This window comes from Kitasatospora sp. NPDC101108, assembly GCF_055584725.1.
The window spans coordinates 1-55,938 of sequence record NZ_JBVJLM010000032.1 but is presented as its reverse complement, the minus strand read 5'-3'; the positions used below and the strand labels follow the sequence as shown (position 1 = coordinate 55,938).

Here is a 55,938-nt window from a genome sequence, read left to right as displayed (position 1 = left end):
CCGCCTGCGCGCCCACCCTGGAGGCGAGGACGTCCCGCTGCTCGTCCGCGGACCGCTTCTGCCACACCGCCGTCCCGACCCCCGCGACCGCCACCAGCAGCAGGACGGCCAGGGTGCCGGCCAGGGCCCGCAGCCGGGTGGTGCGACGGTGTTCGGCGCGCCGTTCGGCGGCCTGCCGGGCCTGGCCGGCGGCCAGGAACTCCCGGGCCGCCCGGGTGGTGCCGTGCCGCTGCGCGGACTCCTCGATCCACTGCAGGGCGGCGGCCAGCCGGACGCCCCGGTACAGCGCGCCCTCGTCGCGCCCGTCCCGCTCCCAGGCGTCCGCGGCGTCGTGCAGCCGCTGGCGGACCAGCAGGCCGGCCCGGTCGTTCTCGATCCAGTCCCGCAGCCGCTGCCAGGCACGCAGCACCGCCTCGTGGGCCAGTTCGGCGTGGTCGTCGTCCACGACCAGCAGCCGGGCCTCGGTGAGCGCGGCGCGCGCGGTCGGGGCCGCCGGGTCGCCTTCGAGGTCCAGTTCGCCGAGCGGGACCCGGCGGCGGGTGTCCTCGGCGCCGTCCACCACGTGCACCAGGCGCAGCAGGATCTGCCGGGCGGCGCGCCGCCCGTCGGCGTCGAGTGCGTCGTACGTGGCTTCGGCCGCCTGCGCGACCGCGCCCCAGATGCCGCCGGAGGCCTGGTAGCCCGCCATGGTCAGCGTCCGGCCCGCCCGTTTCTGCCAGGTGGCCAGCAGGGCGTAGGACAGCAGCGGCAGGGCGGCCCCGGGGCCGCGGTGGCCGCCGCCGGTGCGCAGGTCGCGCAGCAGCAGGTCCAGCAGCCCGGCCTCCAGGCCGAGCCCGGCGAGCCGGGCCGGTTTCTCGATGGCGTCCCGCAGTTCCCCGGTGGTCATCGGGCCGACCAGCACCTGGCCGTCCGCCAGGGCCGCCGCCAGCGCCGGGTACGCCGTGCAGTGCCCGTAGAAGTCGGCGCGCAGCCCCAGCAGGACGAGTGCGCGAGGGGCGGCCGACCCGGCGCCGCGGCGGGCCGCGGCGGACAGCGCCGCGACGAACGCCTCCCGCTCCGCCTCGTCCGTGCACGCGGTGAACAGCTCCTCGAACTGGTCCACCACCAGCACCAGCCGCGTCCCGTCCTCGGGCAGTCGGCCGACGACCGATTCCGGATCGGACATCAGGGCGGCGCGTACGGACTCCGGTGCGTCCTGGGTCAACTGCGCCAGTACGCAAGCGAGTTGAGTCACCGGCTGGTCGCCGGGGGTGAACACCACGCGCGGCCAGCGGGCCGGTCGCAGCTCCGCCGGCAGCCCGTGGTCGAGCGCGGGCAGCAGCCCGGCGCGCAGCAGGGAGGACTTGCCCGCGCCGGACGGGCCGACGACCACGAGCGGCCCGTCCTTGGAGAGCTGTTCGGCGACGCGGCCGACCAGCTTCGCCGTCAGTGCCTCGCGGCCGAAGAAGAACCGGGCGTCCTCCGCGTCGTACGGGGCCAGGCCCCGGTACGGGCAGGTCGCCGGATCCGGCCCCGGCACGGGTGCCTCCGGCGGCTGGTAGGCCGGGTTGGCGGCCAGGACCAGCTCGCCGGCCCGCCCCTCGGACTGGCGGCGCGGCCGGGGGAAGCCCCGGTCGCCCAGTGCCCGCGACAGGGCCCGGTGGAGGTCGTCCAGGGTGAGCAGCGGCGGCCCCGTAGGGTCGCCCTCGCGCAGCAGCCGCAGCAGCTCGCCGCTGAAGGCGGTGTACGGCGCGCCGGGCGGGGCCAGCGCGAGTTCCTCCGGGGCGGCGGAGGCCAGGACGAAGCCGCCGCCCGGGAGGGCGGACTCGAAGGGGCCGCCCGGGCCGCGGACGGGCGCCGCCCGGCCGGAGAAGCAGCAGTCCAGGACCAGGACCACCGAGCGGGCCCGGGAGGTGGCCAGGGTCTCGCGCAGGGTCGCGTAGCGCAGGCCCTTGTAGGGCAGGCCGCGGGTCAGGTGGTCGGTGACGCGGGTGGCGAGGTACAGCTCGTTGTCGTCGCCGACCAGGCCGTGGCCGACGTAATAGACCAGCAGGACGGAGTCCGCCGCCTCGGCCGCGCCGGTCAGTTCCTCACCGAGGACGACCGGGTTCTCCGGGTCGAGCACGGTGCGCACGTGCTCGGGGGCGAGGCCGCAGCGGTCGACGAGCGCCCGCTCGACGGCCCGGACGGTTCCGGCGGCGGCCGGGACCTCGGGCAGGACCGAGCCGGGGACGTGGCTGCCGGTCCCGATGATCAGGGCCCGGGCGCCGGCGAGTCCCAGCGGCAGTCCGGCGTCAGTCATCGCCGTCCGGGAGCGCGGCCGGGCCGGGGCGGTCGGCGAGCGAGCGGCCCACCTCGCGCACGAGCTCGGCGACGCCGTCCGGCCGGAGGCCGTGCACCGCCGTCGCCCGCAGTTCGATCGAGCTGCCGTCCGCGCGGGTCACCTGGATCACCGTCTCGCCGGCCCGCCGCCGGATCCACGCGATCAGGGCACTGGTCAGTCCGGAGACGGCGCCGCCCGTACCGACCGCGACGGTGAGCACGTCGGCGAAGGTGCCCAGCGAGCCGGGCCGCGGCGGCGCGGCCTCCAGCTCGACGCGCCCGCGCAGTCCCTCCTCGGCCCGCAGCCAGGCCAGCAGGGAGGCGGTGGCGCCGCGGTCGGCGTCGGTCACACGGATTCGGAGCGGTTCGTCCACGGTCCCCCCAGGAGCCAACGGTGCACGCTGTGTTGACCAAGCGTCACAACAATGAGTGGTCGCGGTCAAACGCCGAGGTCGGGAGACCGGGCGGACGGCCCGGCGGCTCTTCCACCGCGCCGAACGGGTGGGCGGCCGCGGCCGTCCGGAGCCCCCTGCGGCGGCGGCGTGTCGGGTGGCGGATCCCGGGGCGGGACGGGAGGGTGACTGGCGGGGGACCACCCGAGGAAGGAGCGAGCATGCCCGAAGTCACCACCCCGTACGTGACCGGCACCCCGTGCTGGATCGATCTGATGGCGCAGGACCAGCAGGCCGCGCTGGACTTCTACCGCGACCTGTTCGGCTGGCAGGGGCGGATCGGCCCGGCCGAGTTCGGCGGGTACGCCGTCTGCGAGCTCAACGGCAGGCCGGTGGCGGGCATCGGCCCGGCGACGGCCCCCGCGGGCATGCCGGAGCCGCCCACCGTGTGGACCAGCTACCTGGCCACCACGGACGCCCAGGCCACCCAGGACGCCATCGTCTCGGCCGGCGGCACCCTGCTGGCGCCGGTGATGGACGTCGGCAAACTCGGCCGGATGCTGGTCGCCGCGGACCCGCAGGGCGCGGTGTTCGGCGTCTGGCAGGCGTTGGACTTCTCCGGAGCCGGGGTGGTCAACGAACCCGGCGCACTGATCTGGAACGAACTCCACACCGACGACATCGGGGCCGCCGGCGCCTTCTACGGCAAGGCGTTCGGCATCGAGGTCGTGCCGGTGGAGGGCAACGACCAGTACTGGGAACTGAAGGTCGGCGGCCGCCCCGTCGGCGGCGCCTCGCTGCTCGCCGACGACCCGCCCGGCACCCCGGCGCACTGGCTGTGCTACTTCGCGGTCGACGACGTGGACTCCGCCGCCGACACCGTGGTCAAGCGCAACGGCACCCTCCTCGCCCGGCCCTTCGACATGGTGGCCGGCCGGATGGCGGTGGTCGCCGACCCGCAGGGCGCCCCGTTCGCGATGATCAAGCCCGGCCCGCAGTAGCGGCGCGCCGCACCGACCGGACACCGAGCCCGCCCGGCCCCTCCGGGCGGGCTCGGTCCAGCTCAGAAGGGACGGAGCGGAGCCGTGGCCGGACGCCACCGACGCCCCCCGGAACCGGAGTTCCCGGCCGACGCCGACCACAGGCTCCGGGCCATCGCCGAGCAGCGGCCGGTGGTCGAGGAGGGCGTCGTGCTCCTCCCCGGCTCGGACCGCCCGTACCTGTACCGCACCGTGTACGAGCCGGACGGTACCGCGAAGCGCTCGCTGCTCAGGATCGACCCGGGCCCGCCGGACCCGGCAGCCGACTGAGCCGCTGCCGGCCGCTCCCCGTTCAGGCGGCCGCGGCGCCGAACCAGCGGGCCAGCGCGTCGTCCAGCGAGTGCTGGTCGTCGCCGACCCAGGCCACGTACCCGTCGGGGCGCAGCAGGACGGCGGGGACGTCCAGCTCCTCCGCCGGGTCCATGACGTGGTCGACGCGGTCCGCCCAGCCCGCCGCTGACAGGCCGCCGCCCGTCGCGTCCAGCAGCAGTGCCCGGCCGCCGTGCATCCGCTCGTACAGGCGCCCCTGCTTCAGCCGGACGTCCCGCAGGCGGCGGCCGAGCAGTTCGTGGCCCTCGCCGAGGTCGTAGCGGACCCCGAGGCCGAAGACCATCTCGGTGATGTAGCGGTTCACCTCCTCGAAGTCCATCAGGGTGGAGAGCAGCTCCCGCAGCGCGACCGCGCCGGGCTCGCCGCCCAGCAGGGTCATCTGGGCCCGGGTGTTGGCCAGGACGCGGGCGCCCACCGGGTGGCGTTCGGTGTGGTAGGTGTCCAGCAGGCCGGCGGGGGCGTGGCCGTGCACGGCGGCCGCGAGCTTCCAGCCGAGGTTGTAGGCGTCCTGGATGCCGAGGTTGAGGCCCTGGCCGCCGGTGGGCGGGTGGATGTGCGCTGCGTCGCCCGCCAGGAAGGCCCGGCCGAGCCGGTAGTGCTCGGCCTGCCGGGTGGCGTCGCCGAAGCGGGAGAGCCAGCGGGGCGAGTGCGCGCCGAAGTCGGTCCCGGCGGTGGCGCGCAACTGCTGCCGGAACTCCTCCAGGGTGGGCGGCTCGTCCCGGTCCTCGGCCACGTCCGGGGCGGGCACGATCACCCGGTACGCCCCGTCGCCCCGGGGGACGGTGCCGAAGCGCAGCTCGGTGCGGCGGACCTCGGTGACCACGGCCTCGATCGTCGCCGGGTCCTCGGCCAGCGACAGCTCGCCGAGCAGGGTGTCGACCCGGGACGGCTCCCCGGGGAAGGCGATGCCGAGCTGTCGGCGCACGGTGCTGCGGCCGCCGTCGCAGCCGACCAGGTAGCGCGAGCGCAGCCGGGTGCCGTCCGCGAGTTCGACCGTCACCGCCTCCTCGTCCTGGCCGAGGCCGGTGACCGCCCGGCCGTGCCGGATCTCGGCGCCGAGTTCGAGCGCGTGCTCGCGCAACAGCCGCTCGGTGACCGGCTGCTCGACGCTGAGGCCGTACGGGTGGGCGGTGTCCATGGTCTCCGGCCACGGCTTGTGGATGTGGCCGAAGAAGCCGCCGACCTGGAACTTCCCGCCCACCGCGAGGAACCGGTCCAGCAGCCCGCGCTGGTCCATCATCTCCACGCTGCGCACGTGCAGCCCCTGGCCGCGGGACTCCCCGGTCGGCTCCGTCAGCCGCTCCAGCACCACCACCTGCACGCCGTGGAGTCGCAGTTCGATCGCCAGCATGAGGCCGGTCGGCCCGCCGCCGACCACGATCACATCGATCATTCGGGACATCCCCCAGTGAGCTCGAAGAGAAGAGGCCGGCAACTCGGGACACCGACGTACGTACGGGGTGAACCTCGCATTTCGCCAGGTTCCGGCCTCGGTCGACGATTGTGCGCCCTGAAGGGGGCCTTGCGGCAAGGCCCCCTGTGGGAGATACTTTGGTAGTGGCGAGGAGTCCCTGAACTCCTCGCCTTCGTCGTTCGCGGCCCTGTCGGATACCGCCCGTACGCTGCCCGACAGGGGCGGGTGGAGGAGGCCGTGACCGGGCAACCCGGCGATCGGCACGGAACGGGAGGCGCCGGCCCTGTGGTGGAGGCGCCGACGCTGATCGCGGTGGGGAGGGCCTCCGTCGCCCCCCGCCGGCGCCGGCCGGGGCCGACGGGCGCTCAGCTCGGGTGCAGCACCGCTGCAACGATCTCGCGGACCCGGTCGTGGCTGATCCCCTCCCGCTGTTCCACGGCGAGCGGGTGGTCGGTCGGCTCCAGCTCGATGAAGGGACGTTGGCCGACCGGGCGGGTGTGAACCATGGTCTTCAGGTTGATCGTGCTCGGCGAGTAGATCGGCAGCTCGGTGGTCAGCCAGCCGAAGTACGGCGGTTCCGCCTCCCGGCCCTCGGTCTCCCACAGCTCGGCGGCGCGGGCGAAGTTGGCCTTGCTCAAGGAGACCCAGACGCCCCAGGAGAAGACCTCCTCGCCGCCGGTCACCGGGATCTCGATCAGGCCCTTGACGAAGAAGTGCTCGCCCCGGACGACGCACTGCTCGGCCGTCAGCATGCTGTCCGGATCGGCTTCGAGGGCCGGATCCCAGACGTCGGGTGCCGGGGCGGAGAAGTTGAGCGGCAGTTCGTCGTGGTGCCGGTCGCCGCAGGTGCAGGTGTAGCCGAGGTGGTCAGACATGCACGGCAGCCTACGGGCAGGCACTGACCGTGTGTCGTCCGGGTGGGTTGATGACGAACGAAGCGGACGTGACGGACTGCGGGCGCCCCCGTCCTGCTAGCGTGGCGCGGAAATCCGCAGTGATCCGCAGTGATCCGCAGTGATGGGAGTACGGGCGTGACGGGCGGGCATCGGTGGCTGCTGGACGAGACGCCCTGGCCGGAGCAGGCCCGGTTGGGGTACGGCGCGTTGGTGGAACTGGTCACGCCGGAGCCGCCGGTGCCGGACCTCGGGTGGCTGGGGGACGGGCTGGTCGGCACCCGGGGCGTGGTGGTCGGCTGCGAGGTCGAGGACGACGGCCCGGTGTACGGGGTGGTGACCGAGGACGGGAGCCCGTGGCGGCTGCGGCCGGAGTTCCTGGCCGCGCTGGGCGGCTGCCGGACGGACCTGCCGCCGCGCTACCGCAGTGACCTGCCGGAGGGCACCCGGGTGCGGATCCTGGCCGGCCCGGCCCCGGAGGGCGGGCCGACCGGGGCCGTCGGGCGGGTCACCGGGCTGTGGTGGGAGAGCGCGCTGGAGCCGCCGATGGGGTACACCGTCGAGGTCGGCGAGTACACCCACTGCGTCACCCCGGAGCAGGTCGAACCGCTCCGGTAGCGCTTCGTCAGGCGGTGTCAGCCCTTGCCGCCGCCCGCCTTCAGGACCTGGGCCGCGGCCACGCCCGCCGCGCTGTTGCCGTGTCCCCCGCCCTCCACCTCGGCGGCGACGGCGAGGTCGTTGCGGTAGGCGATGAACCAGCTGTTGGTGGCCTGCGACCCGGCCTCCACGGTGCCGGTCTTGGCGCCGACCTGGCCGCTCAGCCCGGACATCGGGGCCCGGGCGGTGCCCTGGGTCGCGGTCCGGGCCATCATCGAGCGCAGGCTCTGGGCGACGTCCGCGGGCAGCCGGCCGGGGGCCGTCACGCGCTTGACGTCCTCGCGCAACACGGGCTGACGGAACGTTCCGCTCTGTACGGTGGCGGCGACCGAGGCCATCAGCAGCGAGTTCACCTGGATCTGGCCCTGGCCGATGTACTCGGCGGCCGCCTCGTCCCTGTTCCCCGGCACCGGGATGGTGGCGTCCCGGTTGGGGATGCCGATCCGCCACTGGAGGCCGAGGCCGAACTGGTCGCGGGCGACCGACGCCAGGGTGCCCGGCTGGAGCTTCTCCAGGCCCTTGTCGATGAACCCGGTGTTGCAGGAGTGGATGAAGTCGTCGCCGAGGGTGTAGTCGAGGTGGTTGCCGGGTTCGTCGTTGTGCCAGGTCCGGGGGGAGTTGGTGGTTTCCTTGCAGGGCGCCGCGGTGTCCGGGGTCAGCCCGGCCTCCAGCAGCGCGGCCGAGGTGATCACCTTCATCGTCGAACCGGGCGCCTGCCCGCCGCCGACCGCCCGGTTGAAGCCGCCCTGCGGGGCGAAGGCCATCGCCAGGATGTTCCCGGTGCTCGGCTGGATCGCCACCAGCGAGGCGGGCTTGCCGTCGGCCGACTGCTGCTTCACCGCGTCCTCGGCGATCTGCTGGAGGTCGGCGTCCAGGGTGAGCTCGACCTGCGGCGCGCTCGGCGGCGTCAGCACGAACAGCTGCTCCGCGTCCTGCGAGCCGCCGCCGCTGAGCACCACGGCCTGGCCGGTGACGACCTTCGCACCGTCGGGCGGGGCGATCTGCGGCAGCACGGACCGCAGCGACGGGAACGAGTCCAGCGGCCGGCCCTTGCGGTCGGTGGGCTTGGACACCGGGTTGGGCAGGGCCTTGACGGCGAGCGTCTTCCCGGCGCCCAGCTTGGGGTGGATCACCGTCGGCGCCCAGCGGACCAGGATGCGCCCGTCCGCGGCGCGCACGACGCCCAGCGTGCTGTCGTACTCCCAGGCGTCCGTGGTGCCGTCGAACTCGGCCCGCACCCGGTAGCCGACGGCGGGCTCGCTCGGCGTGCCGGAGGCCGCGGCGCCCGTCCCGGTCAGGGTGAGCGTACGGGCGGACACCCCGTCGTGGAACGAGGTCAGGGCCGCCCGGGCGGCTTCCGGACGGTCCGTCAGGCCGGCCGCGACCGTGAGGTCCCCGCGGCCCCAGGCCGCCAGGAAGTCCTTGGCGACGGCGTCGGCCTCCGCGGCGGTGGGCGGCGTCTGCGGGCCCCTGGAGGCCGTCGCGTCCGCACCGGCGCCCTTGCCGGAGGAGCCGCCGGACACCGCGCTGACCACGTTGTAGGCGCCGTACCCGCCGACCACCACCAGCGCGGTGAACACGCCGCCGATCGCCACCAGCCAGACCCGGCGGGACCGGGAGCGGCTCGGGGCCTCCTCGTGGTCGTCGTGGACGAGGTGGTCGTCGTGGTCCTGTTCCGGGTGCTGTTCGTCGTATTCCTGGTACATGGTGCTGCGTCCCCCCTGGGTACTTCGGTGTGTGGCGCCCGTCCCTCCCGGACGCGCCTGCCGTTCAGGCGCCCGCCGGGCCGTTCGGGCCCGGACAGCCTATGCGGCGGCGGCCCGCCGGTCGACGGCGGGGGCTTTGCGAGGGCTTGACCTGCGGAGGGTGACGGAGCGGGACCGATGACGGCCGAGGCGGACGGGCGCCCGGCGGGCGGGGCGACCGGCTACGGCACTCAACCGCTCCGCGGCCCCACCCGGCGCGCGCCCGCCCCGCCCGGCGCGCGCGCCCCGTGCGCGCCGTGGACGCGGACACTGCGGCCTGGTATCCAGTCACCTGGCAGCCGGGCGGAGCGGGCGCCCCCGGGTCGGACGGATCACCAGGGAAGCAGGGGCGATGCGCAGGATTCTGATCGTCGGCGCCGGGCAGGCCGGCCTCCAACTGGCCCTCGGGCTGCAGTCCCACGGCTACGACGTCACCCTGCTGACGGACCGTGACGCGCAGGAGGTGCGGGACGGGCGGGTGCTGTCCACCCAGTGCATGTTCGACTCCGCGCTGCGCACCGAGCGCGCCCTCGGCCTCGACCTGTGGGCCGAGCGGGCGCCGCGGATCGAGGGCGTCGGGGTGTCGGTCGGCGGGCCGGAGTCGACCCGGGTGATCGACTGGGTCGGGCGGCTGGACGCCTACGCCCAGTCCGTCGACCAGCGGCTGAAGATGTCCACCTGGCTGGAGGCCTTCGCCGCCCGCGGCGGCCGGGTGGAGCTGCGGCAGGTGAGCACCGCCGACCTGGAACACCTGGCCGGCTCGTACGACCTGGTGCTGGTCGCCTCCGGCAAGGGCAAGCCTGCCTCGCTGTTCGAGCGCGACGAGGAGCGCTCCCCGTACCTGCGGCCCCAGCGCGCCCTGGCCGTGAGCTATGTGTACGGGCTCGCGCCGCGCCCCGAGCACGACTTCCCGGCGGTGCGCTGCAACCTGGTGCCCGGCATCGGCGAGTTCTTCACCATGCCGGCCCTGACGGCCGCGGGGCCGTGCGACATCCTGTTCTGGGAGGCGCAGCCGGGCGGTCCGGCGGACGCCTTCGACGGGATCCGCGATCCGGCCGAACACCTGCGGGTGATGCTGGAGTTGATGAAGACCTTCACCCCTTGGGAGTACGACCGCACCCGCTCCGGCGTCGAACTCACCGACGCCGGAGCGACCCTGGCCGGCCGCTTCACCCCGGTGGTCCGCCGTCCGGTCGGTGAACTGCCGGGCGGCGGATCGGTGTTGGGAGTCGCCGACGTGGTCGTCACCAACGACCCGATCACCGGGCAGGGGGCGAACAACGCCGCCAAGTGCGCCGCCCACTACCTGGAGGCGATCCTCGCGCACGGCGACAAGCCCTTCGACCGGGACTTCCAGCAGTCCGCCTTCGACCGCTTCTGGGCGGAGACCGCGCGGCCGGTCACCACCTGGACGAACGCGATGCTCGCCCCGGCGCCCCCGTACGTGGGGGAGCTGTTCGTCGCGGCCGGCCGACTCCCCGCCGTGGCCGACCGGTTCGCCAACTGCTTCAACGACCCGGCGGATGTGGAGGACTGGCTGCTGGACCCGGAGAAGGCGGCCGCCTACCTGGCCTCGGTGGCACCGCAGGGCTGAGCGTCGGACGTGTCACGGTGAGGTCAAGGTCTCGCCAAGTTCCGCGCGGGGCCGTCCTGATCATGGTGGGTTCGTGTCAACCCCGGCCCGCCGGGGGACGTTTACGCACAGAACGCGGACATCAGGAGACGAGTGGTGGCGGTCGACGGCAGCAACATGGCGCACGCTGTGATCGAGACGGCGGTGAAGGAACGCACGCGCCTGCAGACCGGCCGCAGCCGGGCGACGGCGTTGGTGGTGCTGGTCCTCCTGGCGGGCCTCGGTCTCTTCCTGGCGCTGGTGGTCGGCAAGTCCGACCCGACCAGCGCCCCCACCTGCAACGGGACGACCATGACCCGGAGCGACGAGTGCCGGATCTGGTCAAGCCACGGCGGTGGGGGCACCTTCGGCTACCAGGAGATGATCGACCGACGCGAGTCCGGCAAGGGCGTGTGGCAGGTGGTCGGCTTCGTCGGCACCGGCCTGTCCGTCGTCCTGATGGGCGTGGCGGTCACCAAGCTCAACCCCAACCGCCCGTGGGGCAAGCCGGTCACCGCCGCCTGCCCGCGCTGCTACCAGACCACCCTGCGGGAGAAGCTGACCGTGCACACCGTCTCCCGGGGCCGGACCAACTACCGCTACAGCGGCATCGTCACGCTCTGCACCCCGGTCTGCGGCTTCAGCGCGGTGCGCCAGCGCTGACACGGGCCCACCCCGTCCGGGGAGCGGTGGCGTGCCGTCGGCGCACACGGTCACCTGCAGCCGCCGCCGGGGTGGGGGAGCGGGGCCGCCGGACGCCGTCGCCGGGAAGCGCCGCCGGCGTCCGTGCGGGATCCCGGCCCCCGCCGTGGGTTCAGCGCGAGTGGGAGGCGAGGCTGAGGAGCAGGTGGGCGGACTCCGGGTGCTGGAAGTCGGAGTGGGCGCCGGAGGGGTGGAGGCGGCGGGTGGCCAGCCCGCCCCGGTAGACGTGCCCGGCGTCGATGTTGACGATCGGGTGGTCGAGGTCGGCGTGCGGGTACGGGGAGTCGGTCGGGCGCAGCCGGGTGCTGAACTGGGCGACCGGCGCGGAGCCGGTGCCGGAGTGGCCGATGCCCGGGCGGCCCTCGGCGCGCAGGTGCCAGAAGCCGGTGGCGCGGTCCCAGCGGGAGTGGGTGAGGACGAGCGGGCCGCGCAGCGGGGCGCCGGCCCGGCCGGGGCCGAGGAACAGGCGGGGGAACAGCCGGTCGAAGGCGTCGCGGGGCGCGGCCATCTGGAAGACGAGCGCGCTGTCGACGGTGAACGGGCGGGCCGGGTCGCCGGGGCGGGACGACCAGCTCAGCACCGGTGGGCCGGCCGGGCGGTCGGCGGCGTACTGGACGGCCTCGCAGAGGAAGCGGCCGCCGAAGGAGTGCCCGAGCAGGTGGAGGTACTGGCCGTGCCGGTTGGCCAGCACGCGCGGGGCGTCCGGGCGGCCGCGGCCGCTGTCGAGGTAGCCGAGCAGGTGGCCGAGGATGCGCCCGGCCTGGCCCCGGGCGCTCATCGCGTGCGCGCGCTCCCGGATGCGCCGGTAGCCGTGCAGGGTCGGCAGGCTGGAGGAGGGCCAGCGCACCACCACGCACCAGGGGCGGAACCCGGCGGCCAGTCCCGGGTAGGCGCCCGGGGCGGCGAGGTGCAGGGCGGCGGCCCGGTCGACCAGCGCGGCCGCCGTGCGGTGGGCGGCCTCGGGGCTGGTCTGCCAGCCGTGGACGTAGACGAACAGGTCGGTCGCCCACTCGGGGATCCGCAGGTGGCGGGCGAGGTGCTCGGCGGTTCGCGCCTCGGGGACGGGCGTGGCCGTGCCGGGCACGAGCAGTCGGCCGTGCTCGTCCAGGTCCACGGTCGCGGGGCGTGCGGTGGTCGGCGGCGCCGGGGTGGTCATGCGTTGAGCTCCAGGATGCTGTCGATGCCGCAGTGCAGGGAGTAGGCGAGGGCCAGCGGGTTGCGGTACTCGCTGGCGAACCACCGCACCAGCTGTCGGGTGATCTCGCCGGCCGTGTACTGGCCGGTCAGGTAGTGGTCGAGGAAGGCGAAGGCGTACTCGGCGGCGAACTCCTGCGGGATCTGGATCTGCGGGCCGAGCACGCCGTCCGCCCCGAGGTCCACCAACGCCCGCCCCAGATGGTCCAGTTCGGCCGACGCGGACTGGCCGGTGTGGCAGGCGTTCAGCAGCACGAAGGGCCGGAACACGGCGTCCGGCCGGTCGAGGTGGTGGCGGCGGTGGCGGCGCACCAGCTCGGCGTCGATGTGCCGGTCGTCGGAGAGCCGGACGGCCAGCTGCTCGTACGGTGAGTCGTTGGCGACGAACTGGCCGTGGCACCAGAAGTACATGACGTCCTCGTCCAGCACGGCCGCGGACAGCGCCTTCAGCAGCAGGTCGGACTCGGTGCGCACGGTCAGCTGGGAGCGGTCCTCCAGGAGTTTGCGCACGTCGGGCGCCCGCCCGATGCCGGTGAGCTGGTCGTCGGTGTTCAGGCTGGTGACGGGCCTGGCGCGGGCGGAGTTCGGCGGCTGGATCGGCGGGTAGGCGGCGCCGGTCTGCTCGATCTGGTGGCGGTGGCCGAGGAAGTCCGCCCAGGGGTCGGGCTGCTCGCTCTCCACGGCGAGCATCGGCCAGGGGAGGTGGAGGTCGGAGTCGAAGCTGATCCGCAGGGAACCGTGCTCGGTGAGGGTGCGGTTGAGGTATTCGCGGAACATGACCAGGCTGCGGTCGCCGCCCTCGAACATCGTCTCCAGGAAGTACCGCCCCTCCTCGGCGAGTTCGGCGACCTTGCGCTCGGCGACGGCGGCCAGCGGGGTGAAGTCGACGGTGCTCGCGAAGGGGTACGGGTTGAGCGGGTCGGGGTCGTAGCCGATCAGGCGGTCGCGCCAGACGCTGCGCAGCCGGGCGGCGAGGTGGAGCAGCTTGGGCGCGGAGACGGCCAACCGGGCCCGGTGGATGCGGTTCCCGGGGGTGCGCTCGCCCGTCCGGAAGGCCGAGACGTTCAGTTCGTCGCCGTGTCGCCGAAGGGTGACGATCAGGTCCAGCGGGGCCCGCTCCTTCGAGGGCAGGCCGTCCGGACGGGTCTGGAGGGGCAGCCGGGTGTAGTCGGCGGAGGGGTTCTGCCGGATGGTGACGTGGAGGTCCCGGGGCACGTCGATTACTCCTGGTCCTGGGCTGGGGCGGGCCGGGGCACGTCCACGACGGCGCAGAGGTCCTGGAGGACGGCGCCGTGTCCCCGGTCGAAGACGGTGACCCGGACGGTGTACGAACCGGGAGCGGCCGGGGTCAGCGCGAACCGGGCGGGCGGACCGGCCGGGGTGTGGTCGGTGACGGGCGGTTCGAGCACCGCGTGCGGGTCGACGGCGGCGACCAGACGCAGGTCGGGCAGCGCGGTCGGATCCGCCTCGGGGTCGTCGCTGGCCTCCAGGCGGAGTTCGAGGTGGGTGGTGGTGCCCACGGCGGGTTCGTCGGTGAGGGTGAGGCGGGGGCGCCAGGCGGGCCGGACGACGGCCGGCCGGGGAGCTCGGCGGACCGGGCCGCGGGAGTGGCGGGGGAAAGGGGTGGGCCTGGTCCTGCTGGACTCCGCGGGCACGGGTGCGCCGGGGGTCGACGAGGGCTCGGCCCGGTCGAGCTGCGCCAGCGCGGTACGGGCTTCCGCCAGGAGCGGGTGGCCCGGGTCCATCAGTGCCTCGCGGCCGACGCACACCGCCGCCAGCAGTTCCCGGGCCGCCTCGCGTCGCCCGGCCGCCACGAGGGCGTCGGCCAGGCCGACGGCGAGGGAGGGGAACACCGGGAGCGGCCCGGGGTGTTCGGCGCCGATGCTGACGGCGACGTCCTGGGCCTCGCCGTGACCGGCCAGCAGCACGGAAGCCGGCGGGGCGCTTCCGGTCGTGGTCCGGTCGGCGATGATGCGCTCGTACACCTGGATGGCGCCCTCGGCGTCCCCGGCCCGCAGCCGGGCGTGGGCGAGGCTGCGCCGGACGCTCGATGTGAGCGTGCTGTGCGGACCGGTGTCCTCGGTGCAGCCCTCCGCGAGTTCCTCCAAGCGGACGACGGCGCGCAGCGGCCGAGCCCCGTCGGCCAGCAGGAGCGCCTGGGTCTCCCGGGCCGTGACCGTCGCCTCGTCAGAGCCCCCGAGGGCGTCGACGGCGGTGGCGACCAGGTCAGCGGCCAGACTCAGGGCCGCCTGGTGCTCTCCGTTCAGGTGGCGCGCGACGGCGAGCGTGCAGCCGACGCGGACCACGTCGGGGAGGCCGAACCCGCGGGGCCGCGCCCGGTCATCGGCCATGGACGACAGTTCGGCGACGGCGGTGTCGAGTTCGCCCTTGAGGACCAGGGCCTTGGCACGGCCGTGCCGCAGCTCCCGCACGAAGGAGTGCTCCGGTCCGAGGGCCGGGACGGCGGCGGCCAAGGTCTCGCGGTAGTGGGCGGCTGACTCGGCGTAGCGGCCGGAGAGGCGGAGGCTCAGCGCGATGCTGCCCCGGACGTCGAGCGTGTCCGGGTGGTCGGCTCCCAGGATCCGCCCGCGATCGGTCAGAAGGGCTCGGTGAACCGCATCGGCTCGCTCGTGCTGCCACCCCGCGCTGATGGCGTGGGCCAGATCGGACCGGGCGGTGAGCGTGTCGGGGTGGTCGGCGCCGAGGGCCCGCTCGTGGTCCGCGACCAGCGCCCGGCGTTCGGCGATCTCCTGGCGGTGGCGTCCGGCGCGGCGGTGGGTGTAGGCGAGGTCGGCCCGGTCCGCGAGGGTGTCCGGGTGCTCCGGCCCTTGGACCCGGATCCGGTCGGCGATCACTCGCGTGAAGAGGGCTACGGCGCGATCGGTGTCGCCGGTCTCGCGGACGTCCTGAGCCAGCAGGGAGCGAGCGCTGAGCGCGTCGGGGTGGTCCGGCCCCTGGATCCGGGCGCGGTCGGCGGCGAGGAGTTCGCGGTCCGTGACGACCCGGCGGAACAGCCCGGCGGACCGACGGTCGTTGAGGAGGTTGTTCCGGGCGGTGAGCACGTCGGGGTGCTCGGGGCCCTGGATGCGCATCCGGTCCGCCACGAGGTCCTGGTGCAGCGCGACGGCCCGTCGGTGGTCCTTCGCACGGGCGAGGGCCCGGGCCAGGCCGCTGCGGACGGACAGGGTACGGGAGTGTTCGGGACCGTGGATCCGGGTGAAGTCGTCGACCAGCACGGTGTAGCGGGCCACCGCCTGCCGGTGGTCGCCGACGTGGACGCTCCCGATGGCCTGCCACCAGCGGGCCACCAGAGTGTCGGGATGTTCGGGGCCGTTGAGGCGGTGATGGTCGGCCGCCAGCTCGGCGTACAGCTCAAGGGCCCGGCCGTGCCGGCCGGCTCGGGTGAGGGCGTTGGCCCGCAACCACCGGGCGTGCAGGGTCAGCGGATGGTCGGCGCCCTGGATCAGGGTCCGGTCCGCGACGAGCAGGTCGTGCAGCTCCACGGCCAGCCGGTGGCCGCCCGCGGCCGAGAGGGCGATGGCCAGGTCCTTCCTGGCGTCCAGGGTCTCGGGATGGCCCGGACCGGCGGCGCGGCAGAGGTCGGCCACCAGCGACCGGGACAGCGCGATGGCGCGTCGGTGGTGGCCGGCCTCCCGGTGGCTGGCGGCGAGCCGGGAGCGCGTGATGAAGGTGTCGGGGTGGCTGGGGCCGAGGACCCTGGTGCGGTCGGCCACGAGCGCGTCGAACAGCTCCGCCGCCCGCAGGGGCTCGTCGGCGGCGTCGTGCACGGAGGCGAGCCAGAACCGGGCCTCCAGGGTGTCCGGGTGGTCCGGTCCCTGAAGACGGGTGTGGTCCGCGATGAGTTCGGTCAACTGCTGGACGGCGAGGCGGTAGTGACCGGCCTCGCAGTGCGCCACCGCCAGGTTGAGCCGGGCGCTGAGGGTGTCGGCGTTCTCCGGGCCCTGGATCCGTGTCCGGTCGACGACGAGGCTCTCGCGAACGGCGAGTGCCTCCCGGAGGCGGCCGGCCGCCTGGAGGTTGTGGGCGAGGCCCTTGCGCGAGTCGAGCGTGCTCGGGTGCTCGGGTCCGTACACACGGGTGCGGTCGGCCACCAGCTGTTCGCGCAGCCGTACGGCGTGATCGTGGTGGGACGCCTCGCCGTGCAGCCAGGCCTGCCAGATCCGGGTGTGCAGGACCGTGGGGTGGTCGGACCGCAGGGCCCGTGCCCGGTCGGCGACCAGCTCGTCGCACAGTTCGGCGGCCCGCTGGTGCTCTCCGACGTGGCTGAAGCTCCGGGCGAGGGCGAGGCGGGCGTCGTAGGTCTCGAAGTGCTCCGGCCCGTGAACCCGCTGCCGGTCCGCGAGGAGTTGCCGGCGCACGGCGAGCGCGTCGCGCGGGTAGCCTGCGGATTGCAGCGCCCAGGCGAGACCGGACCGCTCGTCGAGGGTGTCCGGGTGGTCGGGGCCCTGGATCCGGATCCGGTCGGCCACCAGGTGTTCCAGTTCCTCGACGGCGCGCCCGAACATGCCCGCCACGCGCAGCGCGTAGCCCAGGTGGCTGCGTTCCGCCAAGGTCGAGGGGTGGGTGAGGCCCTGGATCCGAGTGCGGTCGCGGACCAGGAGCCGGTGCTGCTCGACCGCGAGGTTGGCCTGACCGGCCCTCCGGCGGGCGCGGGCCAAGCTGCACCGGGTATCGAGGGTGTGCGGGTGGTCGGGGCCGAGCACTCGTGTGAAGTCGGCGACCAGGGCCACGAATTCCTCCGTGGCGAGGAGCAGTTGACCGGAGTTGCGCTGAACCGTGGCCAGTCGCCCGCGGGCGTGGAGGGTCTGCGGGTGGTCCTTGCCCTGCACCCGGGCGCGGTCCGAGACCACGCTCCCGTACGCGGCGATGGCCGCCGGGTGGTCGCCCGAGTCGGCGAGGGCGGCGGCGAGCCAGCCGCGGCTGTTCAGGGTGTCGGGGTGGTCGGGGCCGAGCACCCGGGTGCGGTCGGCGACCACCTGCTCGTAGAGCCGGATGGACAAGCCGTGGTGCCCCGCGGCGAGTTGGGCGAAGGCGAACGCGTTCCGGCGGGTCAGCACGTCCGGGTGGTCGGCGCCGAGCACCCGCTCCGCGTCCCTCACCAGGCGCTCCAACTCGGCCACCGACTCCCGGTGTTGACCCGCGACCTGCAGCGCGAACGCCAGACTTCCCCGACTGTCCAGCGTGTCGGGGTGGTCCGCCCCCAGCACTCTCGTCCGCTCGGCGACGACCGCGCGGAACTCCCCGACGGCGACGGCGTGGTGACCCGCCTTGCGGTAGGCCTGGGCCAGCACGTGCCGGTCGGCGAGGGCATCCGGGTGGTCCGCGCCCTGGGCCCCGGCCCGCTTCGCGAACACGTCCAGGCACAGTTCGACGGCCCGCGCCGGGTCGCCCGTCCGGGCGTACAGCCGGCCGAGCTGCCGCCGGGTGGTCAACGTCTCGGGGTGGTCCTCACCGAGCAGCCGCCGCTGCCCGTCCGCCCTGGCCTCCACCAGCCGTACCGCGTACACCTGCTGCGCCCGGTCGGTCAGTTCGTCCGCCGCCAGGCCGTACAGGGCGACGGTCTCGGCCGTCGGCTGCTCCGAGGGCCCGCTGTCGGCCAGTTCCCGGATGTGCGGCAGCAGCGCCCGCCGCAGTCCGGCGCCGCGCGAGGGCCAGAGCCGGGCCGCCGCCCCCGCCAGGTGCCGTTCCGCTCGTTGCCGGAAGCCGTGGGCGGGGCCGGAGTCGCGTAGCACCCGCTGGAGCAGTCGGTGCACGGTGACGGTGTCGCCGAGGGTGATCAGGTGGTAGTCGGCGAGCAGCCGCAGGGCCCGGTCCACCTCCTCCGGGCGGCGAGCCCCGAAGGGGGTGAGGGCTTCGCGGGGCAGCGCCTCGGGGGCGTACCAGGCCAGGGTGCGCAGCAGTTCGACGGCGAAGGGCGCGGTGTGCTGGACGGTCCGCAGGGTGGTCTGCCAGAGCCGGGCGACGGTGTGCTCGGCCCCCGGCCCCACCGGCCCGGTGGCGCGCAGCAGTTCGCGGTACGCGGCGAAGCTGGTGCCGGTCTGCTGGACGTAGGCGCCGGCCTGGGCGAGGGCGATCGGCAGGTGGCCCAGCTCGTCGGCGAGGGCGCGGGCTTCGTCCTGCTCGGCCGGGTCGAGCGCCGCGCCGGGGTACGCGGCGCCGCAGAGCAGCCGCGCGGCCTCGGGGGCGTCGAGGACGTCGATCCGCACGGGCCGGATGCCCGGGTGCCAGCCGCCCGCGCGGCGGCTGGTGACCAGCTGGTGGCCGTGGCCGAGCAGTCGGCCGACGTAGGGGGTGAGGTGGGCCGGGTCCTCGGCGTTGTCGTAGACGAGCAGCCAGCGGTCGTGGGCGCGCAGCCAGGCGATGGCCCACTCGACCTGCTGACCGGGCGGGGCGGTGAGGGCCCAGGAGGGGTGGAGGTGGACGGCGAGCCCGGCGAAGGCCTCGGCGAGCTGTCCCGCGGACTCGGCGGTGATCCACCAGATCAGCCGGTAGTGGTCGGCCCGGGCGTAGGCGTGGTGCAGGGCGAGGCTGGTCTTGCCGACGCCGCCGAGGCCGTGGAGGGTGGTGGCCTGGGTGACCAGGCCGCCGCCGTCCTGGTGGGCCAGGGCGTCGGCGACGGCCCGCAACTCGCTCTCCCGGCCGATGAGCAGGCCCGAGGCGCGGGGCGGGAGGTTGGGCGTCGGGGTGGTCGCCTCGACGGTCAGCGCGGCCCGCGCGGCCTCCGGCGGGAGGACGGCGGCGTACGGGTCGCCGTCGGCCGCGGAGGGCGTGCCGGGGCGGCGGCGCTGTTCGAAGGACTCCGGGTCGGGCATGCCGCTCTCGGGGCGGATGTGTGCCGTCATGGACATCAACACTTCGCGCCCCCACCCCCTGTTTACGGCTTCGCCCGCCAACCGTAGTGCTGGTCAGACGTGTTGTCAGCGGATTGCCCCAAGGCCGGGCTCAGCCGGGTTCGGCCGGGATCAGTCGGCGAGCCCCAGCGGGTCCGGAGCGGTGTCGAGCAGCTCGGGCCCGTTGTTGCGCACGCTGTTGACGGTGGGCGGCACGGCGCGGACCCGCAGGGCGCCGTCGGCGGGGCGGCGCAGCAGGTGGTGGAGTTCGGCCGGGTCGGTGTGGCCGGGGGAGAGCCAGGTGGGGAGGTCGTCGGGGGCGATGGTGAGTGGCATCCGGTCGTGGACGCGCCCGGCGGAGTCGGTGGCGTCGGTGGTGATGACGGTCGCGGTGGCGAGCCAGGCGAGCGGGTCGTCCTCGGGGCGGGTCGGGTCGCGCCAGAACTCGTAGAGGCCGGCCATCAGCATCACGCCGCCGGTGCTGAGGAAGTACGGCTGCTTGTACTTCTTGCGGTCCTCGGTGGCGGGCACCTCGCGCCACTCGTAGTAGCCGTCGGCGGGGATGACGCAGCGGCGGGCGGCGAAGGCCTTGCGGAAGGCGGGCTTGGTGTGGACGGTCTCCGAGCGGGCGTTGATCATCCGGGCGCCGCCGGACGGGTCCTTGGACCAGGAGGGGACGAGGCCCCAGCGCAGCGGACGCAGCTGGCGCAGCACCTCGCCGGTCTCCTTGTCGAGGCGTTCCAGAACGGCCGGCACCGGGTCGGTGGGCGCGACGTTCCAGCTCGGCGCGAGGGTCTCGGCCGGGTCCCACCGGAGCTCTCCGAGCAGCGAGACGAGGTCCTGGGGCGTGGTGGTGGAGACGAAGCGGCCGCACATGCTCCCCAGCCTGCCACCCCACACGGACAACCGCGGCCCGCAGCGCGCCGGTCGGCCGCCCGGCGTGGCGGCGGCGTGCCCCCGGGGGCGTGTCCAGCGGTGAACGCGGCGGCCTCGCGGACGTGGAGCAGCACGCCCGTGCCGGCGCGGGCCGTGACGGTCGCGGTGAGCGGCGGCGGACCGCCCGTTCATGACGGCGCTGGCCGTCATGAACGGCCAGCGCCACGGGGTTCCGTCGGTCAGTGGACCTGGGGTGCCAGCACCGGACCGCGGATGGCGTTCAGCCTCACTGCCTCGGTGAGGGCATCGACGTTACCCAGGAAGTAGCCGTTGCGCAGTTCCAGCAACCGGGTGCGTACGCCTTGGCAGGTGGCCCGTGCGGCGGCCGGGTCGAGCAGCGAGCGGTCGCCGTGCTCGAAGGCGGTCGCGGAGTCCTCGACAAGCCGGAAGAGCGCCTGATTGCACTCCGCCGTGAGTGCGGCCAGTGCGCGGCGGTACTCCTGTCCGCCGGTGAGGCCGGGGACGAGTCGCTCGACAGTGATGAACTCGTCCCAGGCCCAATGCAGTTCGTGTGAGATGCCCTCGTCGCTCACCCACTGGCCCGAGACGGGCTTCAGCTGCCGGTAGTAGTCCGTCAGCCGGGGGTCGAGGAAGTCGTAGTCCGGGCGGGTCACATCGCCGCGCAGCCTGCCCTCGCGTTCGAGCTGGTCCCGGATCGGGGTGCCCCCGTAGGGCAGCATGCGGCAGAAGGTCGCGGCGCTCGAACCGTCTCCTACGATCTGCCGGAGGAAGCCGATGTTGCCCCGGACCGAGTCGAAGGTGCTGGACGGGTCGAAGAGCATGAAGCCGTACATGAAGTGCAGGCCGACGTCCTTCAGAATCTGCACGCCGGCGAGATTCTGCTCGACCGTCAGCTGCTTGTGGAGAATCTCAAGGCCGGCTTCGACTCCGGACTCGATGCCCATGTAGACGAGGAAGAGCCCGGCGTCCCTCAGTTTGGTGAAGAGGTCGGGCTCCACGTACTCCGCCCGGCAGCTGATCTTCCAGATGACGCGTTCGGCGAGTCCCGTCTCGTGCATCCGCTCGGCGAGTTCGTCCACCCACTTGCGGCCGGCCCTGCCCCAGAGCGGGAAGTCGTCGTCCTGGAACAGGAAGACCCGGGCGCCCTGCTCGCGATGGAGCAGCAGCATCTCCTCGATCACCGCTGCAGCCTTCCGGACCCGGACGGTCTTTCCGGGTGCGGTTCGGTAGAAGGTGTGGATCGAGCAGAAGGAGCAGCGGCGGGCACAGCCACGGCTGGCCAGCAAGGGAACCGTCGGGAACCCGACGATCCGCTCCGGCTCGTTCGGCCGGTACGGGAAGGGCAGCGAGTCGAGGTCCTGGATGAGCGGACGGGTCGGGCTCTCGGTCACCGCCCCCTCGGACAGGAAGGCGAGGCCGGGGGTCTGGCGCCAGTCCTTGGCGGCGGCGAGCCGGTCGACCAGCTCCACCAGGGTGTGTTCGCCCTCGTAGCGGGCGACGCTGTCCAACTCGGGCATTTGAGCGAGCAGTTCGTCGTGACACAGGCTCGCGTAGTGCCCACCGATGGTGAAGTGGCTGGTCACGCCCGCTCGGCGGAGTTCGATGGCGACCCGGCGGAACTGCGGCAGGAAGAACTGGAAGATCAGCGAGAAACCGACGACGAGGGGCTGCGCGCCGTCCGCCGCCGGGGCGAGCCGGGCCGCGATCCGCTGCGGCCCGTCCCGCACATCGATCAGCTCGACGCTCCGGCCGTGCTCCCTGAGGACGGCGGCCAGGTACCCCATGCCCAGGTTGCCCTGGTCCTGGTAGCCGATCAATACGACCTCGGGCGAGCCGACGCTAACCATTGGCGCCGGAGATCAGCGCGGCGGCCTTCCTGGCTCCGTCGGCGACCGCCTGGTGCACAGCCGCAGCTGCCTCCAGGCGGACGGCGATCAGCTGGTTCCGCACGTCCGGTGCGAGCTTGTCGAGGACGAACTCCATGTCGATGGGGTCGCCCGGATGCGTCCGGTGCGGGAAGGGCCACGCCAGGAACGTGGGCATGTCGGGACCGGTGGGTGGTGTGGACATGGTGGAAGCTCCTTCGAGTGGGGGTGCTGTGCTTGCGGAGCACCCTAGATCACTGAGAGTGACAAATCGGACCTTTCGGTCATCACTGGCGTGTCGCCTGCGCCCCCGCCAACCGGAGAACCCCGCACCTCTCCCGGCCTGCGGGTGAGACCCGGGGCGCGATCCGCCGGGCCTCGACCCGCCCGTGGGATCGAGGCAGTGACGGTCATCGAATCGGCCGGCGAAGGCGGCGCCGGCCGATCGGGTCACACCGCGGTGAGGCTGATCCTTTCGAAGCTGGGCTGCGGTGCCGGGACGGCGCCTGCGGCGGCGGCATCTGCGGGCGTCGGTTCGGGTCTGGCGATGGACGGCACGATGGAGACCGAGATCGGGCCCTCCGGCAGCAAGCCCTGTTCGTGCAGCCGGTGGACCTGCTCGGTGATGTCGAAGCGGACGTCGTGGCCGCCGTGGTCGTGCGCCAGACCGTCGGCGTCAGCCGCGCCGAAGAAGGAGATCCAGCCGACGAAATAGGGCCCGGTCGGATCGAGTTCGCCACCGGGGTTGTTGAGGAAGACGTGGAACGGTGTACCGGGCGGCACGTCCGTGCGCACACCGTGCACGGTGAGGATCAGGCCGGTCTCCGGCACGTCGCCGGCGACCATGGCCTGCATGGTCCGGCCGGCGTCGGCGGCGGCTTCCATGCGTACCTCGGTCGGCCCGTGGACGCTGAGAACCTGCCGGGGATTGGCGGCGGCCGCGGCCAGCACGCGCCCGCCCGTTTGGGCGGCCGTGGCCGGCGGCAGGACCGCCGGCCGGGTTCCCGTTCCCTCGGTCAGGGCCTCGTACCCGTAGTCGAGCGGATCGATGCCCAGGAAGTCCTTGCTCGTGGGCTGCTGCATGCTCCCGTTCTCGTCGAAGAACGTGAACTGGTGGTCCAGCCAGGACGTGTGGTCCGGATTCTCGTTGTCCTTGCTCAGCCAGCTCGACCAGAGCCGGTCGATGTTGCTGTGGTGCAACCAGAAGATCGGATCGCGGGCGGAGCCCGCCACCATGCCCATCCAGCCGCCGACGCCGCCGTGGACCTGGTTGTGCGGGACGTTCTCCAGCTCGCCGAAGCCGAGGCGGAAGTGAGCCATGGTGGTGTAGGTGATCTCGCTGGCGAAGCTGGGCTGGTCCGTCTGACGGCTGCGCGTGGCGGAGAAGACCGTCTGACTCATGGCACGGAAGGGATTGACGTCCACGTACTGGAGCACCTCGAAGGCCGAGTTCTTGCCCAGGCCGCGGTGCGGGGCGTCCCAGACGTTCGCGGGGGCCACTTGTGCGTCGGGAAGGTAGAGGGGGTTGTCGACGGTCAGGTCGGTGCCGCCCGGCCGGGACGGCATCTTCGGGGTGCGGAAGGCCTCCGGAAGGGCACGCGAGGTGAAGTCGGTGATCGGATTCCCGTCGGGTACGTCCAGCGCGTAGTTCCAGTACGGCAGGGCCCAGGTGGTGGAGGGGTCGGGGGTGATCTTCTCCTCGGCGGCGATCTCCTTGATGGCGGACCGGACGATCTTCTCGAAGTACCACAGGTAGCCCCGGTGCCACGGCAGGAAGAACCAGCCTCCGTGCGGACATTGGTTGAAGGCCGCGTTCGTCTCCGCGATGGTGGGCGGGACACCGTGGATACACCCTTGGAAGACCCAACTGGTGGGATCCGTGGGCGGCCGCTGCTGCATCCTTCCCACGGCTCGGGCGTACCAGTACAGCACCGGATCCCAGGCGTCCATCTGGCTCGCGTCCCGGCGGACGAACGCGACACTCTCCGTCATGTCTACTCCTCGATGTGGGCGGGACGTCCGGGTGGGGCGCCCTGCTGAGCCACTGATCCGTACCGGCGCCGACGACCGCCCACGTCACGTTTCGCTCACAAACGTTCCGACAGATGAACCGACCGCCCCATCCGGACGACTGCCGGTGGCGGCCCGCGCACCGGTCGCAGCAGCCTGGGCTGGCGCGACGTGCGCAACGCCCTTGCCCAGGAGAGACAGGAGAGACGACATGGATGTCGCGGAGCTGACCGGGACGTATACCTACCGGAGCTTTCTCGATCTGCCCGATCCCGTCGACGACTTCAACAACCTCCGGTTCGCGCAGCTGGAGCTGAGGCTCGTGGCCGAACCGGACGGCGCGGTCAGCGGGGAGCTGGTCTTCTCGGATGACCCCGGGACCGAACCCATCGAGATGGACATGACCGGAAGGGCGACGTGCACGGACCGCATCGCGTTCGCCCTGACCGGAAGGGGCAGGCCGAACAGTCCCGTCTCGGACTTCCACTACGAGTACAACGGCGTCGTCCTGCACCACTGGCCGCGGGGAATCGGCCAGCGGGTGACCCTCGCCGGGACGGTGCTGCGCGCGGAGGACCACGGCAGCGGTTCGACCCTGGCCAAGGCCGGACAGACCGCCAGCTTCCTGGCCGTGAGGCGCGACGACAGCTGAGGCCCTGCCGGGGCGGCGGCTCCTGAACGATCAGTGGTCAGCTCATGCCGACCAGCATGTAGAACATGCCGATGGCCATCACCGTCCGCCGTGCGGCAACCAGTCCTGGGGAGGTCGACGCCACGGGTGTCCGCGCACCGGTCGGGCGAAGGCCTGCGGCCCGGTGCGGCAGCAGGGCACCGGCTCCCCAGGCGGCATAACCCAGGAAGTACGCAGCCAGTACGAACAACACCCATGCAGGCACCGCCCCGTGGGTGCTCCCGTGGGCGACACCGCCGTTGGCGTGGTGATGCTCCGGCGCCATGGACACCACCAGGGCGGCCATCGCGGCAGCGCTGAGGACGTGGTGGGGATAGTGCTGCCAGGCGCCGACCAACGCCGGGTGGCAGCGGCGTCTCACGCGTCCCGCCACGAGGAGTGCCGGCCAGGCCGCGGACGAGGCCAGCAGGGCCGCCCAGAGGACGCGTGGGAGGGGGTCGAAAGCCGGCGCAACCATCGCGACCATGCCGAGGGCCATCACGATCTCGGTGACTTCCAGCCGGCGGTCCGCGTACCCACGCCGCACGATGACGAGCACGCAGTGGGCCGCGCACCAGCCGGTCAGGGCGATCAGCAGGGCAGTGGCGATCACGGGCTCTTGCACGGGAACCCCCGGTTCCATGCTTGCACTCGACCTGGAACGGAGACGCCGGCCGCCGAAGAGCCCTGCGCGGCCGGGGCGGGCGGCTGCAGGCCCAGGCTCTCCTTCCACCACAGTAGGCCGGGGTGCCGTTCGTCGCCCGGGGAGCCGGACGAGTGCGGAGACGTCCTGGGCACCGGTGGAGTTCGCCCGCACGGTGCGGCCGTGACACAGCCATCGTGCCCCATCCGGTTGCGGCCCGCCTCCTCGCGGCCGACCCGGACAGCCCGCTCCGGTAGCGGGCTGCTCGGCGAGCACCGATGGTCGAAGCCATGGGTACGAAGAAGTGGACTGCGGCCGTCGTGCACTGCCTGCCCGGCACCGTGCCGGGGACGGCCGCCGTGCACGTCAGCGGACAGGTGCGCCTGAGCGGCCGCTGGGTCAGGATCCGCCCCGCCGACGACGGCGACGAGACGTGGATCTCCGCAGCCGCCGTCCAGCGCATCGTCTGGAACGCCGGCGCACCGGACTGAACCCGGGGCGACACGCTGGACAGGAGGCACAGGTGCCACAGGGCGCGTCCGGCCGCGACGAGACAGCCGCAGAACAGGCGGACCGGCTCTGGGACGAGATGCTCCAAGAAGTCCGGGTCTGCCAGACCGGTGCCCAGATCCTCTTCGGCTTCCTCATCTCGGTGGTCTTCACCCCCCGGTTCACCGCGCTGCCCACCTTCGACCGCTATCTGTACGTCGCCACCGTGATGCTCGGCGCGGCCGCCACCGCCGCCCTCGTCGCCCCGGCGGCCTTCCACCGGGTCCTCGCCGGCCGCGGCATGAAACCCGAACTCGTCCGCGCCGCCGGCCACCTGATCACCACCGGCCTGGCCCTGCTCGCCCTGACCATCACCAGCGCCCTCCTGCTCCTGCTCCGCACCGCCCTGCACGCCTCCACCACCGCATGGGTCCTCAGCGGCGCGGTGCTCCTGTTGTTCATCACCTGCTGGCTCATCCTGCCGTTCCTAGTGCTGCGACGGGAACGACACCGCTAGCGGCAACTGCGGCGCTCCTGGCTCGCCCGTGTCCTCGGCCGCGCCGCCCTTCCCCGTGAAGTCACCCCCGCAGAAGAGGTCAGTCTCGGCCGTCGCCGTGCTCGTCGTCCGGCCAGGTGCGGGTGTCGCGCGGCGGCACGTACGGCTCCTCGTCCGGCGGCATGCCGCCCTCGATGGCGCGCTCGCGGGCCAGCTCGGCGTCGAACTCCAGTCCGAGCAGGATCGCCAGGTTGGACAGCCACAGCCACACCAGGAACACGATCACCCCGGCGAGCGTGCCGTACGTCTTGTTGTAGGAGCCGAAATTGGCCACGTACGCCGCGAACCCGCCGGACAGGACCAGCCACAGCAGGACCGCCAGCACGCTGCCCGGGGAGACCCAGCGGAAGCCACGGCCTCGCACGTTCGGCGCGGCCCAGTACAGCACTGCGATCATGAGCGACACCAGCACCACCAGCACCGGCCACTTCGCGATCGACCACACCGTCACGGCGGTCTGCCCCAGACCGATCACGTCACCGGCGCGCTGGGCCAGCGGGCCGGTGAACACCACGATCACCGCGCTGGCCGTCAGGAGGATCATCATCAGCAGGGTCAGGCCGACCCGCAGTGGTGTGGTCTTCCACATCGGCCGGCCTTCGCGGATGTCGTACACGGCGTTGCCCGCACGGATGAACGCCCCGATGTAGCCGGACGCCGACCACAGGGCGCCGGCCAGGCCCACCACCGCCAGCACGCCGCCGGTGCCGCGGCCGGACTCCAGCTGGGTGACGGCGGTGTGCAGGATGTCGCGTGCCGGCCCGGGTGCGAGCTGTTGCAGGTTGTCCAGGACCGCATGGGTGGCGGAGGTGCCGACCAGGCCGAGCACCGACACCAGCACCAGCAGCGCCGGGAACATCGCCAGCACGCCGTAGTACGTCAGCGCGGCGGCCCGGTCCGACAACTCGTCGTCGAGGAACTCCCGCCACGTGCGCTTGAGCACTCCGAGCCAGCCCCGCCCCGGTACCTGCGTCGGTTCGTCCGGGCCCTGGTCAGCGGCCTCCTGCGGGCCGCGGACAGGGCCGCCGTCATGTTCACCGTGTGCTCTTCGGAACCATCCCATGGCGGGCGTCTTCCCACCGCCTCCCGCTCACACGCGTCCTTCCGGAAAGAGCGCCGTCGCGGGACCCGTAGCCGGCCTGCCGGCGGCCACCGGGGTTGCCGGCGGGCGGTCGCAACCCCGGGGGCGGGTCAGCGGGCGATCGAGATCGCGAAGGGCGCGAAGCCGCCGGACCGGATGACGTACGGGACGAAGAGGATCGCGGCCTCCGTGGCGCGGGCGGTCTGGATGCAGCCGAGATCGGTGATCCACTCCTTGCGCCAGCCGAGGTCGGTGAGCAGTTCGCCAACGGTCTGCTTGGCCTGCGGGTCGTCGCCGGAGAGGAACGCGGTTGGCGCCTGGGTGAGAGTGGCCGGCGCGGTCATCACCGGGAAGAGCATGGTGTTGAGGGTCTTGACGACACGGGTTTCGGGGAGCGCGTCCTGGAGTTGCTCGGCAAGGCTGGAGCCGGGGTGGATCAGACCGGCGGGCAGGCCGTCCGGTCCGTCGGTGGTGGCGTTGGAGACGTCGACAAGGATCTTGTCGCGCAGCTCCTCACGCAGGGCGGCGAGCCGCTCCAGCGAGCCGGCTCCCGGGGTCGCGTTGATGACGATCCGGGCTGCCCGGGCGGCGTCGGCGGCGGAGCCCGGCGCGCGGTCCGCCACGGTCACCTCATGTCCTGCCCGGGTGAGGGCTGTGGCCAGGCTGCCGCCGACACGGCCGTTTCCGAGAACTGCGATCGTGGTCATGATGAGGTGGTCCTTTTCGTGAGCGCGGGTGGGCTGTGGTGCGCGGTCAGCGTGAGAGCGTCGCGACGGCCTGGGCCTGGACACCGGGCGCGGCGGCCAGGAAGCTCTCGCTCTGCGGGGTCCATGGGCGGCCCTGGGCGTCGGAGACCTGTCCGCCGGCCTCGGTGACGAGCAGCGCCCCGGGCAGCAGGTCCGCGCGGGCGCCGGCGAACTGCCAGAAGGCGTCGATCCGGCCGGCGGCCACGTTGGCCAGGTGCAGGGTCGCGGGCACGGTCGTGCGGACGACGAGCGCGTCGAAGAGCATCGCGGTGATCGAGGAGCCGACCCGCCGCACGACCTTCTCGTCCTCGTCGGGGCGGGCCTGGCTGGTGGCCACGATGCTCAGGCCGAGGTCCGCGGTGGGGGAGACGTGCAGCGGTCGGCCGTCGAGGTGGGCGCCGGCGCCGGTGAGCGCGGTGTAGGTCTCGCCGGTCAGCGGCAGGTGGACGGCGGTGAGCACCGGCTGGTTCTCACGCACGAGGGTGGCGGTCACCGCCCACTCCGGCAGGGCGTGCAGGTGGTTGACGTTGCCTTCGGCCGGATCCACGACCCACCACTCGCCGGGCGGCAGCGCCCCGCCGTCCAGTTCGTCCTCCACCCAGCCGGCGTCCGGGCGCAGGCGCGTGAGGCGGGGGCGCAGGATGTCGAGGGCCGTGTCGTCGTTGACGGCGAGCGCGCGCATCAGTTCTTCGCGGCTCCGGTGGCGGACCACCTCACCGAAGCGCTCGCGGAGCGCGGAGCCGGCCACGCGCACGGCGATGGCGGTCCGGTCCAGCAGGTCCGCGTCGGAGGTGGCGACGTCAGTGGTCCGAAGCGTTTCGGGCATGGTGAACTCCCTTGTGCGTAGGGGGTGGTGGGGTCGTTCGGGCTGAAACGTGCGCTGTGTTCGGTGCGCTGGTATCGAAGGTATCCAGCCCGTTGATTAACTTCAAATGCATGTAAAGCACGCCTAGGATTACTCACATGCAATTGGATTTGAATCTGCTGGCCGCGCTCGACGCGCTGCTGGAGGAGGGCAGCGTGGCCGGGGCAGCCGCGCGCCTGCATGTCACCGCCCCCGCGATGAGCCGGAGCCTGGGCCGGATCCGTCGCACGACCGGGGACCAGATCCTGGTGCGCACCGGCCGGACAATGACCCCGACGCCGTACGCGATCGCCGTCCGCGAACGGGTGCACGAGCTGCTGCACCAGGTCCAAGGGGTTCTGGCGCCGAGCCGGGAACTCGATCTCGCAACCTTGGAGCGCACCTTCACCCTCCGCTGGCACGATTCCCTGGTTGCCCTGAGCGGCCCCGCACTGCTCTCGGCCGTGCAGGAGGAAGCGCCGGGCGTGCGATTGCGCTTCGTCGCGGAATCGAGCACCGACACCCCCGAGTTGCGGCGCGCCGAGGTCGACCTGGAGGCGAACGCCAACCGGCCGAGCGCACCGGACATCCGTGCCGAGAACGTGGGCGAGACCCGCCTCGTCATCGTCGTGCGGCAGGGACACCCCCTCACCCGCATCCGGACCGTCACCGTGGAGCGGTACGCCGCCGCTGAGCACGTCACCGTCTCGCGACGCGGAAACCTCAGCAATGCCGTCGACGACGCCCTCGCCCGGCTCGGCCTCACCCGCCGCGTGGTGGCGAGCGCGCCCACGGAAGCGGCCGCTCTGGAATTCGCGCGCGGCTCCGATCTCCTGATCAGCGTCCCCGAAGCCACCACGCGCTCCGCCGTCGCCGACCTCGGCCTGGTCGTGCTCCCCCTGCCACTTGAACTGCCGTCGGCACCGGTGTACCTGTCATGGCATCAGCGCTACGACACCGACCACGCCCACGCCTGGCTGCGCGGGCTGGCGCGAACCGCGCTGGCCATGGGTGGAGCGTCGTCGTAGTCGGCGCCGTCCGGCCGCTCACCCCAATGGTCGAGGCCCTGCGCACTGCCCGTCGCTGCCGATCACAGGCTCAGCAGCAGGTCCCGGACCGTGTCGGGCTGGGACAGGAACGGGTGGTGGCCGGCGTCGAGTTCGACGACGCTGCCGGCGCGGCGGGCGAAGTCGCGCTGCAGGCGTGGCGGGGTGCCCCGGTCCTGGGCGCAGACGAGGTAGGTCGAGGACACCTGGTGCCATGCGGCCGCCCGGACCGGCTGCCCGGTCACCTGCACGCTCTGCCGGGCGAGGTGATCCGCCGCCTGCGCCTGGATCTCGGGGTCGCAGTCCTGCAGGAAGGTGTCCACGAGGAGTTCGGGGCGAACGCCGAAGGTGCCGGCGTCGGGGTCGACGTCGAGGAACGGGGCGGGGCTGCCGTCCCCGAAGTCCGACAGGCTCTGCCCGACCTCGGGCAGGTAGCTGGAGATCATCACCAGATGGCGGACCGCCCTGACACCCGCGGCGGCTTCCGCAGTGACGATGCCACCGTAGCTGTGGGCGACCACGACAGTGGGTTCATCGCTGTCCAGCAGCACCTGCCGCACCGCCGCGACATCCTCGGGAAGCCCCGGACCGCCGTGACCCCCGGGAAGGCCCGTCTCGCCACAGCTCGGCAGCGCCGGCGCTACGCTCCGCACCCCTCGCTCCCGCAGCAACTCGGCCGTGCGATGCCACCACCACGATCCGTCCCGCACGCACGCTCCGTGCACGAACACGACCCTCACCGCTGCCTCCAGGTCCGCCTTTGCTGCCTTTCGACCAACGATAGGAGTAGCCGCCGTTGGCGACGGGGACCCGAAGCACCGACGCCGGACCGAGCGTCCGCGTCTACCCGCACTGCGCTGGCCATTGCCGTCCGGTGCTTGCACCATTGAGTTGTAGACAGCTTCGTGCTTTCCCCGCGGCGGACAGTGCCTTCCGGCTTGGAAGGTGCGCGTTGTTATGCCGCATCCGCTGGGGAGCGCAGTTCCCCGCGACGTCTGGACGTGGGAGCGCTGCTCCCGGCGATACGACAAGCCTTGAACCCGTGTCACCGTGAGGTGGGGCGGGCGAAGCCAGGGTTCGAGGGGAGGGGCATCCGGGGATGCCGTCGCCCGCCTCCAGGCCGACGGTAGCCGACGGGATGTCCAGTCCTCGGACGTGGGACGTCATGGGAAGGAGCTGGGCCATGGAAAGCCACGAGGAGATCCTGAACGGTCGGAGATGTCTGCAGTCGAGCCCGCGATGGCCCGTTCCACCCGCGGCCTCGTCACCTGCCACCGCACCGAACGCCCCGACGCAGCCAGTGCGGGGTCGGCTGCTGAGCAGGCGGCGCGGCAGGCTGGTGGCGGCCGTCACCGCCGTCCTGACCGGCGCTGTCATGGTGACCGGTGCGCCTCCGTCGAGCGCCGTCACCACCGCCGTTCCGGCCTACCAGCAGCAGTTGGGCAACGACTGCGAGGCGACCGCCCTGCGGATGGTGCTGGCGGCACATGGGGTGCAGGTGTCCGATCAGGACGTGCTCGCACACATCGGCGTCGACCTGGCGCATCCCCGGGCGGGGGTCTCCGGGCCACTGTCGGGGGACCCGTTCCGGGCCTTCGTGGGAAGCCCCAACGGATCGGAAGCGGCCGGTACCGGCTTCGGCGTCTACTACCCGCCGATCGCCCGGGCCGCACAGTCCTACGGCCTGTCCGTGGCGGCGGCCGGACAGGGGATCTCCCCCGCCCAGGTGCGCAGCGCGGTTGCCGCGGGACACCTGGCGATCGTCTGGGTCGACTACAACTGGCGTGACGTCGCGGCGGGCTCGTACACCGCGTACGACGGCCGCGTCGTGCCCTACGCCGGTCCGTCCGAGCACACCGTCGTCGTGACCGCGGTCAGTGACGGCCAGTACCTGGTCAACGACCCTTCGCGTGGCCAACTGCCGATCAGCGGGGCGGCCTTCGCGGCCGGGTACGCCAGCTACGGTGACATGGCGGTCATCATCGACTGACAGTGATGGGGCCTCCGGCCAGGCTCTTGACGGCTGCGAGAGGAACAGCGGCTCCTGGATCGATCTCGCTGACGCCATCGAACAGGACGCCACCGGAGGTTGGGCGGCCGCGGTGCGGGTTGTGCCTCGCGGGGCGTCAACTGCGCTGGAGTGCGAAGTAGAAGAGCTCCTGTGCCGGGGACACCTGGCCTGCGTTGACCATGATGCCCATCAGCGTCGCGTCGTCGGCTTGTTCGAAGAAGTCGACGACGGGCTCGGCCTGGTGGACGAGCGCAGCGGTCAGTTCCCCGCGGAGCGGCAGCGGCTGGAGGCTGCCGCCTCCGCCGGCGGTCTCGGTGTCGCTCGGTGCGTCGGTCACGCCCCGAAGGGCACGTAGGTGTACCAGGGCGGGGTGCAGGGGTGGTACGGGCGTCGCAGGACGGCGATGCGGTGCACGTCCTCAAGGGTCCAGTCCAGGTTGGCCGTGAAGTAGGCGATCGCGTCGCGTACGGCCGGCAGCTGGTAGTCGTCGACGAGGACCATGCCACCGGGCCGGATCAGCCGGTCGAGGTAGTGCAGGTCGGCGAAGACGCTCTCGAAGCGGTGGTCGCCGTCGACGAAGGCGAGGTCCATGCTGCGGCCCTCGTCGACCATGCGCGGTAGTTCCAGGCTGGAGTCGCGGGGGCGGAAGTCCACCAGGTCGGTGAAGCCGAGGGTGCGGACCGCGCGCAGTCCGGCGCAGTGGTAGTGGTTCGCCTGGTGGGGATCGAGGACCACGTGGCGGGGACCGGTAAGGCCGTTGCGGCGCAGGCCGTCGCACAGGTACAGGGTGGAGATGGCGTTGGCCATGCCGGTCTCGACGGTGCGCTCTGCGCCTTCGGCGCGGACGGCGTGGCGTAGCAGGTCGCCCTGGCTGCTCTCGATGCTGTCCGGGTACAGCGGCATGAGCACGTCGTCCTCGCCCACCACGTAGCCGATGCGCTCGGCGGCCTGGACGTAGGCGTCGACTGTGGTGGGCGCGGTCATGGGGTGCTGTCCTCGCGTCGGATCCGGAAGTAGTCGTCTGCCCAGCGTCTGAGCTCGGCGCGGGGCCGGGCCCATTCCCAACACCCGCCGGCGCCCCGGCGCAGGTCCCGGTCCGGGTCGAAGGACAGCTCCTGCAACCGCACGGTCGCCTGGTGGTAGTTGCGGTCCTGCTGCCGGCCGTGCCACAGGCTCAGCACGGCGCCGTCCAGGTGGCCGAGGAAGCTGCGGATGTGCGGGTAGGCGGTGTGGGCCCAGGACTGGTAGTGGCGGCTCAGCGGGCTGTCGTGCAGGCCCATGCAGGTGCTGTTCACGTCGCCGACGAAGGCGTGGGCCATCAGGTGGTCGCCGGTGCCCGAGAGGCAGGCGTCGTACAGGCCGTGCTCCTCGATCCAGTCCCGCCGGCCGGCCCAGGCGTATCCGGTGTGGCCGTGGTCGGCGTAGCAGGACCAGGCCAGCGGGTCGGGGTCGAGGTGGAAGCGATGAGCGAAGGAGAGCAGGACCTCGCCGCGCAGGTGATAGGCCGTCTGTCCGGCGGCCAGACGGATCGCTTCGGTGAAGGGTTGCACGACGGTGTACTGCGTCAGCAGGTCGGAGGTGCGGGCGAGCCAGTCGGGTTCGGAGAAGAAGACGTCGCCGTCGATCCAGGCCAGCTTGCTGAAGCTGTCCGGCAGCGTGTGGGCGAGGAGGTTCAGCAGCCGTTCCTTCTGCCACAGCACGCTGTTCGAGCGCACCTGGAGGACCTGCTCGCCGGCCGGCAGCTCGAAGGGCCGGTCGCCGAAGGCGCACTCGACGCATCGCCAGGCGGCACCCGAGCGGTCCAGGGACTGGAGGAAGGACAGGACGTTGCGCCGACGGGAGCGGTAGCCGCACGGGTTGAAGTACGAGGTGAGGATGCAGATGTCGGCGCGGGGGCGGTAGTGCTCGGCCGGGCGTACGGCGAGCGGGATCCGGTGGCCGGGTCGGCGGACGGGGGCGGGGCCGGGATCGGCGGCGCGCTGGTCGAGCAGTTCGCGGGCCCAGGCGGGCGCCGAGTCCTCACCGGTCAGGTGGCGGTGCCCGGCGCGGCGGTGGAAGGCCCAGGCGGCGAGGGCGTCGGCGAGGTCCGCGAGGGCGCCGGTGGACAGCTGGGACAGCGTGGCCTGCGGGTCCAGGCGCACGGACGCGGCGAGGGTGTCGAAGGTGCCGTCCGGTCCGAGGGGCGGCTGCTCGCGCTCGTGCACCGCCTGGAGGACCTCGCCCACGCGGGCGTGCTGGGCCTCCTCGGTGCCGAGGAACGCGGCGAGCGCACGGCGGCCGGTTTCCTCGTCGGGGAAGACGGCGATGCCGTCGTCGTCCGCGAGGGCGCCGTAGTCGCGGGTGAAGGGGCCGCTGGGGAGCAGGCCGGGGTTGCAGGTGCGCCAGGCGCGGCTGCCGTCGACGCGCAGCTCGCCGGGCCGGCGTACGTACTGGAGCGGGCCGTGGCGGCCGGCCGCGGTCGAACCGGTGGGTGGGGCCGACTGTCGGGCGAGCTGCTCGCGCAGGGCCCGCGCGGTGTCCTCGGAGGCGAACAGGGCACGCGCGCTGTACTCCTCGGCGAGGCGGGCCTGCGCGGTGCGACCGGTGGCGCGCAGTCGGTCCGCGCAGCGTGACAGCTCGTCGGCCGCGGCGCGGTGGCGCACGGGCGCGCGGAGGGTGGCCGGCCAGGCGGTGGGCGGCGCGGTGGGGCCGGTCATGGTGCGCTGTCCTCCTGACGACCGTCGAAGTAGGCGCGGACCTGCTCGTGCAGGGCGGGCTTGTCGGACGCCCAGCCGAAGACGCCCTGGCTGTCGGCCGCCAGATCACGCCGGGGGTCGAAGTCGGCGGCGGCGAGGATCCGCAGCCGCTCGACGTGGCGGCGCCTGGCGGCGCTGCCGTGCCACAGGGTGGTGACGGTCTGCGGTACCCAGCCGACGCGGCCCTGTACGCGCCGGTGCAGGCGTAGCGCCCAGCTGTGCCAGGACTCGCGCAGGGCGGCGGGGAGCGGGCGGACCAGTGGGTGCTCGAAGTACCCGTAGGCGGCCAGCGCCAGCATGGTGTCGGCGCCGCCGACGATCATCGTGTCGAACAGGCCGGGATCTTCCAGCAGTTCGCGGCGGGCGGCCCAGGCGACTCCGGGCTGGGCCGAGGACCGGTCGAAGCGGAACGGCTCGGGCAGGCCGGCGTCGACGGCGTAGGCGATGCCCGGCCCGCTCAGCTTGCCCAAGTCCGGCGTGCCACCCGTGGGCGGGGCGGCTTCGACGACTTCGCTGAACAGCTGTACCAGGTCGAACGACTCCAGCAGCCTGCAGGTTCGCGGGTACCAGTCGTGGTCGGGGAAGAGGACGTCGGCGTCCACCCAGGCCACCTTGTCCACCGCGGGCGGCAGGCTCGCGGTGGCGAGGTTGAGCAGGCGCTCCTTGTGCCACATCACGTGTCGGCCGGTCAGGCGCAGGTGGCGGGGATCGTCGGCGGGGAGCTCGAACTGCCCGTCGAAACTCAGCTCGACCAGCCGGAAGGGGACCTGCAGGGCGTGCATTCCGGCGAGGAAGGTGTGCAGGTTGGCGCGCCGGGTGCCGTACCGACAGGGGTTGAAGTAGCAGGAGACGACCGCCAGTTGGCCGTTCAGGTGGGCGAGCCGTCCACGCACCGGTGGTGGTGGGACGAGTCCGGGGCGCATGACGGTCGTACCGTCCGGTCAGCACGGCCCGGCGGCCAGGACGTGGTCGACGTAGCCGGGGTCACCGAAGCCCTGCGGCCGCGCGGAGGCCGGCACCCGTTCCCACCTGGTGGTCCCGTGGCTGCCGCCGGCCGGCACGTCCACCACCAGTCCTCCGCCGGAATCCAGCACGATCCGGAACTCGTGCAGGGGCAGGTGGAAGGCGTCGCGTCCGCCCCAGCCGTTGTAGCCGCGGATGGCGTCCAGTTCGAGCTGTCCGAGCGCCGCGGGGGCCACCGCGAAGCCGCTGGAGGTGAACGCGGGAACGGTGACCCCCACCGGCGGCTTGCCGGCGGCGGTCCTGGCCGCGTTGAACGCAGTCACCAGGGCCTGGAAGCCGTGCGCCGCCTGCACCTGGGCCGGGTACCCGCGGGCCAGGGCCAGCTTGCTGGTGAACTGTCCGATTCCCCCGGTGACGTTGGCTCGCCAGCTCCACACCTGGTCGTCGGTGGGCGGAGGGGTGGTGAGCTGCATGATGCCCACCCCTCCGGCGTTGTCAGCGCTGAACAGCGGGCAGCCGGAGGTGCCTCCGTCGGCCCCCGCGTCGAACTGCCGGCAGCGCGACTCGTGGCGGGCGATGCGCCGCAGCACGTCGTGGGGTAGCGCCGCGTGCAGGGTGGCGGCCGGCGGGTTGGTGCCCACGATGGACAGCTGCTGCGAGCGCGCGGTCAGCAGGCGGCCGCCGACCGTCGCCTGCACCTGGATGGCAAGGCTGCCGCCGCGTACCAGCGGGAAGGCGATCGTCAGCGGGGTGCCGTGCGTGGTCTGCGTGATGGGCGGCGGGTTGATGGTCCGGTGCGGTCCGTGCCGGCAGGTGCTGGCGTCGAAGGAGATCCGGACCGTCCAGTGGAAGTCGGTGGCGGGCGTCGGATCGGGGGTCACCCCGGTGATCCGGGCCTCGGCCACGACGGTCGGCATCCGGGCGTCTCCGGTGATCGCGAACGTCTGGCCCGCTGTCGGGCGTACCAGGCCCAGGACGGGCGTCTGGGGCGGGACGCCGGTCGGATGGGGTCCGCCACTGGGATGGGGTCCGCCACTGGGGCGGGGACCGCCACTGGGCGTGATCGACAGGTCCAGGGGCAACGCGGGGGCGGGGAACTCCGACACGTAGGGCCAGTCGAGGGAGAAGCGGCGGGCGTACCAGAACTCGTCCCGGCTACGGCTCCCGTGCAGGTAGGCCCGCTCCTGTTCGACACTGGCCTTCGCCCGGTCGAAGGTGAGCCAGGCACGTGCCCACAGGCTCTCCGGAACGTCCTCGGACACCTGCAGTTGGCGCTGCGCGGTGGCTTCCAGCCACTGCCGCCAGGTGCCTTCGGTGTAGTTCTTCCGCGCCATTCTGAGCTGGTTGGCGAGGAAGTGCTCCGGCGGTACGTCGTAGTTGTCGAAGGACTCGCGGAACCGGTGTCCGACGGTCGCCTCCGGATCGTGCAGGATCCGATGACCCATGAGCCAGCACTTGAGCCCGAAGTCAAGGTCCTCGACCCCCCAGAACAGCATGTCCCGATCCATCCCCCACAACTTCTCGTACAGCTGACGGCTGATCGCGAACGCACATCCGATCAGGCTCGGGGACTCGTACAGCCGACGCCGTCCCACGGAGACGGCCGTCATCTCCGGCAGGTCCAGCCATCCGCAGTCGAGTGTGCCCAGATCCAACCGGTAACCGTGGCCGGCCTGCAGCGGGTCGTTGATCCAGCGTTCGACGTCCAGATTCAACAGGCGCGGCGTGGCCACCGCCTGTCCGTCGGTACGCTCCACGTCCTCGACGAGCCGACGCAGCGAGCCCGGTTCCGGTTTGGTGTGGCCGTCGAGGAACACCAGCACGTCTCCGCGCGCGGCGTCGGCTCCCATCGCCTTCGTCGGGGAGGCCCCTCGGCGCCGTGGGCTGTGCACGGTCCGAACCCTCGGGAGGCTCCGCTCGACCTCCTCCACCGAGCCGTCGTCCGACGCGTCGTCCGCCACGACGATTTCGGCGTACAGATCACCGAGCACCTGGATGCACGACCGGACGGTACGCAGAAGCACCGGGCCCTCGTTGTAGGCGGAAATCACCAGGCTGGTGTGCATGATTCCCCCATGCGCCGAACTGCCGTCCTCAGGCTGCGACTACCGTTCGTGCCCGCGTCATCCCGCGGGTGACCGTCGGCCCGGTCGAGCCGGGCGAGGAACCGTCCAGGTGGACGTAATTCAACGTACCGACGAGGCCTCCGTTTGTCGCGCCGTACCAGGCGGCATGGCGCGCATGCGAGGCCGCGAAGGGCGTTGAATTGAACGCGTTCAATTATCCCGCTAGGCTCGCCGCCAGAGATGAGGGGGAAAATCATGAAGATCGTCATCCCCGGCGGCTCCGGCGCGCTCGGGACCCTGCTCGACCGCAGCCTGACGGCCGCCGGGCACCAGGTCGTGGTGCTGAGCCGACGGCCCGCCGGGCCCCGGCAGGTCGGCTGGGACGGGTGCGGCCCGGGGGCCTGGACGGCGGAGATCGACGGCAGCGACGTCGTCGTCAACCTGGCCGGGCGCAGCGTCAACTGCCGCTACACGCCGGAGAACCAGCGGGCCATGATGGATTCCCGGGTGCACTCCACCCGGGCCGTCGGCCGAGCGATCGCCGAAGCCCGCAGACCGCCCGCCGTCTGGCTGCAGATGAGCACCGCCACCGTCTACGCCCACCGGCACGACGCGCCCAACGACGAGCTGACCGGCCGGATCGGCGGCGGCGAACCCGACGCCCCCGCCTCGTGGCGGTACAGCATCGACATCGCCCGGGCCTGGGAGGACGCCCAGACCCAGGCCGACACCCCGCACACCCGGCGCCTGGCGCTGCGCACCGCCGTCGTCCTCGGCCCCGAGCGCGGGGGCGCCTTCGACTCGCTGTCCTGGCTCGCCCGGCTCGGCGTCGGCGGACCGATCGCCGGCGGCGCGCAGTACGTGTCCTGGATCCACGACCAGGACTTCGCCCGCGCCGTCGAGTTCCTGATCGAGCACGAAGAGCTCAGCGGCCCGGTCAACCTCGCCGCCCCGAACCCGCTGCCCCAGCGCGAGTTCATGCGCGAGCTGCGCGCGGGCTGGGGCATGCCGCTGGCGCTGCCCGCCGCACGCTGGATGGCGGAACTCGGCGCGTTCGCGCTGCGCTCGGAGAGCGAACTGCTGCTGAAGAGCCGCCGCGTCGTGCCCACCCGGCTGCTGGAGGCGGGCTTCGCCTTCGCCCACCCGGACTGGCCGCAGGCCGCCCGCGACCTGGTCCGGCGGCTGCGCGGCCGACAGTCGTGACGCGGGTTCGTCACGGCGGTGTCACAGCTTCACGCCGGCGGTTGCCGGGGGCCGGTCCCACTCGGGAGCGTGGGGGCGGCGAAAGGGGGGCCGGGACGTGGTGCGACTGTGGTTCATGCAGCAGCGGGGGGAGTTGGCCGGCGTCGGCTCCGTGCTGGGGCTGGTGGTGGCCGTCGCCCTCGCCGGGACCGGGACGGCCGGTGGGGGAGCGGCCTTCCTCGTGATGGCGGCGATCGCCGCGGTCGCGGCCTTCGGCGCGCCCCACACGTACTGGCTGCGCGTGGACGAGGAAGGGCTCACCCTGGTGCGGTTGCTGGTGCCGCGCCGCTACGCCTGGGCGGACGTCCGGGGGCTGGCGATGGAACTCGGCCGGGACGGGGAGAACGACGGCCATCACCTCACCCTGCGGCTGCGGCTGGCCGAGCCCCCCGGCCGCTTCTGGGGCCCGCGGCTCGGCCGGATCGACGTCACCGACGAGGACACCCCGGAAGGCGTCCCGCCCAGGGCGCTGGCCGAGCTCTTCGCCGTCTTCGTCGAACGCGAACTGTCCGTCGACCTGCGGGAGTTCGCCAACGAGGTGCTCAGGGTGCGCGGACTGCCCCAGCTGCCGCCGCTGCCGCTCTGGACCCCGCCCGCCGACGGGGCGCCCGCCCCGGAGCGGGCCTACGCGGACGCGCCGGGCATCGAGGAGGAGCGGCGTGAGCTGCTGGCACTGGGAAGGACCGTCAAGCGGCGGGTGCGGCTGAGCCGGGAGTACCTGGTGCGCAGCGCGGCGCTGGCCGACCGGGTGTTCCTGCGCGACGGGGACGGCCTGGCGCTGGCGATCGCGCTGGCGGAGGCGGAGCGGCTGGTGGAGCACGACCGGATCAGGGTCGAGGGCGACCAGCGGCACTACGTGCGCCAGCAGTACCTGAGCCGGCGGGCCCTCAGCGCGTAGCGGGAGCCGTCGCCAGCAGGTGGTCCAGCACCCGGCCGAAGACGAGCCGCCCGGCGAGCGCGACCGCCGGGTCGAACAGCCGGGGCAGGCCGGTGATCCGCAGCTCCTCGGCCCAGACCACCTCGCTTCCCGTGCCCGCCGCGCGGATCCGCAGTTCGGCGCTGCCGCGCACCACCCGCCCGCGCTTGGCCAGCCGGCAGTGCGCGGGCTCCGCCAGCTCGACCAGCTCCATCGGGTCGTCGAAGCCCAGCGGGCCTAGGGCCGTTCGCGCCAGGATCACGTCGCCGGGCTGGTGCCCGGTGCCCCGCACCACGCTCACCCGGGTGAACGGCACGCGGTCGCCGTGCCGGGGCCAGGCGGTGAGCCGCGCCCAGCACTCGGCGGGCGGCAGCGGGCTGCGGCGGGTCAGTACGAATCGGGCCATGTCGCAGCCTAACCGGGCGGGCTGACGCCGGGGGTCGTGGCCGGGGGATCGTGGCCGGGGGATCGTGGTCGGGCGTGGGCCGTCGTCGGGCCGTGATGAGGCCGGAGGAATAGTCAAAGCTCGGTAAAGTCCGGTTCACCCCCTGGATGTGCCATTGCACATGTCACATCATGCCTCCCATGAGAAAAGCCATCGCCCTCCTCTCGGCCGCCGCGGCCGTGGCCACCCTCGGCGGGGTTGTCGGCCCCGCTGCTGCCGTCGAGCCCGACGGCCCCGACCTGGTCGACTCCGGCCAGGGCACGCTCATCTGGAGCTCCTGCAACGACACCACCACCCCGGCGCTCCAGTGCGCCATGCTCGACGTGCCGGTGGACTACGCCGACCCGCGCGGCCGCAAGATCAGGATCAAGCTCAACCGGCTGCCCGCCACCGCCCCCAAGGACAAGCAGCAGGGCCCGATCCTGCTCAACCCGGGCGGCCCCGGCGACTCCGGGCTCTGGATGCCCGCCTACATCTCCGGCCAGATCCCCGCGGACGTCGCCTCGACCTACGACTGGATCGGCTTCGACCCGCGCGGCACCAACAGCAGCGACCCCCATGTCATCTGCGACGCCCACTACTTCGACGCCGAGCGTCCCGACTACCAGCCGGACCAGGGGACTTCGAAGGCCTGGCTGAAGAAGGCGGCCGGCTACTCCGCCGACTGCGCGGCCGACTGGTCCTGGCTGCTGCCGCACATGACCACCGTCGACAACGCGCGCGACCTGGACAGCATCCGGCGGGCGCTCGGCGTACCGAAGATCAACTTCTACGGCGGCTCCTGGGGCACCTCGCTCGGGTCCACCTACGGCCAGCTCTTCCCCTCACACGTGCGCCGGATGGTGCTGGACAGCATCGTCGGCCCGACCATCAGCTGGTACGACCACAACATCCTCCAGGACCAGGAACACCAGCGCCGCTTCGACGCCTTCGCCGAGTGGACCGCCAAGGCCGACTCCGTCTACCACCTCGGCACCGACGCCAAGGCCGTCGAGCAGGCCTACCACCAGGTCGAGGACGCCCTGCGCAAGGAACCGGCGGACGCGGCCCCGGCGGCCGGCAGGATCGGCCCCGCCGAGTTCGAGGACACCTTCTACAGCGGCGGCTACAACTTCCTGCGCTGGCCCCGGATGGCCACCGTGCTCTCCGCCTACCTCACCCGGCACGACACCCGGCCGCTGACCATCGCCTACAACAAGTACGCCGCCCCCGGCACCGACGACGGGGCCTTCCCGGCCTACAACGCCGCCCAGTGCACCGAGAACGCCTGGCCGCGCGACTGGGAGTTCTGGAAGAAGGACCAGGCCAAGGTCAACGCCACCGCGCCCTTCTACACCTATAACAACATGTGGTACAACGCCGCCTGCATGTTCTGGCCCTACCAGGGCAACCCGGCCGGCCGACTGAAGATCACCGGCAAGAACCTGCCCCCGGTCCTGCTCTTCCAGGCCACCGAGGACCCGGCCACGCCGTACCAGGGCGGCCTGGCCATGCACGACGCGCTGCCCGGCTCCAAGCTGGTCGTCCAGACCGGCGGCAGCTTCCACGAGATCCTCTTCCACGGCAACGCCTGCCTGGACGACACCTTCACCGCCTACCTGCGCGACGGCAGCCTGCCCCAGGGCAAGGGACGGATCGCCAAGACCTGCGCCCCCGAGGCCGACCCGGCCCCGGTCTACGTGACCCCGCCGCCCGCCACCGCCAAGGCGCTGACGACCGACCGGACCGGCCCGCTCCCGCCCACCGACCCGGAGGCCGTGCGAGGCGTTCTCCGCTAGGGCCTGTCCACCGGACCCTAGCGCCGGAACCTAGACGCTCTCCGACGGCGTGACGGCACTCAGCGGCGCGGCCAGTGATTCCAGGCTGCGCCGCTCGGCCTTGATCCCGATGGCGGCCTCGACCAGGCCGGCGGCCGTCATCAGCGCGGCGCCGATGCAGAAGGCGAGGGTGGTGTCGGAGACCTTGCCGCTGCTGACGAGCCCGTTGAAGAGCAGCGGGCCGCTGATGCCGCCGACGGCGGTGCCGATGGCGTAGAAGAAGGCGATGCACAGCGCCCTGGTCTCCAGCGGGAAGATCTCGCTGACCGTGAGGTAGGCCGCGCTGGCCCCGGCCGAGGCGAAGAAGAGGACGGCCGTCCAGCAGCCGGTCATGGTGGTGGCGGAGAGTGAGCCGCGCTGGAAGAGGGCGGCGGTGGCGAAGAGCAGGATGCCGGAGCCGATGTAGGTGCCGGCGATCATCGGCTTGCGGCCGATCGAGTCGAAGAGGTGGCCGAGCAGCAGCGGGCCGAGGAAGTTGCCGACCGCGATCACCGCGAAGTAGTAGCCGGTGTCGCCCTCGGGGACGGCGAAGTACGTGGTCAGGATGGTGGCGTAGCCGAAGGTCACCGCGTTGTAGAGGAAGGCCTGGCCGATGAAGAGGGAAAGGCCGAGGGTGGTGCGGCGCGGGTAGCGGGCGATCACCGTGCGGACGATCGTGCCGAAGCCGAGGGCTTCGCGTTCGCGGATCAGGATCGGTTCCCCAGTGACCGGTGGCAGCGGGTGCCCCGTCGCCTGCTCGACCGCCTCCTCCGCCTCGGCCACCACCTCTTCGGCCTCCGCCGCCCGGCCGTGGGTGAACAGCCAGCGCGGGCTCTCCGGGACGTGCCGGCGCACCAGCAGGATCACCAGGCCCAGCACCACGCCGATGCCGAAGGCGAGCCGCCAGCCGAGGTCCGTCGCGAACAGCGAGGTGTTGAGCAGCGCGATCGAGGCGAAGGCACCGATCGCGGCACCGACCCAGAAGCTGCCGTTGATGATCAGGTCGACCCGGCCGCGCACCCGGGCCGGGATCAACTCGTCGATGGCCGAATTGATCGCGGCGTACTCGCCGCCGATGCCGAAGCCGGTGAAGAAACGGCAGAGGAAGAAGAACCAGGCCGTCCAGGAGAGCGAGGTGACGGCGGTGGCGGCCAGATAGACGGCGAGAGTGACCATGAAGAGTTTCTTGCGGCCGAGCCGGTCGGTCAACCAGCCGAAGAACAGCGCCCCGGTGCAGGCACCCGCCACGTAGACGGCGGCCGCGATGGTGGTCACCTGGGCGGTGGTGATGCTGATGCCGCTGCCGTTCTGGGCGAGCCGGCCCGCCATGTTTCCGACGATCGTCACCTCCAGGCCGTCCAGGATCCAGACGGTGCCCAGCCCGATGACGATCCGCCAGTGCCAGCTGGACCAGGGCAGCCGGTCGAGGCGGGCGGGCACGTCGGTGGCGATCACCCCGGGGGGTGGCTGCCGCCTGGCGCGCTGGGAGGGCTTCGACGGATCGGTCATGACGGGCCTCCTTCGCCGGCCGGCTGCCTGCCGCGTGCTGGTCACGTTCGGTGAACGGTGGCGACTCCCTCGTCATGATGCCCCGGTGGCGGCCGGGGCGCCGCTCGGGCGGGTCGGTCGGGCGGCCGGCGGGTGGCGAAGCCGGTCGGCACGGGAACGACCCGCGATCCGCAGGAGTACGGCCAGGGTGCCGCGGGCCAGGGGCGCAGCGCTTCCAGCCCCCGAGCAGCAGGAGGACGCCGGCCGGGAACAGGGCGAGGACGAACGGCAGCGGGATCAGCAGGTGTGGGGCGGGTAGGGCGGGGCCGCCCCGGCGCGGAACGCGGAGACGTGTTCTGCCATCCGGCCCCGGGCCGAGCGGCCGGGTGACGCTGAGCTCTCGGCCCCGGACGGGGTGGGCGGCGTAGACGCTCACGCATGGACGTGAGCGCGGCGGCTATGGTCCGTCGGCTCGGGTGGCCGTTGAATCGACGGCAGGACGACGAACCGGTCGGGCCGGGGAAACCACCGGAACCTGCGGAACGTGTCTGACCGGCCGGGCGTTCGGTGCGCCCTCGGCGGGCCGGTGTCAGGGATTCCTCCGGGTCTTCGAGCGAGGGTGGTCATGAGGGCTGGTACGCGTGTGATGGACCTTCCGGTCGGTGCGGAGCACGGGAGTTGGGCGCGCGGGGTCGGGCCGGGCAGGGCCGCCGGTCCGGTGCTGGTGGGTGCCACCATCGCGATGGGGCTGATGGCGGGGCTGTTCTTCGCCTTCGACGTGTCGGTGATGCCGGGTCTGGCGGCCGGTGACGACCGGACGTTCGTGACGGCGATGCAGCAGATCAACAAGTCGATCGAGAACGGCGTGTTCGGTCTCGTCTTCGTCGGCGCCTTCGTCGCGACGGGCGCCGCGGCCTGGCTGCAGCACCGGGCGGGCCGTCGGCGGGCGGCGCTCTGGGCGGCCGCGGCGACCGTGCTGTACGTGGTGGCGCTGGTGGTGACGATGGGGGTCGACATCCCGCTGAACAACGAGCTGGCGGCGGCCGGGGACCCGTCCAGGATCCACGATTTCGCCGCCGTGCGGGCCGAGTTCGAGGGCACGTGGGTCGCGACGAACATGCTCCGCACCGCACTGTGCACGGCGGGTCTGCTGGCGCTCACCCGCTCCCTGGTGCTGCACGGACGGTTCAGTCGCTCGGGCCGCTGAGCCGGGCGACGGCCGTCGCGTCTCCCCGTGCCCGTCCGCCTCGCGCGGGCGGGCACTTCGCGCGCCCGAGGGTGCCTCCCGGGTCGGCGGCCCGTCGTCGTCGCCCGTCCCGTCGTCGCCCGTCCCGTCGTCGCCGGTCCGCCCGTCGGCGAACCGTGCGTGCCGGTGTCGTGAGCCGTCCCGTGCGCCTGGGTGTGCGCCGGTGCGCCGGTCGGGTGCATGCGCTCAATTCACTTGGCGAGACACGAAGTTGGCGCTTTTCGACGGCGTGGTGGAGCATGGGCGGAAGTCCGGTCTGTTGCGGCGCGCCCGCGCCCGGCCGAGGCGGCACGCGTACGGCGAGAGGAGGCGGGTCCCGTGGGTTCGGTGGGACGTCCGTTTCTGGTCCGGGGGAGGGCGGTTCCGCTGGCCCGGTACCTGGCGGAGGAGGACATCGAGGGCCTGGTGGCCTGCTCCTGCATCGGCAACGAGGTCACCATCGACCTCGCCGACACCCGGATCCTGGTGAACCTGGCCGACGTCGGCGGGGTGGTGGGCCTCACCTTCCACATGGTCCAGGACGGCCCGGCCAAGGCCCGTTCCTGGACGCGCCGGCTGCCGAGCGACACCGCCCCGAGGGAACTCGCGGCGAGCATAGCCCGGGACGTCCGGACGCTGGAGCGCGAACTGGCCCCCCTGCGGCGCCGCCCGCCGGAGGGCACGGAGCGCCGCTGGCCCGCCGTCTGAGGCCATAGGGTGTGGTCGTGGACCGTGATCACGCCTACCCCTTCGCCGACGGGCACAACATGCTCTGGGAGCTGGAGGGTTACGGCTCCGACGACCGTCAGCACTCCTCCCGCCGGCTCGGGCGGGAGGAGTACCTGCGGATCCGGCACCTCTTCGCCGCCGAACTCGGGGACGACGACTGGATGATGGCGGGTGGGTACCCCGTCCCGGCGCGACTGTGGCGGCCGCTGGAGGAGCTGCTCGGACCGCTCGGCTTCGCGGACGGCCTGGACTACTTCCTCGGCGGCCGCCAGAACCTCCCCGACGGGCGGATCTGGCCGCCCGCCCCCGACCGGGCTCAGCCGCCGGGCCGGACGCCGCCGACCTGACGGGGCTCCGGCACCGCCCGGTGGGGCGCGAGCGCGAGGTGGGTGAGTACCGCACCGAGCGCGGAGAGCCCCGCGAGCACGAGCCCGAGGGTGTGGAAGGCGTTGGTCAGTCCCTCCGTCAGGGCGGCCCGGTGCGCTTCGGCCAGCTGTCCCTGGACGGCCTGCCCGGCGACGCGGGTCGCCACTGCGGCGGGGAGACCGTCGCCGCTCAACCGGGCGGCGGTGAGCGCGGTGAGCAGCGCGGAGGCCCCGGCGACGGCGACGGACTCGCCGGTGATCCGCATGGTGTTGAAGATGCCCGCCGCCGCTCCGGCGTTCCCGACCGGGACGGTGCTGACGGCGGCGTTGTCCATGACTCCGAACGCCAGCCCCACCCCGGCCCCGAAGGGCAGCAGGGCCAGCGCCAGTTCCGGCCACGAGCCGTTGCCGCGCAGGGTGGTCAGGAGCAGTGCGCCGATCGCGATCAGCCCGGAGGCGCAGGTCAGCACCGTCCGTACCGAGGTGCGGGCGGCCAGCCGGCCGGCGGCGAGCGGCAGCAGCAGCACCGGGGCGGTCATCGGGAGCAGGAGCAGTCCGCTGGTCAGGACGGTGCGGCCGGCGACGCCCTGGAGGTAGGCGGGCAGGTAGACCAGCAGGATGACGAAGCCGAGGGTGACCGTGAAGGGCTGGCAGACCACCGCGAGGAACTCGGGCCGGCGGAGCAGGCGGACGTCGAACATCGCCCGGTCGCCCCGGCGGAGTTCCACCACGGCGAACAGCGCCACCAGCGCCACGGCCGCGAACAGCGGCAGCAGGGTGCTCGCGGCGCCCCAGCCCGCGGACCCGGCCCGGACGAAGCCGAAGGACAGACAGGCCAGCCCGGCGGTGAAGGCGACCGCCCCCGCCACGTCGAGAGCGGGCCGGTCGGCGGAGCGGGATTCCGGCGCGCGGGTCGCGCACAGCCACGCGGGTACGGACATCGCCGCGACCAGGACGAACACCGAGCGCCAGCCGGCCGCGTCGACCAGGGCTCCGGCGAGCAGCGGTCCGATCGCCAGGCCCGTACCGAAGGAGGAGCCGAGGACCCCGAAGGCCAGCTGCCGACGCCGCCCGGAGGTGGAGTGGGCCAGCACCGCCGCGCCCGAGGCCAGTACGGCCGCGGCCCCGCACCCCTGGAGCGCCCTGGCCGCATCGGCGACGGCCATCGACGGCGCCAGCGCGACCAGCAGGGACACCGCGCCGACCAGGGCGATGCCGGTCAGCAGGACGCGCCGTCGGCCGAGCCGGTCCGCGAGGCTGCCGGCCGCGAGCGGCAGGGCGGCGAAGGTGATGTTGAAGGCGTTCAGCATCCACTGCGCGGCGCCGACCGAGGAGCCCAGGTGCGCCGCCATGTTCGGCAGTGCGACGGCGGCGCCGGTCACGGAGAACGGCAGCATCATGCTCGCGGACGCGACCGCGACGACCGTGGGCCAGTAGCCGCGGCCGCTGTCGTCCGCGGGTCGGGAGCGGTCCGCCCCGGGGCGGCGGGCGGTGGTGAGGGAGGAGGGAGTGGACATGCCCCGATCGTCGACGGGAGCTGTCGGGGCATGAAGTGTCCGCCGTTCCCTGGGAACGACAGGGCCACCCTCCGGTCGCCGCTCGTCCGCCGGAGCCCTCCATACTGGGGCGCATGGCCAACAGGAACGCGATCACCGGCAGCCTCGGCGACTACCTGCGCGCCCGGCGCGCCCTGGTGTCTCCGGCCGACGCGGGCCTGCCGGAGACCGGCCGCCGCCGGGTGCCCGGCCTGCGTCGCGAGGAGGTCGCGGAACTCGTCGGGCTCAGCACCGACTACTACGTCCGGCTGGAGCAGGGGCGCGCCGACCGTCCCTCGGACGAGGTGCTGGACGCGCTCGGCAGGGCGCTCCGGCTCGGGCCCGCCGAGCGCGCCCACCTGTACGACCTGGCCCGGCCGCCCCGCCGGGCGGTGGCGAGGGCGGCGGCCGCCGGACGGAGCGAGGAACTGCGGCCGGCACTGCGGCAGATCGTCGAGGCCATCCCGGTCAGCCCGGCCCTGATCATGAACGACCGCAACGACGTCCTGGCCTGGAACCGGCCGGCCGCCGCCCTGATCGCCGACTTCCCCCACCTGGCCCCGCGCGAGCGGAACATGGCCCGGCGCATCTTCCTGGACCCGGACGCGCGGGAGGTCCACCTCGACTGGGACGAGGCCGCGCGCACCACCGTCGGCATCCTGCGGATGGCCGCCGGACGGCACCCGCACGATCCGGAACTCGTGCGCCTGGTCGGCGAACTGTCCCTCGGCAGCGAGACCTTCCGCCGGCTGTGGGCCGGCCACCACGTGCACGAGAAGACCCACGGCCCCAAGCGCTTCCGGCACCCGGCGGTCGGCGACGTCACGCTCGACTACGAGACCTTCCACGTGCCCGGTGCCGACCACCACCTCCTGGTGGTCTACACGGCTCCGCCCGGAAGCCCCGCCGAGGAGGCGCTGAACCTCCTCAGTGCCCTCACCGGCTCCGACCAGGACGTGCCCGTCCGGGCATGTGACGACCACTCGCCGGTCAGCGGTGGGAGCGGCCGCTCGAAGAAGGTTTCCAGGCCCACCGTCGCCTGCGTTCCGCTGACCCCCTCGACGGCGTAGATCCGGCGCAGCACGTCCTGCAGCTGCTCGGTGGTGGCGGTCCTGACCTTCACCGGCACCGAGGCGCTGCCGGCGATGACGTGCGCCTCCAGGATCGGGACGACGGCCCCGGTGGTAACCGGCGCCCCGGCGAACCCGCCGGCCGCCCGCCTCGGGCCCCTTCGCGCAGGCGGACGGCGGGCAGGCTCCGGCGGGGCGTGCGCCGTCAACGGCCGGCCGGACGGCGCCTGGTGGGGCCGGTCAGCGCGTCACCAGCCAGGACAGACTGCCGGTCAGGTCGGCCCGCAGCGCCGGGTCCGCGACCGCCGGGGTCGGGTCGGTGGCGACGGCGCTGAGCAGGTGCGGCCGGGAGCGCGGGCCGGTCAGGTGGAGGGCGTCGAGGTCGAGCGCGGTGCGCCCGCGCAGCCGGGGCTGCTCGCGTCCGTCCAGGTACCAGCGCAACACGGTGCCGGGCACCGGCAGGTCGACGGTCAGCCGGTCGGCGGTGGTGAGCCAGCTGCCGGTGGGGGTGGGGCTGGTCAGCGGGGTGGCGTGGCGGTAGAAGCCGGCGATCATCGCCTCCCGGCCGGGCAGGTTGAACTCCCGTCCGAGCGACCGCATGATCGAGTTCTCGGTCGGCCGGTAGAGCCCGGTGGGGTAGTAGCCGCCGCCCTGGTAGGTTCCGACCGTTCCGCCGTCGGGCGAGGACTGGCCCAGCCAGCGGGCCCACTTGGTGCCCTGGTCGCTCATCCGGTCGGCGGTCAGCGTGCTGAGGTTGGCCTCCGGTGGCTCGTCGCCCTGGTAGGTGCCCTGGCCGTCGTAGGCGTACTCGTCGGCCAGCTTGCCCAGCGAGTGCCCGGTCTCGTGCACCGCGATCTGTCCGGACCTCGCGTTGCCGCCCGCGACGGTGGCGATGCCCTCGTAGCCCACCGGGGACTTGACGTCGTTGTAGCCCGCGCCGCCGTACTTGGCGCTGTTGGCCACCACGATCACCAGGTCCGCCTGCGGGGCCTTGGCGGCGTAGCGCTCGACCGCCTTCTCGTCCACGCAGAGCAGCCGCTCCACGCCGTCGCACCAGAAGTAGGAGCCGAGCGCGGTGTGCCGTACGGTCGCCCGGTCCGGATCGCCGGTGACGCCGGACTCGGGGGAGACGGCGGACACCGCCCAGACGTTGAACAGGCGCTGGTAGGTGGCGTACGGCTCGACGGCGGTGATCTCGCGCCACTTCTCGGCGGCGTCGGTGCGGAACTTCCCCTGCTCCTGGGCGGAGTAGCCGTCGCCGACCACGACCACGTCCAGCTTGGTGGCCGGGTCGCCGTTGCGGACCAGGGAGGTGACCTCGCCGTCGCCGTCCGGCGCGGCGAGGCCGGCGGCCGGGGCGGCCAGGTAGGGGGAGGCGGTCGGGGCGGTGGCGCGGGAGATGCCGCCGTCCTCGGCGAAGACCTCCACCTGACGGCGGGGTGCGTCCGCCGTCGGCGCGCCCCGGCCGTCCGCTGCGGTACCGCGGCCGTCCGCCGGTGCGCTCCAGGCGGGGGCGGCGCCGAGCAGGGTCGCGGCGAGGGCGGCGGTCAGCAGGGCGGACGCGGCTCTGGCCGTGCCGGTGGTCCTGGCCGTACTGGCGGTGCTGGTGGTCCTGCTGGTCCTGGTGGTCCTGGCGTGCACGAGGGTCCTCCCGGTGGACGGTGGGTGTGGGGAGGGTCCTTCCCTTGTTCGGGACCTGACAACCGCTCAGCAGCTCTCAGCGCCCGCGGAGTGCCTCCGCCAGGGTGTGGGCCTGCGCCTCCGTGATGCCGAGCGCCAACGGGATCTGCCGGGGGCTGTAGTTCGAGGAGCAGATCGGGATCGGGCTGTCCGGGGTCAGGGACCAGCGCGGCTGCCGCTCGGGCTCGCCCAGCAGCTGAGCGGCCAACCCCCCGACGGCGTCGGGCCGGAACCCGACCGCCGTCAGCGCCTCGGCCACCGCCCGCCGCGCCTCCTCCACGGGCGTGTCCGCGTCGCCGAGCGCCGGGAGCAGGAGCAGGAAGCGCTGGGCGTGGTCCTGGAGCCCTTCGGCGCCCGGGTCGCCCTCGGAGCGCGCCAGGTTGACCAGCTCCGGCCAGGAAAGTCCGGGGCCGGAGCCGTGCGGGCCGAACTGCCCGAGGAAGCCGAACCGGCCCCAGGCGGGGTGGTGGACGAGGAAGTCGGTGTCGCACTCGTCCTCGGAGTTCTGGTAGACGACGCAGGCGGTGTGGCCGTGGCGGAACGGCACCCGCAGCAGCAGCGTCGGCGTCTCGGTGACGAACAGCCGCTCCACCATGGCGTCGTAGGCGTCGCGGGCGATGCCGTACGCCTCCGGCTCCTCCACGTCGTGCCCCAGGGTCAGCAGCAGGTGGGCGAGCCAGAAGGCGGGCTCGCTCGCGAGGTCCTCGCCCGCGAGCAGCTCTTCGTCCTCGAAACCGGGAAGGTGCGGTGCGGCAGTCATGCGGGGAGCGTAGTGCGGGGGTCGGACAGTGCGGCGGGGCGGGGTGGGCGGACGGGTGGGCAGACAGACGGGTCGGGTGGGCGGCCGGGCGGTCAGATCTCCTCGATGGCGTTGTAGCCGAAGTAGACCGCGAGCAGCCAGAGGGCGGCGCCGATGACCAGGCTGACGTCCAGTGGCCACTGGACGGTGATCAGGACGGCCGAGCCGATGGCGGTCGCGCCCGCGGTGACCGCCGCGGTGCCCGCCAACGCGTTCACCCGCCGTACCAGTTCGTCCAGGAAGCCGCCGGCGAGCACCAGGGCCACCCCGGCGCCGATGACCGCGCTGAACTCGATCCACTTCAGCCACGGGAAATTGAGGGTTCTCGCCCGGTGCCCGTGGTAGCTGACCTCCAGCACCTTGCCCCGCAGGACCTTCAGCTCCACGACGGTGCCCGGGCTGACGTCCTCGTAGAACGCCTGGCCCACCGTGTAGTCGTCGGCCGGCGCGGTCTCACGGGCGACGGTCAGCTTGTAGGTGGTCGAGTTGTCATCCGGCTCCTCCCACTGCTCCGTCACCCGGCCGCTCTCCACGGTCGCGCAGAGCGCTCCGGGCTGCGCGGCCGGGGTCGCGCAGGTCGGCACGGTCCGGTAGAGGTGGATCTCCTGGAAGACATCGACGAACCGGACGAAGCCGAGCACCGTGACGGCGATGCCGGCGAGCAGGAACGGGACGCAGGCCAGGGCCAGGAGCAGCCTCCTGCGGATGCTCGGTGAGGCTGCGGACTTCTTCAGGCTCGTCGGCTTCGTCGGTTCCGTCGGTTCCTGCGGCTCACCCGGCGGCGGGGCCGCGTCCCGGGGGATCGAGTCCTCAGGCATCGCCACCGTCCGGCGTCCGCACCGCCCGCACCGCACGCACGCTCCGCGTGATCATCGGCACCCCCACCGGTCGCACCCCTCCCGCCAGCTCCGTTCGTGCCCGGTGCCAGGCCGGGCGCAGACCGGATCATGCCAGGGAAAGGTGACGAGCGCGAGGAATTCCCTTCGCTCCGGCCGGACTTGTGAGGCGAACTTCGCCGGAACGCTCAGCGAGTGCGCCGGTGAACGCCGGCCGCTACATCGGCCGGTTCTCCCCGTACACCGGGTGATGAAGATCAACGACCTGCTGCGCCGGCAGGTCCGCGAGAAGGCCGGGTTGGTGCCCCGCCCACGGGCACACCGGCTGACGTCGGTGCCGGTCCGAAACCCCTTGGACGGCATAGGGACCAGCTTGCTGAAATGGGAGACGGCCTCTGCTGGAGTCGAAGGGATGCGGCGATGACCGAGATCAGGCTGCACCTATCGGTGCGCGGCCTCACCGACGCGGATCTGCCGGCCTGCACCTGGGCCGGCTCACCCAAGCACGTGCGCGAGCTCGTCCACCAGATCCGCCGCGCCGAGGCGGGCGAGATCGACTACCTGGCGGTCTGCACGCCGCTCGGGCTCCCGGTGGCGGTCGGCGGCGTCGACTACACGGTCGAGCCCGGCGCCGGCACGCTCTGGCAACTCAGCGTCCACCCGGCCCTGCAGTCCTGCGGGATCGGCACGCTGCTGGTCCGCTCCGCCGAGGATCGGATCGGCGCCCGCGGCCTGACCCGCGCCGAACTCGGCGTCGAGGAGAGCAACCCGCGCGCCCGCGCCCTCTACGAACGCCTGGGCTACCGGGCCTTCGCCCGCGAACTCGACTCCTGGGACGTGGAGGCCGAGGACGGCTCGCTCCAGCGGTACGAGACGATGTGCACCCTGATGCGCAAGGACCTGGCATGACACTGGACTTCACGGCCTTCGTCGTCGATGCGACGGCCGACCCGGCCGTCGTGGGGCTCGTCCTCAAGGGCTCCCGGGCCCATCACGGCATGACCACCCGTCACTCCGACCACGACCTCTACGTCATCCTCGCCGACGATGCGGCGAGCGAGCTGGCCGCGCTCGACGGCTACCGCTCCGCGCGGCTCGACCTGGTCGTCACCACCCTCGAACGGTTCCGCCGGCCCGCCGCCTGGGAGCGGTACGCCATCGCCCGCTCCCACGTGCTGGTCGACCGCTGCGACGGGGAGGTCACCCGGATCGTCGCCGCAATGGGACGGCTCGACGCCGAGGAGGCCCTCCGGTCCGGCGCCGCCCTGCTGGACGCCTACGCCAACGCGCTCTACCGCTCGGTCAAGAACCACCGCGACGGCAACCCGCTCGCCGGCCACCTCGACGCGGCCGCCGGCGTCGGATTCCTGCTCGACCTGCTCTTCGCCCTGGACCGTCGACCGCGCCCCTACAACAAGTACCTGGCCTGGGAGCTGGACCGGTTCCCGCTGCCCGGCTGGGAGAGCGCCGCCCTGCTGGACACCGTCGCCCGGATCACCGCGACCGGCGAAGTGGCGCCGCAGCAACGGCTCTTCGCCCGGGTCGAGGCGGCTGCCCGGGCCGCCGGCCACGCGGCGGTGCTGGACGCCTGGGGCGAGGACCTGCTCCTGATGCGGCCCCACGCGGACTCCCCGGCCCACCGTCCCTCCTGACCTCGGGAGCGTCGAGAGCCTGGTGCGGCTACTTCGCCCAGCGTCCCATGGTCGGTGCGATACCGATCAGGCACTCGATGCCGGTCCGGAAGCCGATGAGGGCGTAGGCGGTCAGGCGCAGGTGGCCCTCAAGGCAGACCAGGTTGTCCTGCCTCTCGCCGACGACGATGAGCGGAGGAAGCCGCTCGCCCCTGAGGATCGCCTGGGCCACGTCGACAAACGGTTCGTTGGAAACGTCGAACGTCCGTAGTCCCGCCTTGATGCGTGCAGCCGCGTCGGTCGGCCGGCGGCTGCCACCCGACAGTTCGACCCAGTAGGAATGGTCGAGGTAGCGCACGCCGGCCGCCTCGTCGGCGGACAGGAGTGCCCTGGTCCACGTGACCTGAGTGGGGAAGTTCTCGAACAGATCGCGGTTCTCGCCGTACCCGCGCGTCGCAGCGAGCAGAGTGCGACGTGTGAAGTTCGCTCCGGCGTCGGAGAGGTCCGGATGCGTCAACAACCGATCGGCCTGCCCGGCCGCCGCCAGGTGGGACCGGAGGTTCTCGCCGAACCTCCGGCTGGACAGCTCGCCGCGCAAGAAGCAGGCGACCATCTCGTCCTCACTGCTCATGCGCAGTACCTGCACGGCCGTCAGCCTAGGGCAGATCCGCTCGGGCTCGCCAGAAGTCCGCGTGCGCCGACACCGTGGACGGTTTGCCCGGTCGGGGCGGATGATCCGCTCATGCCGACCGAAGAGGAGCCCGATTCCATGGAGGCGCGCATCGCGGCCGCGTCCACGGGCGCATGGAGTCCTGTGCCGGAGGCCCGCGGTGCGACGGGCCGGGCGACTGGCGGGGCGACTGGCGGGGCGAGCTGCATTCAAGCCAAATCAGCCTCTCGGGGCTGCGATCCGGGCTGCGAGGTCGGCGACGCGGCGGTCCTGGACGTGCTCAAGCTTCGACCTGTATCCAGCTGTCACCGGCGCGGAGCCAGAGGAAACCGTCGCGACCCTGGGCGCAGCGCATGACCACCGGGCCCGGCAGTCGCAGCTTTTCCTGGGCGGTGATCACCCAGGCGTCGCCGATGAGTTCCGCGCGGCTCAGCTCGACGGCGGGACGGTTGTGGGACCGGCGGCTGAGGAGCATCCGGGTGCCGCGGACGGCGATGCCGTCGGTGTCGCTCAGCGGGTTGCGGTAGCTGGTGACGTCGCCGGTGGCGGGATCGACTCGGGACAGGAAAGCACCCTTGTGGCTGTACCAGGCGAGCCAGGCTGCCGCCTCCTCGGTGGCGCCCGCGCTTCCGCCCAGGGGCCACACCGGGAGCCGTCCCCGAGGGCTCCAGGTGAGGGTGCCGTCGGTGCCCCAGCGGGCCAGACCGGCGCTGGTCTCCGGGTGGTCGCCGTAGATGCCCTCGTCACCGTACGAGGTCCAGATGCCACCGTCGCGGTCGGTGATGAGGTAGTCGATGTCATCGCCGATGCAGAAACGCCTCACCGGGTGTCCCTCGGGGGAGTACACCACCGCGTTCCGCTCCCAGGTCCCGTTCTGGTCCTGGCATGTCCGGCCTGACGCCAACAAGAACCGTGTCCCCGGAAGCAGGGCCAGGTGTCGGGTCCACGCGGGGATGCCGGAAACGGGGGTGCGGTCTTCCGTCCCGCCCGAGATCACGACCAATACGCCGTCACACGGAGCCGTCACGCTCCATCCGAGCCATCCCTTGACATACGGGGAACGGCGCAGGTCCCGTTCCTGGACCAGCATCACCGCGAGTTCGTTGCTCGGTCCGACGCTCCACGACAAGGCTCGCCATCCGGCCCGGGCGTCCTCAGGAGGCAGGCTCCACACGACCGGCAGTTCGCCACGCGTCATCAGCATTCACCCTTTTGGACTCCAGGCGCTGATGGCGCCCGAAGGGGTGGACGCTACCGGGCGGCGGCTGCAGTGCTTCGACCGGCCCCCGCGCTCAGCAGTGCCCGCCGGTCAGGCCGCGCTCCTGTCGTCCGGGTGTGCCCCTGGTCGTCCGGGTGTGCCCCTGGGCCCGCGGGGGTGGCTGCTGCCGTTCGGCGGGGATAGGTCGGTCACCCGTTCAGTCCAGCGGGGACGACACCCTCCCTTATGGTCCGGTGGTCGGTCGCTGCCGTGCGGCTCCGTTGGGCCGGTCACCCGTTCGGCCCTGGGCGCGACCGCCCGGGTGGGGCGCCGGCGGGAGGGGTCGGCGGCGCGGTGTGGTGCGGGTGTGTGGCGGGTGTGGGTGGGGGTGTTGGGTCTGTTCGGGGTTCTCGGGTTGGGTGGTTGGGTGGTTACTGCAGGTACCGTTTCGGGTGCTGTGTGTTCATCGTTGTTGGGTGGGTGGTGTCGGGTTGTGGGTGTGGTCGGGTTGGTGTGGGGTGGTGGAATCGTTGGAGGATCAGCGGTACGACTTTCGAATG

49 protein-coding genes and 1 pseudogene (1 of these 50 only partly in view) are annotated in these 55,938 nt (G+C 72.8%); 19 read left to right on the top strand and 31 right to left on the bottom strand.

Annotated features, from left to right (window positions below; translation table 11 throughout):
* Together ACZ6Z8_RS36385 and ACZ6Z8_RS36380 are read right to left on the bottom strand one after the other, a co-directional pair.
* A protein-coding gene (locus tag ACZ6Z8_RS36385) for a caspase, EACC1-associated type (protein WP_465614290.1) crosses the window boundary here: on the bottom strand, positions 1-2,281 show its beginning. The gene continues 2,303 nt to the left of window position 1, outside the view; the window shows 2,281 of its 4,584 coding nt (coding positions 1-2,281); its start codon is at positions 2,279-2,281; its stop codon lies off the left edge, out of view.
* Entirely contained in the window at positions 2,274-2,651 is a 378-nt protein-coding gene (locus ACZ6Z8_RS36380; RefSeq protein WP_465614289.1) for an effector-associated constant component EACC1, read from the bottom strand. Before ACZ6Z8_RS36380 ends, ACZ6Z8_RS36385 begins: the two co-directional genes overlap by 8 nt.
* Before the next feature lie 263 nt (positions 2,652-2,914).
* On the opposite strand from ACZ6Z8_RS36380, the gene ACZ6Z8_RS36375 reads away from it, so the two are divergent.
* Positions 2,915-3,694 carry a VOC family protein gene (locus ACZ6Z8_RS36375; RefSeq protein WP_465614288.1) on the top strand — a complete coding sequence of 260 codons (780 nt, stop codon included), beginning with the start codon at positions 2,915-2,917 and terminating at the stop codon, positions 3,692-3,694.
* An 84-nt stretch (positions 3,695-3,778) separates the two neighbouring features.
* Positions 3,779-4,003 carry a hypothetical protein gene (locus tag ACZ6Z8_RS36370; RefSeq protein ID WP_465614287.1) on the top strand — a complete coding sequence of 75 codons (225 nt, stop codon included), beginning with the start codon at positions 3,779-3,781 and terminating at the stop codon, positions 4,001-4,003.
* A gap of 22 nt (positions 4,004-4,025) precedes the next feature.
* On the opposite strand, the gene rox is transcribed toward ACZ6Z8_RS36370, so the two are convergent.
* Both rox and ACZ6Z8_RS36360 read right to left on the bottom strand, forming a co-directional pair.
* The gene (rox, locus tag ACZ6Z8_RS36365) at positions 4,026-5,456 is read right to left on the bottom strand and encodes a rifampin monooxygenase (RefSeq protein WP_465614286.1); all 1,431 of its coding nucleotides are present in this window, start codon (positions 5,454-5,456) and stop codon (positions 4,026-4,028) included.
* A 386-nt stretch (positions 5,457-5,842) separates the two neighbouring features.
* The gene (locus tag ACZ6Z8_RS36360) at positions 5,843-6,352 is read right to left on the bottom strand and encodes a DUF2199 domain-containing protein (RefSeq protein ID WP_465614285.1); all 510 of its coding nucleotides are present in this window, start codon (positions 6,350-6,352) and stop codon (positions 5,843-5,845) included.
* A 156-nt stretch (positions 6,353-6,508) separates the two neighbouring features.
* Here ACZ6Z8_RS36360 and ACZ6Z8_RS36355 point away from each other — a divergent pair, with 156 nt between their 5' ends.
* Entirely contained in the window at positions 6,509-6,988 is a 480-nt protein-coding gene (locus ACZ6Z8_RS36355) for a hypothetical protein (protein ID WP_465614284.1), read from the top strand.
* A 17-nt stretch (positions 6,989-7,005) separates the two neighbouring features.
* On the opposite strand, the gene ACZ6Z8_RS36350 is transcribed toward ACZ6Z8_RS36355, so the two are convergent.
* Positions 7,006-8,733, bottom strand: a complete 1,728-nt coding sequence (locus ACZ6Z8_RS36350) for a penicillin-binding transpeptidase domain-containing protein (RefSeq protein WP_465614283.1) — start codon at positions 8,731-8,733, stop codon at positions 7,006-7,008.
* Between the two features lie 391 nt (positions 8,734-9,124).
* On the opposite strand from ACZ6Z8_RS36350, the gene ACZ6Z8_RS36345 reads away from it, so the two are divergent.
* Both ACZ6Z8_RS36345 and ACZ6Z8_RS36340 read left to right on the top strand, forming a co-directional pair.
* Positions 9,125-10,366: a styrene monooxygenase/indole monooxygenase family protein gene (locus ACZ6Z8_RS36345; RefSeq protein WP_465614282.1), complete on the top strand. Its 1,242-nt coding sequence runs from the start codon at positions 9,125-9,127 to the stop codon at positions 10,364-10,366.
* Positions 10,367-10,501: 135 nt separating this feature from the next.
* Positions 10,502-11,047, top strand: a complete 546-nt coding sequence (locus ACZ6Z8_RS36340; protein ID WP_465614281.1) for a hypothetical protein — start codon at positions 10,502-10,504, stop codon at positions 11,045-11,047.
* A 151-nt stretch (positions 11,048-11,198) separates the two neighbouring features.
* On the opposite strand, the gene ACZ6Z8_RS36335 is transcribed toward ACZ6Z8_RS36340, so the two are convergent.
* From ACZ6Z8_RS36335 to ACZ6Z8_RS36305, 7 genes are all read right to left on the bottom strand, one after another.
* Positions 11,199-12,242: a hypothetical protein gene (locus ACZ6Z8_RS36335; protein ID WP_465614280.1), complete on the bottom strand. Its 1,044-nt coding sequence runs from the start codon at positions 12,240-12,242 to the stop codon at positions 11,199-11,201.
* Entirely contained in the window at positions 12,239-13,495 is a 1,257-nt protein-coding gene (locus ACZ6Z8_RS36330) for a CHAT domain-containing protein (RefSeq protein ID WP_465614279.1), read from the bottom strand. Before ACZ6Z8_RS36330 ends, ACZ6Z8_RS36335 begins: the two co-directional genes overlap by 4 nt.
* Before the next feature lie 5 nt (positions 13,496-13,500).
* Positions 13,501-19,143, bottom strand: a complete 5,643-nt coding sequence (locus ACZ6Z8_RS36325) for a tetratricopeptide repeat protein (protein WP_465614278.1) — start codon at positions 19,141-19,143, stop codon at positions 13,501-13,503.
* A gap of 120 nt (positions 19,144-19,263) precedes the next feature.
* A complete protein-coding gene (locus ACZ6Z8_RS36320; protein ID WP_465614277.1) occupies positions 19,264-20,007 on the bottom strand; it encodes an SOS response-associated peptidase in 744 nt (247 codons plus the stop codon).
* Positions 20,008-20,246: 239 nt separating this feature from the next.
* The gene (locus tag ACZ6Z8_RS36315) at positions 20,247-21,875 is read right to left on the bottom strand and encodes a B12-binding domain-containing radical SAM protein (protein ID WP_465614276.1); all 1,629 of its coding nucleotides are present in this window, start codon (positions 21,873-21,875) and stop codon (positions 20,247-20,249) included.
* On the bottom strand, positions 21,868-22,098 hold the full coding sequence (locus ACZ6Z8_RS36310) for a hypothetical protein (protein WP_465614275.1): 231 nt from the start codon (positions 22,096-22,098) through the stop codon (positions 21,868-21,870). The genes ACZ6Z8_RS36315 and ACZ6Z8_RS36310 overlap by 8 nt, the downstream gene beginning before the upstream one ends.
* Positions 22,099-22,343: 245 nt before the next feature.
* Positions 22,344-23,885: a tyrosinase family protein gene (locus ACZ6Z8_RS36305; RefSeq protein ID WP_465614274.1), complete on the bottom strand. Its 1,542-nt coding sequence runs from the start codon at positions 23,883-23,885 to the stop codon at positions 22,344-22,346.
* Between the two features lie 229 nt (positions 23,886-24,114).
* Here ACZ6Z8_RS36305 and ACZ6Z8_RS36300 point away from each other — a divergent pair, with 229 nt between their 5' ends.
* On the top strand, positions 24,115-24,555 hold the full coding sequence (locus ACZ6Z8_RS36300) for a hypothetical protein (RefSeq protein WP_465614273.1): 441 nt from the start codon (positions 24,115-24,117) through the stop codon (positions 24,553-24,555).
* A 37-nt stretch (positions 24,556-24,592) separates the two neighbouring features.
* Here ACZ6Z8_RS36300 and ACZ6Z8_RS36295 read toward each other — a convergent pair whose 3' ends face one another.
* Positions 24,593-25,186: a DUF5134 domain-containing protein gene (locus ACZ6Z8_RS36295; protein ID WP_465614272.1), complete on the bottom strand. Its 594-nt coding sequence runs from the start codon at positions 25,184-25,186 to the stop codon at positions 24,593-24,595.
* A 320-nt stretch (positions 25,187-25,506) separates the two neighbouring features.
* Here ACZ6Z8_RS36295 and ACZ6Z8_RS36290 point away from each other — a divergent pair, with 320 nt between their 5' ends.
* Complete coding sequence (locus ACZ6Z8_RS36290; RefSeq protein ID WP_465614271.1) at positions 25,507-25,707, top strand: hypothetical protein; 201 nt, start codon at positions 25,507-25,509, stop codon at positions 25,705-25,707.
* Between the two features lie 32 nt (positions 25,708-25,739).
* Positions 25,740-26,222 carry a DUF6328 family protein gene (locus ACZ6Z8_RS36285; RefSeq protein ID WP_465614270.1) on the top strand — a complete coding sequence of 161 codons (483 nt, stop codon included), beginning with the start codon at positions 25,740-25,742 and terminating at the stop codon, positions 26,220-26,222.
* 79 nt (positions 26,223-26,301) lie between these two features.
* Here ACZ6Z8_RS36285 and ACZ6Z8_RS36280 read toward each other — a convergent pair whose 3' ends face one another.
* The 3 genes from ACZ6Z8_RS36280 to ACZ6Z8_RS36270 all read right to left on the bottom strand — a co-directional run bounded on the left by ACZ6Z8_RS36280 (position 26,302) and on the right by ACZ6Z8_RS36270 (position 28,914).
* On the bottom strand, positions 26,302-27,324 hold the full coding sequence (locus ACZ6Z8_RS36280) for a YihY/virulence factor BrkB family protein (protein WP_465614269.1): 1,023 nt from the start codon (positions 27,322-27,324) through the stop codon (positions 26,302-26,304).
* Positions 27,325-27,452: 128 nt separating this feature from the next.
* Entirely contained in the window at positions 27,453-28,049 is a 597-nt protein-coding gene (locus tag ACZ6Z8_RS36275; protein WP_465614268.1) for an NADPH-dependent F420 reductase, read from the bottom strand.
* Between the two features lie 46 nt (positions 28,050-28,095).
* Complete coding sequence (locus tag ACZ6Z8_RS36270; protein WP_465614267.1) at positions 28,096-28,914, bottom strand: 3'(2'),5'-bisphosphate nucleotidase CysQ; 819 nt, start codon at positions 28,912-28,914, stop codon at positions 28,096-28,098.
* Between the two features lie 137 nt (positions 28,915-29,051).
* Between ACZ6Z8_RS36270 and ACZ6Z8_RS36265 the strand changes: the two genes are divergently transcribed.
* Positions 29,052-29,960 carry a LysR family transcriptional regulator gene (locus ACZ6Z8_RS36265; RefSeq protein WP_465614266.1) on the top strand — a complete coding sequence of 303 codons (909 nt, stop codon included), beginning with the start codon at positions 29,052-29,054 and terminating at the stop codon, positions 29,958-29,960.
* A 62-nt stretch (positions 29,961-30,022) separates the two neighbouring features.
* On the opposite strand, the gene ACZ6Z8_RS36260 is transcribed toward ACZ6Z8_RS36265, so the two are convergent.
* Positions 30,023-30,865 (bottom strand): alpha/beta hydrolase, encoded by an 843-nt coding sequence (locus ACZ6Z8_RS36260; RefSeq protein WP_465614265.1) that lies wholly within the window; start codon positions 30,863-30,865, stop codon positions 30,023-30,025.
* A 452-nt stretch (positions 30,866-31,317) separates the two neighbouring features.
* Here ACZ6Z8_RS36260 and ACZ6Z8_RS36255 point away from each other — a divergent pair, with 452 nt between their 5' ends.
* A complete protein-coding gene (locus ACZ6Z8_RS36255; protein ID WP_465614264.1) occupies positions 31,318-31,968 on the top strand; it encodes a C39 family peptidase in 651 nt (216 codons plus the stop codon).
* 136 nt (positions 31,969-32,104) lie between these two features.
* On the opposite strand, the gene ACZ6Z8_RS36250 is transcribed toward ACZ6Z8_RS36255, so the two are convergent.
* From ACZ6Z8_RS36250 to ACZ6Z8_RS36230, 5 genes are read right to left on the bottom strand one after another with little or no spacing between them, the layout of a single operon-like run.
* Positions 32,105-32,326 (bottom strand): DUF4334 domain-containing protein, encoded by a 222-nt coding sequence (locus tag ACZ6Z8_RS36250; RefSeq protein WP_465614263.1) that lies wholly within the window; start codon positions 32,324-32,326, stop codon positions 32,105-32,107.
* Complete coding sequence (locus ACZ6Z8_RS36245) at positions 32,323-32,973, bottom strand: class I SAM-dependent methyltransferase (RefSeq protein ID WP_465614262.1); 651 nt, start codon at positions 32,971-32,973, stop codon at positions 32,323-32,325. The genes ACZ6Z8_RS36250 and ACZ6Z8_RS36245 overlap by 4 nt, the downstream gene beginning before the upstream one ends.
* Entirely contained in the window at positions 32,970-34,685 is a 1,716-nt protein-coding gene (locus ACZ6Z8_RS36240) for a hypothetical protein (RefSeq protein WP_465614261.1), read from the bottom strand. The genes ACZ6Z8_RS36245 and ACZ6Z8_RS36240 overlap by 4 nt, the downstream gene beginning before the upstream one ends.
* Positions 34,682-35,647, bottom strand: a complete 966-nt coding sequence (locus tag ACZ6Z8_RS36235; protein WP_465614260.1) for a hypothetical protein — start codon at positions 35,645-35,647, stop codon at positions 34,682-34,684. The genes ACZ6Z8_RS36240 and ACZ6Z8_RS36235 overlap by 4 nt, the downstream gene beginning before the upstream one ends.
* An 18-nt stretch (positions 35,648-35,665) precedes the next feature.
* Complete coding sequence (locus ACZ6Z8_RS36230) at positions 35,666-37,753, bottom strand: glycosyltransferase (RefSeq protein ID WP_465614259.1); 2,088 nt, start codon at positions 37,751-37,753, stop codon at positions 35,666-35,668.
* Between the two features lie 255 nt (positions 37,754-38,008).
* Here ACZ6Z8_RS36230 and ACZ6Z8_RS36225 point away from each other — a divergent pair, with 255 nt between their 5' ends.
* Together ACZ6Z8_RS36225 and ACZ6Z8_RS36220 are read left to right on the top strand one after the other, a co-directional pair.
* Positions 38,009-38,956 carry a TIGR01777 family oxidoreductase gene (locus ACZ6Z8_RS36225; RefSeq protein WP_465614258.1) on the top strand — a complete coding sequence of 316 codons (948 nt, stop codon included), beginning with the start codon at positions 38,009-38,011 and terminating at the stop codon, positions 38,954-38,956.
* Positions 38,957-39,053: 97 nt separating this feature from the next.
* On the top strand, positions 39,054-39,893 hold the full coding sequence (locus tag ACZ6Z8_RS36220) for a PH domain-containing protein (protein WP_465614257.1): 840 nt from the start codon (positions 39,054-39,056) through the stop codon (positions 39,891-39,893).
* Here ACZ6Z8_RS36220 and ACZ6Z8_RS36215 read toward each other — a convergent pair.
* Positions 39,883-40,317, bottom strand: coding sequence for an SRPBCC family protein (locus tag ACZ6Z8_RS36215; RefSeq protein ID WP_465614256.1), 435 nt, complete (start codon positions 40,315-40,317; stop codon positions 39,883-39,885). The genes ACZ6Z8_RS36220 and ACZ6Z8_RS36215 overlap by 11 nt on opposite strands.
* 179 nt (positions 40,318-40,496) lie before the next feature.
* Between ACZ6Z8_RS36215 and ACZ6Z8_RS36210 the strand changes: the two genes are divergently transcribed.
* A complete protein-coding gene (locus ACZ6Z8_RS36210; protein ID WP_465614255.1) occupies positions 40,497-42,134 on the top strand; it encodes an alpha/beta hydrolase in 1,638 nt (545 codons plus the stop codon).
* Between the two features lie 30 nt (positions 42,135-42,164).
* On the opposite strand, the gene ACZ6Z8_RS36205 is transcribed toward ACZ6Z8_RS36210, so the two are convergent.
* Complete coding sequence (locus ACZ6Z8_RS36205; RefSeq protein WP_465614254.1) at positions 42,165-43,661, bottom strand: MFS transporter; 1,497 nt, start codon at positions 43,659-43,661, stop codon at positions 42,165-42,167.
* Positions 43,662-44,286: 625 nt separating this feature from the next.
* Between ACZ6Z8_RS36205 and ACZ6Z8_RS36200 the strand changes: the two genes are divergently transcribed.
* From ACZ6Z8_RS36200 to ACZ6Z8_RS36190, 3 genes are all read left to right on the top strand, one after another.
* Positions 44,287-44,847 (top strand): anthrone oxygenase family protein, encoded by a 561-nt coding sequence (locus ACZ6Z8_RS36200; protein ID WP_465614253.1) that lies wholly within the window; start codon positions 44,287-44,289, stop codon positions 44,845-44,847.
* A gap of 366 nt (positions 44,848-45,213) precedes the next feature.
* The gene (locus ACZ6Z8_RS36195) at positions 45,214-45,573 is read left to right on the top strand and encodes a hypothetical protein (RefSeq protein WP_465614252.1); all 360 of its coding nucleotides are present in this window, start codon (positions 45,214-45,216) and stop codon (positions 45,571-45,573) included.
* A 17-nt stretch (positions 45,574-45,590) separates the two neighbouring features.
* Positions 45,591-45,941 carry a hypothetical protein gene (locus ACZ6Z8_RS36190; RefSeq protein WP_465614251.1) on the top strand — a complete coding sequence of 117 codons (351 nt, stop codon included), beginning with the start codon at positions 45,591-45,593 and terminating at the stop codon, positions 45,939-45,941.
* Here ACZ6Z8_RS36190 and ACZ6Z8_RS36185 read toward each other — a convergent pair.
* Positions 45,911-47,476 carry an MFS transporter gene (locus ACZ6Z8_RS36185; protein WP_465614250.1) on the bottom strand — a complete coding sequence of 522 codons (1,566 nt, stop codon included), beginning with the start codon at positions 47,474-47,476 and terminating at the stop codon, positions 45,911-45,913. The two genes, ACZ6Z8_RS36190 and ACZ6Z8_RS36185, sit on opposite strands and share 31 nt — an antisense overlap.
* A 113-nt stretch (positions 47,477-47,589) precedes the next feature.
* Here ACZ6Z8_RS36185 and ACZ6Z8_RS36180 point away from each other — a divergent pair, with 113 nt between their 5' ends.
* On the top strand, positions 47,590-48,564 hold the full coding sequence (locus ACZ6Z8_RS36180; RefSeq protein ID WP_465614249.1) for a helix-turn-helix transcriptional regulator: 975 nt from the start codon (positions 47,590-47,592) through the stop codon (positions 48,562-48,564).
* On the opposite strand, the pseudogene ACZ6Z8_RS36175 reads toward ACZ6Z8_RS36180, so the two are convergent.
* From ACZ6Z8_RS36175 to ACZ6Z8_RS36160, 4 genes and pseudogenes are all read right to left on the bottom strand, one after another.
* A pseudogene (locus ACZ6Z8_RS36175) lies at positions 48,492-48,671 on the bottom strand (Lrp/AsnC ligand binding domain-containing protein); the annotation flags it as partial. The gene ACZ6Z8_RS36180 and the pseudogene ACZ6Z8_RS36175 overlap by 73 nt on opposite strands.
* A 133-nt stretch (positions 48,672-48,804) precedes the next feature.
* Entirely contained in the window at positions 48,805-50,205 is a 1,401-nt protein-coding gene (locus ACZ6Z8_RS36170) for a M64 family metallopeptidase (protein WP_465614248.1), read from the bottom strand.
* A gap of 76 nt (positions 50,206-50,281) precedes the next feature.
* Entirely contained in the window at positions 50,282-51,004 is a 723-nt protein-coding gene (locus ACZ6Z8_RS36165) for a hypothetical protein (protein ID WP_465614247.1), read from the bottom strand.
* 92 nt (positions 51,005-51,096) lie between these two features.
* Complete coding sequence (locus ACZ6Z8_RS36160; RefSeq protein ID WP_465614246.1) at positions 51,097-51,861, bottom strand: hypothetical protein; 765 nt, start codon at positions 51,859-51,861, stop codon at positions 51,097-51,099.
* A 438-nt stretch (positions 51,862-52,299) separates the two neighbouring features.
* Between ACZ6Z8_RS36160 and ACZ6Z8_RS36155 the strand changes: the two genes are divergently transcribed.
* Together ACZ6Z8_RS36155 and ACZ6Z8_RS36150 are read left to right on the top strand one after the other, a co-directional pair.
* Positions 52,300-52,788, top strand: a complete 489-nt coding sequence (locus ACZ6Z8_RS36155; protein WP_465614245.1) for a GNAT family N-acetyltransferase — start codon at positions 52,300-52,302, stop codon at positions 52,786-52,788.
* Positions 52,785-53,531: a hypothetical protein gene (locus ACZ6Z8_RS36150; RefSeq protein ID WP_465614243.1), complete on the top strand. Its 747-nt coding sequence runs from the start codon at positions 52,785-52,787 to the stop codon at positions 53,529-53,531. The genes ACZ6Z8_RS36155 and ACZ6Z8_RS36150 overlap by 4 nt, the downstream gene beginning before the upstream one ends.
* Positions 53,532-53,559: 28 nt before the next feature.
* Here the strand turns inward: ACZ6Z8_RS36150 and ACZ6Z8_RS36145 are convergent, their stop codons facing one another.
* Entirely contained in the window at positions 53,560-54,156 is a 597-nt protein-coding gene (locus tag ACZ6Z8_RS36145) for a hypothetical protein (protein WP_465614242.1), read from the bottom strand.
* Positions 54,157-54,460: 304 nt separating this feature from the next.
* Positions 54,461-55,003: a hypothetical protein gene (locus ACZ6Z8_RS36140; protein ID WP_465614241.1), complete on the bottom strand. Its 543-nt coding sequence runs from the start codon at positions 55,001-55,003 to the stop codon at positions 54,461-54,463.
* Between the last annotated feature and the right edge of the window lie 935 nt (positions 55,004-55,938).

Coding starts and splice junctions, on each gene's coding strand:
- ACZ6Z8_RS36375 (WP_465614288.1), top strand. CDS start 2,915: ATGCCCGAAGTCACCACCCCGTACGTGACCGGCACCCCGTGCTGGATC.
- rox (WP_465614286.1), bottom strand. CDS start 5,456: ATGATCGATGTGATCGTGGTCGGCGGCGGGCCGACCGGCCTCATGCTG.
- ACZ6Z8_RS36360 (WP_465614285.1), bottom strand. CDS start 6,352: ATGTCTGACCACCTCGGCTACACCTGCACCTGCGGCGACCGGCACCAC.
- ACZ6Z8_RS36350 (WP_465614283.1), bottom strand. CDS start 8,733: ATGTACCAGGAATACGACGAACAGCACCCGGAACAGGACCACGACGAC.
- ACZ6Z8_RS36345 (WP_465614282.1), top strand. CDS start 9,125: ATGCGCAGGATTCTGATCGTCGGCGCCGGGCAGGCCGGCCTCCAACTG.
- ACZ6Z8_RS36335 (WP_465614280.1), bottom strand. CDS start 12,242: ATGACCACCCCGGCGCCGCCGACCACCGCACGCCCCGCGACCGTGGAC.
- ACZ6Z8_RS36325 (WP_465614278.1), bottom strand. CDS start 19,143: ATGACGGCACACATCCGCCCCGAGAGCGGCATGCCCGACCCGGAGTCC.
- ACZ6Z8_RS36320 (WP_465614277.1), bottom strand. CDS start 20,007: ATGTGCGGCCGCTTCGTCTCCACCACCACGCCCCAGGACCTCGTCTCG.
- ACZ6Z8_RS36315 (WP_465614276.1), bottom strand. CDS start 21,875: ATGGTTAGCGTCGGCTCGCCCGAGGTCGTATTGATCGGCTACCAGGAC.
- ACZ6Z8_RS36310 (WP_465614275.1), bottom strand. CDS start 22,098: ATGTCCACACCACCCACCGGTCCCGACATGCCCACGTTCCTGGCGTGG.
- ACZ6Z8_RS36305 (WP_465614274.1), bottom strand. CDS start 23,885: ATGACGGAGAGTGTCGCGTTCGTCCGCCGGGACGCGAGCCAGATGGAC.
- ACZ6Z8_RS36300 (WP_465614273.1), top strand. CDS start 24,115: ATGGATGTCGCGGAGCTGACCGGGACGTATACCTACCGGAGCTTTCTC.
- ACZ6Z8_RS36290 (WP_465614271.1), top strand. CDS start 25,507: ATGGGTACGAAGAAGTGGACTGCGGCCGTCGTGCACTGCCTGCCCGGC.
- ACZ6Z8_RS36280 (WP_465614269.1), bottom strand. CDS start 27,324: ATGGGATGGTTCCGAAGAGCACACGGTGAACATGACGGCGGCCCTGTC.
- ACZ6Z8_RS36275 (WP_465614268.1), bottom strand. CDS start 28,049: ATGACCACGATCGCAGTTCTCGGAAACGGCCGTGTCGGCGGCAGCCTG.
- ACZ6Z8_RS36270 (WP_465614267.1), bottom strand. CDS start 28,914: ATGCCCGAAACGCTTCGGACCACTGACGTCGCCACCTCCGACGCGGAC.
- ACZ6Z8_RS36265 (WP_465614266.1), top strand. CDS start 29,052: ATGCAATTGGATTTGAATCTGCTGGCCGCGCTCGACGCGCTGCTGGAG.
- ACZ6Z8_RS36260 (WP_465614265.1), bottom strand. CDS start 30,865: ATGGTGCAAGCACCGGACGGCAATGGCCAGCGCAGTGCGGGTAGACGC.
- ACZ6Z8_RS36245 (WP_465614262.1), bottom strand. CDS start 32,973: ATGACCGCGCCCACCACAGTCGACGCCTACGTCCAGGCCGCCGAGCGC.
- ACZ6Z8_RS36240 (WP_465614261.1), bottom strand. CDS start 34,685: ATGACCGGCCCCACCGCGCCGCCCACCGCCTGGCCGGCCACCCTCCGC.
- ACZ6Z8_RS36235 (WP_465614260.1), bottom strand. CDS start 35,647: ATGCGCCCCGGACTCGTCCCACCACCACCGGTGCGTGGACGGCTCGCC.
- ACZ6Z8_RS36230 (WP_465614259.1), bottom strand. CDS start 37,753: ATGCACACCAGCCTGGTGATTTCCGCCTACAACGAGGGCCCGGTGCTT.
- ACZ6Z8_RS36225 (WP_465614258.1), top strand. CDS start 38,009: ATGAAGATCGTCATCCCCGGCGGCTCCGGCGCGCTCGGGACCCTGCTC.
- ACZ6Z8_RS36215 (WP_465614256.1), bottom strand. CDS start 40,317: ATGGCCCGATTCGTACTGACCCGCCGCAGCCCGCTGCCGCCCGCCGAG.
- ACZ6Z8_RS36210 (WP_465614255.1), top strand. CDS start 40,497: ATGAGAAAAGCCATCGCCCTCCTCTCGGCCGCCGCGGCCGTGGCCACC.
- ACZ6Z8_RS36205 (WP_465614254.1), bottom strand. CDS start 43,661: ATGACCGATCCGTCGAAGCCCTCCCAGCGCGCCAGGCGGCAGCCACCC.
- ACZ6Z8_RS36200 (WP_465614253.1), top strand. CDS start 44,287: ATGGACCTTCCGGTCGGTGCGGAGCACGGGAGTTGGGCGCGCGGGGTC.
- ACZ6Z8_RS36185 (WP_465614250.1), bottom strand. CDS start 47,476: ATGTCCACTCCCTCCTCCCTCACCACCGCCCGCCGCCCCGGGGCGGAC.
- ACZ6Z8_RS36180 (WP_465614249.1), top strand. CDS start 47,590: ATGGCCAACAGGAACGCGATCACCGGCAGCCTCGGCGACTACCTGCGC.
- ACZ6Z8_RS36165 (WP_465614247.1), bottom strand. CDS start 51,004: ATGACTGCCGCACCGCACCTTCCCGGTTTCGAGGACGAAGAGCTGCTC.
- ACZ6Z8_RS36160 (WP_465614246.1), bottom strand. CDS start 51,861: ATGCCTGAGGACTCGATCCCCCGGGACGCGGCCCCGCCGCCGGGTGAG.
- ACZ6Z8_RS36155 (WP_465614245.1), top strand. CDS start 52,300: ATGACCGAGATCAGGCTGCACCTATCGGTGCGCGGCCTCACCGACGCG.
- ACZ6Z8_RS36150 (WP_465614243.1), top strand. CDS start 52,785: ATGACACTGGACTTCACGGCCTTCGTCGTCGATGCGACGGCCGACCCG.